The following is a 40,495-nucleotide window of genomic DNA, read 5'->3' as shown; positions in this document are numbered from 1 at the left end:
GGGGGGTGGAGACTGGGGGCGCAGCCGGGAGAAGGGACCACGGTGTCGGAGGAGATCCACTTCGCGTCCGCGCGCGAGCTCGTCCGCCGGATCCGGGCGCGGGAGCTGTCTGCGCGCGAGGTCGTGCAGGCGCATCTCGACCAGATCGAGCGGACGAACCCGCAGGTCAACGCCATTGTGACGCTGGTCGCGGAGCGGGCGCTGGAGCAGGCGCGGGACGCCGACGAGCGCCTCGCCGCCGGCGCGGACGCCGGGCCGCTGCACGGGCTGCCGGTCGCGCACAAGGACACGCACGCCACCAAGGGCATCCGCACGACCTCCGGTTCGCCGATCTTCGCCGACCTCGTCCCGGACGCCGACGAGCTCGTCATCGAGCGGATGCGGGCCGCCGGGGCCATCACGATCGGCAAGACGAACGTGCCCGAGTTCGCCGCCGGGTCGCACACGTTCAACCCGGTCTTCGGCCTCACCCGCAACCCCTACGACCTGTCGCGGTCGGCGGGCGGCAGCAGCGGCGGCGCGGCGGCCGCGCTGGCGTGCGGGATGCATCCGGTCGCGGACGGCAGCGACATGGGCGGCTCGCTGCGCAACCCCGCGTCGTTCTGCAACGTCGTCGGGTTCCGGCCGTCGCCGGGGCGGGTGCCGTCGTGGCCGGTGCCGGCGGGCTGGGCGACGATGGGCGTCCAGGGGCCGATGGCCCGCGAGGTCGCGGACGCGGCGCTGCTGCTCTCGGTGCTCGCCGGGCCCGACCCGCGCAGCCCGATCGCCCTGGAGACGCCCGGGTCGGCGTTCGCGGTTCCGCTCGACCGCGACCTCGCCGGGCTGCGGCTCGCCTGGTCCCCCGACCTCGGCGGGCGAGTGCCCGTCGACCCGGCGGTCACCGGCGTCCTCGGACCGGCGGTGAAGGCGTTCGAGGACCTCGGCTGCGCGGTGGAGGAGGCGTGCCCCGACCTGTCGGGCGCGGACGAGGTCTTCCGGACGCTGCGCGCCTGGCACTGGGACCTCGCCCTCGGCCCGCTCCTCGACGAGCGCCGCGCCGACTTCAAGCCGTCGCTCGCCGAGAACATCGAGGCGGGCCGCGCCCTGACCGGCACCGACGTCGGACAGGCCGAGACGCTGCACACCGCGCTGTTCCACCGGGTCAGGGAGTTCTTCGGACGGTACGACGCGCTGCTGCTCCCGGTCAGCCAGGTGCCGCCGTTCGACGCCGAGATCGAGTACCCGGACGAGGTCGCCGGACGGCCGATGCCCGACTACCTGGAGTGGATGCGGTCCTGCTTCCTCGTCTCGGCGACCGGCTGCCCGGCGCTGTCGGTCCCCGCCGGGTTCACCGAGGACGGGCTGCCGGTCGGCCTGCAGATCGTCGGGCCGCACCGGGCGGACCTCGCCGTCCTGCGGCTCGGGCACGCCTTCGAGCAGGCCACCCGGCACGGGACGCGCCGTCCCGCGATCGCCTGAAACCGGACGGGCGGTCAGGACGCCGGGAACGTCGACGGCCTGTCGAGCGGGATGCGCAGGACGAGCCGCGCGCCCTTGTCGCTGTCGGCGGCGACGAGCGTCCCGCCGTGCGCGCGGGCGATGTCGCGGGAGATCGTCAGGCCGAGCCCGGTGCCGCCGCGGTCGCGCTCGCGCCCCTCGGCGAGCCGCTGGAAACGCCAGAAGATCCGTTCGCGGTCCTCGGGCGCGATGCCGGCGCCGTCGTCCAGGACCTGCAGGACGGCGTCGTCCCCGTCCGCGGACACCGAGACCCACACCCGCGAGGCGGCGTGCCGCTCGGCGTTGTCGAGCAGGTTCGTCAGCAGCCGGACGATGTGGTGCGCCGTGGCCCGCACCATGATCCCCTCGGCCGCGTCCACCTCGACCGGGACCCGCCGGGGACGCCGCCCCGTCTCCGCCCGGACCAGCTCCCCGAGGTCGACCCGCTCCCGCGCGACGTGCACGCCCGCGCCCAGCTTGGCGAGGATCAGCAGGTCGCTGACGATGCTCTGCAGCCGGTCGGCGTCGGCGAGCGCGGCGCGGGCGACGGCGGGCCAGTCCTCGTCCTCGGGACGCTCCAGCGCGACCTCCAGCTGGGCGCGGAGGCCGGTGAGGGGGCTGCGCAGCTCGTGCGAGACGTCCGCGACGAAGCCCCGCTGCCGGGCCATCACGGCCTCCAGCCGGCTCAGCGTCACGTTCACCGACTCGCCGAGCTCGGACACCTCGTCGTTCGGCCCGGGGACGGTGACCCGGCGTCCCATCCCCCGGCCGGTGATCTCGGCGAGCTCGGCGCTCATCAACCGGACCGGACGCAGCGCCCGCCGCACCGACAGCGACACGATCCAGCCGACCGCCGTGGTGGCGAGCAGCACCGAGGCCGCGAGCAAGCCGATGAACAAGCCTTTGTACTGGGTGAAGTCGCTGATGGGGGCGCCGGCGTGCACGATCCGCCAGCCGTGCGGCGTCCACACGCTGTCGGTGACCATGTAGACCGCGCCCTTGCCCGGGACCTCGATGGTGCGGTGGTCGGGACGCCCCGGCACGCGCGGCGCGGGCGCGTCCAGCGGGCCCCGCCCGTGCAGCGACTCGCTCGACGCGACCAGGCCACCCTCCCTGTTCACGACCTGGAGGAGCGTGAAGTCGGGGTCCTGGACGGGCAGCGTGCCGTGCGGGTCGGTGTTGCCCACGAGCGTGGTCAGATCGGTGACGACGAAGTTCCCGCGCTCGCGCAGGTCGCCGTACACGGTGCCGCGGACGGCCTGGTAGAAGAGCACGACACCGGCCACCAGAAGGAGCAGGACGATGAAGGTGGCGGCGGCCGTCACGCGGGTCCGCACCGACCAGCACGACGGCGACAGCCTGCCCGCGGATATCCGCACCCCGGCGCCCCTCCCCCTTTCCGGCTCGCACGCGGCACCGGGGGCCGCGCCGCGCTCCAACGCCTGGGGGGAGAACGCAGAACTGGATGTTACCTGGTCATTGCCCTGCGAAACATCGTCCGAGCAGGACCGATGACCGCGCCTGAGCAGGACCGACGACCGCGCCTGAGCAGGACGGATGCCCGCGCGGACGGCGCCTCCCACCCCTGGGGAGCCGCCCGTGCGGGCACCCGATCCGGCGCCGCCCGCCACCCGCGCGCCGAGGAGGAACCCCGCGGACCGGGCCGTGCCGCCGAACCACCGCCCACTCTGCCCGGCCCAGGTGCACGGGGCGCGACATCGACGTGACGTTCACGTTTCCGGCACTTCCTGCGAAGACGCCCAATAATCCGCCGCCGAACGGGGATGCACGGTGACGAGGAGAGCGAGGGGGCCGGGAAGACTCATGGACGGAGACATCAGGCCGCTCGAACCGGCCGATCCGCGCGAGGTCGGCGGGCACACGCTGCTCGGCCGCCTCGGCTCGGGCGGCATGGGCACGGTCTATCTGGGCGCGGACCCGGTGTCCGGCGGGCGCGTCGCGGTGAAGACCATCCACCCGCATCTCGCGGGCGACCCGTCCTACCGGCGGCGCTTCCTGGACGAGGCGTACCTCGCCGGCCGCGTCGCCTCGTTCTGCACGGCGCGGGTCCTCGCGCACGGCGAGGAGGAGGGCCGCCCCTACCTCGTGACCGAGTACGTGGGCGGCGTCTCGCTGCACGACCGGCTCGTCGACGACGGCCCGCTCCCGGCCGCGGACCTGCACGGCGTCGCGGTCGGCGTCGCGTCGGCGCTCGCGGCGATCCACGCGGCGGGCCTGGTGCACCGCGACCTGAAGCCCGCCAACGTGATGCTCACCCTGTCGGGCTGCCGCGTCATCGACTTCGGCATCGCCCGCAGCCAGGACTCCATCAGCGTGACGGCCGCGACCGGCAAGGTCCTCGGCACCCCCGGCTGGATGGCGCCGGAGGTCCTCATCGGCGGGCCCGCGACCCAGGCGGCGGACGTGTTCGCCTGGGGCTGCCTCATCGCCCACGCCGGGACGGGGCGGATGCCGATCGGCGGCGACCCGGCGACCCTGCGGACGGCGTCCGACGAGCCCGACCTGTCCGGGCTGCCGGCGACGCTGGTCCCGGCGGTGCGGGCCGCGCTGGCGCGGAACCCGGTGGACCGTCCGACCGCGTCCGACCTGCTGCTCGCGCTCGTGGAGCAGCCGCCCGCCGACGCCTGGCCCGCGTTCACCCGGACGCCCGCGACCACCCGGACGCCCGCGCTCGCCCGGACGTCGGTCTGCGCCGCGCCCAGGCAGGCCAGCACGTCCGATCCGTCCAGCGCGTCCGACCCGTCCTCGCCGGATCGGCGCGTGGAGACCGACACCAAGGCGTTCACGCCGGTCGCGGTGGCGGGCGCGATGTCGTCCACGCGGGCGCGCCTGCTGGCGGGCCTCGGCGCGGCCGCGGGCACCGTGGTCATCGGGGCCATCCTCGCCGGACGGACGCAGGACAAGAGCGGCCGGCGCCCCTCACCGCCCGCCAGGCACTGGCGCCACTAGCACCAGGACGGCTCCGACCGCGCCGAACCACGCGAACCGCCGAAGCGTCAGATGCGCCAGATCACGACGAGGGCGCAGTCGTCGTCGCGGGCGGCGGCCATCGTCTCCACCAGCTCCCGCGCGCCGCTGCCGAACCCCTGCGGGACGAGCCGCTCCGCCTCGCCGAGCAGCCGGTCGATCCCGGCGTCCAGGTCGCTGCCCGGCGACTCGACCAGCCCGTCGGTGTAGAGGAGCAGCGCGTCGCCGGGACGCAGCGTCCCGTGCTCGGGGACGCATTTCAGGTCCGGCACGACGCCGAGCACCACGCCCTTGGCGGAGCTGACCTGCCAGGCGCCGCTGCCCGCGTCGAACTGGACGGCCGGCGGATGCCCCGCCGACTCGACCGTGTACTCCCCCGTCTTCAGGTCGACGACGACGTGCACGGCCGTGACGAACCCTTCGTCCCAGCGCTGGCGCTGCAGGTAGGCGTTGCAGGCGGGCAGGAAACGATCAGGCTGGACCGATCCAAGAAGTCCCCCGAAGGCACCGGACAGCATCAGCGCGCGCGTTCCGGCGTCGGTGCCCTTCCCGGACACGTCGACCAGCGCCACCTCCAGGGAGTCGCCCTCGTAGGACGACACCACGAAGTCGCCGCCGAACGACGACCCGCCGGCCTGCAGCAGCACGACCTGCGTGCCCCAGCCGTCCGGCAGGACGGGCATCTCGCCCTGGCGCTGCAGCCGGTCGCGGAGCTCCAGCAGCATCGAGTCGCCGCGCAGGCCCTGCACGCCGAGCTTCTGCCGCGTCCGGGCGAGCGACAGCGCCAGCACCGCCGTGATCGACAGCGTGGCGACCATCCCGGGGCCGATCGCGGCGACGTCGTGCCAGGCGTTGTAGGCCGTCATCGCCACCACGACGCCGAGCAGCGCGACCAGGCTCCGCACCCGGAGCAGCAGCCCGCCGCCGAGGACGATCAGCACCAGCGCGCCGGACGGGGCCAGCCCGCGCGAGTCGGTGGACGTGGCGAGCCCGATCGCGATCGCGAGGATCGCCAGCGCCGCGAAGACGTACCGCTCCCGGGTCAGCTTCCCCCGCCTGAGCCACCGGTAGAACGCCACGAGCAGCGGAATCCTCCGCAGCACGTCGCGCACTCGCGGCGGTAGAAGCTGCACCAGTCGTTGAAGCATGACTCGGGCACTGTATCGAGCAATCGCGGCCGCCGGTCGGCATCCGGACCACGGGTGACCTGTTGCACCGGTCCAGCTCCGTATTATCCGGGTACGCGGCTTGTGGACGAGGAGGCGGTTCGATGGTGCAGCCGGGGATGCGGATCACGGTGGACGCGGCGATGCGGGCCCGGGACGTCTCCCGTCCAAGACCCGAAGGCGACCCGGCCCCGGAGGCGGCACGGGGATCGGGAAACGGGCAGGTGAGCGACACGGAGCCGGGCTCGGGTTCGGGTTCCGGCGGATTCGCCGAGCCCGCCAAGCGGACGAAGGCCGCCAAGAACGAGCGGCGCCGCCTCGGCAAGCGCGGCGGCACCCGCAAGCCGCCTCCCCCGAACGCGACCTAGGCCCGCCGGACGATCAGCCCACGGCCCTGGAGTTCTACGGGAGCGGCGGGAGTTCGCCGGTGGTCTCGTAGTCGCCGAGCATCGTGATCCGGCGCGTGTGGCGCTGCTCCCCGGAATAGGGGGTCTGGATGAACAGCTCCAGGAACCGCGTCGCGGTCGCCAGATCGTGCTGCCGGGCGCCGATGCTGATGACGTTCGCGTCGTTGTGCTCGCGGGCGAGCCTGGCGGTGTCCTCGTTCCAGACCAGCGCGGCCCGCACGCCCTTGACCTTGTTGGCCGCGATCGCCTCGCCGTTGCCGGAACCGCCGATCACCACGCCCAGGGTGCCCGGCTCCGCGGCCGTCCGCTCGGCGGCCCGCAGGACGAACGGCGGGTAGTCGTCCACGGCGTCGTACTCGAACGCGCCGCAGTCGACGGCCTCGTGCCCGTTCTCCTTCAGCCAGGAGACCAGGTGCTGTTTCAGCTCGAAGCCGGCATGGTCGGTCCCAAGAAACACGCGCATGGGCCTGATTCTCGCAGGCCCCGCGCGCCGTCCGCGCAGGGGTGCGCCTAGTCGTCCCTGCGGCCGCGGTCGACGATCGTCCGGTCCGCGAGGTCGAGGTCGTCGTCCTCGGGCGTGTCCACGGGCGGCTCGGGCTCGGCGCCGGACTCGGCACCGGGCTCGGCCTCGGGCTCGGCCGGTTCGGGGTCGTCCGCGGCGGTCTCGGGCTCGGACGTCTCGGCGGCGGGCGCGGCCGGGGCCGCGGGCTGCTGGGGCGGGACGGGAGGCGCGCCGAACTGCTGCGGCACGGGCGACCCCGGCTGCGGCACGGAGGCGCCGGGCTGCTGCGGTGCGGCCGCGCCGGGCTGCTGCGGGACGGGCGCCGCGCCCCACGGCGGCTGCTGCTGCGGCTGGCCCTGCGGCGGGACGTACGGGACCGCCGACGGATGCGGCTGCATCGGCTGCTGAGGCATCCCCGGCTGCATCTGCTGCTGCATCTGCTGCTGCATCGGCGGTTGCTGCATCTGCTGCTGCGGCATTCCCTGCTGGGGCATCGGCTGCTGCTGCATCGGCATGCCGGGCTGCTGCGGAGCGAAAGGCGGCCGCTGCTGGAACTGCTGCTGGCCCCCGTAGGGCTGCTGGGCCGCGGGCTGCCGGGCCCCCGTCCGCGCCGAGAGGACGAAGCCGCCCAGGGCGCCGAGCCCGGCGAGCCAGCCGAACACGGCGCCGGCGGTCGCGCCCTGGCTGATGGAGCTGAAGATGATCCGCGACGGGGACGTGAAGTCGAGCGTCAAATGGGCCAGCGGCCCGTACACCAGCCCGGCGATCGCCCCGGCGACGATGGCGGCCCACCAGCCGACGATCACGGCGCCGAGCGGCCCGCGGTCCGGGTCGATGATCCGCGCGCCGCCCACCACGAGCAGCGCCAGCAGGACGAAGAACAGCAGCACGGCGAAGTCGTTGACCAGGACGTAGCTCCAGTCCATCCCGTCGGCCGGGGTGAACCGCCACGCGAGATTCTGGGACCACGACACCAGCGGGCCGATGCCCTCGTCGTACTCGAAGTCGCTCTCCCTGATGGCGTCGACGACCCACTGGTTGTCGAAGAGCAGGGCGATCACGGCGACCGGGATCACCGCGCCGGCCGCCATCATGAACATCCGCCGCATCGTCATGCCCGAAGGGTAGTGCTGATCTCCGGTCGCCGGTAGCCGTTCGTCACCCCGCGTAGGCGGCCGGGAATCGGAACCCCGGATCGACCTGCTCCTCCAGGTTTTCACCCGTCGCCTTGTTCGCCCAGCTCCGGGCGTTCTTGACGTGGAACTCCACGGCCTGGCGCTGGAACTTGTCCCAGTCCTTGCTGCGGGAGTCCACCTCGGCGCGCATGCGGTCGAGCGCGGCGACGTTGCCCTCCTCCAGCGGGACGCCCTGGCGGCCCTGCTCCAGCGCCCGGACGGCGGCGGACTGGCCGACCCAGGTCAGCAGATCGTCGCCGACGTGGTCGCGCAGGTAGGCGACGTCCTCGTCGATCTGCACCTTGTTGCCGACGACGCGGATGGCGACGTCGTAGTTGCGGGCGTACTCGGTGTACTGGCGGTAGACGCCGACGCCCTTGCGGGTGGGCTCGGCGACCAGGAACATCAGGTCGAACCGGGTGAACAGCCCGGACGCGAACGTGTCGGCCCCGGCGGTCATGTCGACGACGACGTACTCGCCCGGCTCGTCCAGCAGGTGGTTGAGGTAGAGCTCGACCGCGCCCGTCTTGGAGTGGTAGCAGGCCACGCCGAGGTCTTCGTCGTTGAACGGGCCGGTGGCGAGCAGCGTGATGCCGGCGCCGCCCGTCCCGAGGCCGACGCCCACCTCCTGCCCGGCCTCGTGGATGGGGTCGTCGCCGCGGAACCGCAGCAGCCGCGAGCCCTCCCCTGGCGGGGTGGTCTTCACCATCGCGGACGCCGAGGCGATCCGGGGGTTGTCGCCGCGCAGGTAGTCCTTGATCTCGGGGAGCCGGTCTCCCAGCGCGGGGATCTTGGCGGCGCGGCCCTCGTCCAGTCCGAGCGCCACGCCGAGGTGCTGGTTGATGTCGGCGTCGACGGCCACCACCGGGAGCCCGCGCCCGGCCAGGTGCCGGACGAAGAGCGCCGACAGGGTGGTCTTGCCGCTGCCGCCCTTGCCAACGAACGCAACCTTCACGAATGCCCCATTTCGGAGATGATAACCATTACCATTACTGAGGGTCGCCACGAGTGTGGCAAGGCGGCGGGACGGGCGCAAGCCGAAACCCCGAACCGAAATTTCAGCTCGCCGAGCGTTCGCCGCGAACGCCCACGAGCTGGGCCTGCGCATGTGAAAGAGCCGTCAACCTAGAGTCGCGGCGGCTGTCAGCGGAGGGCGGCGGCGGGGTCGAAGCCGAAGGGGAGTTCGAGGCGGTGGGTCTTGAGGAGGGCGCCGTCGGTCAGCACGTCGCGGGTCGGCGCGTCCGCGGCGATGACCCCGCCGGAAAGGATCACCGACCTCGGGCACAGCTCCGCCGCGTACGGCAGGTCGTGCGTGACCATCAGGACGGTCACGTCCAGGCTCAGCAGGATCTCGGCCAGCTCGCGGCGGCTCGCCGGGTCCAGGTTGGACGACGGCTCGTCCAGCACGAGGATCTCCGGCTCCATCGCCAGGACGGTCGCGACGGCGACGCGGCGCCGCTGCCCGAACGACAGGTGCTGCGGCGGGCGGTCGGCCACGTCCTGCATGCCGACGCGGGACAGCGCGTCCCGCACCCGGCGGTCCAGGTCGGGGCCGCGCAGGCCGAGGTTGGCGGGACCGAACGCCACGTCCTCGCGGACGGTCGGCATGAACAGCTGGTCGTCGGGGTCCTGGAACACGATGCCGACGCGGCGGCGGATCTCCCGCAGCGCCTTCTTGTCCTTCGGGTCGACCGCGAGGCCGCCGACCCTGACCTCGCCGAGGCCGCCGTGCAGGATCCCGTTCAGGTGCAGGACGAGGGTGGTCTTCCCGGCGCCGTTCGGCCCGAGGAGCGCGACCCGCTCGCCGCGCCCGATCGTCAGGTCGACGCCGTAGAGGGCCTGCGTGCCGTCCGGATAGGCGTAGGCGAGGCCCTTGACGTCCAGGGACGGCATCTCACCGGGCTCCGCGGTCATGAGGTCATCCAAGCAGCCAGCGTCACCAGAGCGGCCGCCAGGGGAAGCGCGGCGGCGGCCGTCCACTGCGCGGCCGTCGCGCCCACGTCGTGGACGACGGGCATTCGCCCGTCGTAGCCGCGGCTCAGCATCGCCAGGTGGACGCGCTCGCCCCGCTCGTAGGAGCGCAGGAACAGCGCCCCGACCGACCTGGCGAGGACGCGCGTGGCGCGCAGGTCGCGGGCCTCGAACCCGCGGGACGCCCGCGCCACCTTCATCCGGCCCAGCTCGGCCGCGACGACGTCCCCGTACCGGAGCATGAACGTGGCGATCTGCGTGATGAGCTGCGGCATCCGCAGCCGCTCGATGCCGAGCAGCAGCAGCCGCGGCTCGGTGGTGGCGGCCAGCAGGATCGAGGCGACCACGCCGAGCGTCCCCTTGGCGAGGATGTTCCAGGCGCCCCACAGCCCGTTCTCGCTCAGCCCTACCCCCAGCACGGTGGTCTCCTCGCCCGTCGCGACGAACGGCAGGAGGAACGCGAACGCGACGAACGGGACCTCGATGACGACGCGCTTCGCGACCGTCCCGAACGGGATCCGGGCGGTCGCCGTGACGCCCGCGAGCAGCAGCGCGTACACGCCGAACGCCCAGATCCGCTCCCGCGGTGTGGCGACGACCAGGAGCACGAACGCCAGGACGGCGACGAGCTTGCACTGGGGCGGCAGCCGATGCACCGGCGAGGCGCCCGGCACGTAGAGCCGGAGCGCCGCGCCGGTCGCGTGGCCCGCGCCCATCAGCCCTGACCGGCAGCCGCGGTCTCCTCGCGCTCCGGAGCCGGGGCGGACGAGCCGCGCCGCCGCACGCCCCAGAACAGGCCGCCCCCGACGAGCAGGACGGCGCCGACGCCGATCACGCCCGACAGACCGCTGGACAGCCGGGAGTTGTCGATGCCCTTGACGCCGTAGTCGCCGAGCGGCGAGTCCTTGAGCGAGTGGTCCTTCTCCTTCGCGCTGATGCCCTTGTCCTCGGCGACCTTCTCCAGGCCGTCGGGGTCGGCGCTGGCGTAGAAGCTCACGATCCCGGCCAGGACGAGCGAGACGAGGAGGAACCCGATGAGGAACCGCTTGGTGGTCATGTCGCCCTCCTCAGGCCCGGGACGGTTCGGCCGGGCCGCCGGCGCCGCCGGGGCTTCCGGGCTGCGGCTTCGTGGTGCGCAGCTCCAGCGGCTTGATCAGGCCGCGCGCCCCGTGCACGAGGTCGGGCCGGACGGCGAGCACGCTGGACACTGTGACCGCGGTGATCAGCGCCTCGCCGATGCCGATCAGCACATGGACGCCGATCATCGCGGCGGCGACGGTCCCGATCGACACGTCGGCCGTCCCGCCGATCGCGTAGAGCACCGTGAACGCGGCGGCCGAGGCGGGCACCGAGACCACGGCGGCGGCGAAGGCCGAACCCGCCACCGACGCCTTCGTCTTCGGCAGCACCCGCAGCGCCGACCAGAACAGCCCGTAGCCGACCAGCACGGTCACCAGCGCCATGAGGGTGATGTTGACGCCGAGGGCGGTGAGGCCGCCGTCCGCGAACAGGAGCGCCTGCATGAGCAGGACGACCGAGACGCACAGGACGCCCGTGTACGGCCCGACGAGGATCGCCGCCAGCGCCCCGCCGAGCAGGTGCCCGCTCGTCCCGGACGCCACCGGGAAGTTGAGCATCTGCGCGGCGAACACGAACGCGGCGGTCAGCCCCGCCAGCGGCGCGGTGCGGTCGTCCAGCTCCCGCCGGGCCCCGCGCAGCGCGATCCCGACCCCGGCGACCGCCACCACGCCCGCCGCGACGGACACCGGCGCGTCGATGAACCCGTCCGGTACGTGCATGCTTCACCCGCCCCTAAGCCGATTGTGCGATAGGGCCAGTTTGAAGCCTTGACATCGCAGTTGCAAGATTCTTGCAATAACCGGAAGCGTGCCTGCTCAGTCGAAGATCGGCTCCCGGGTGCGGGTGCGCTTGAGCTCGAAGAAGCCGTCGGTGCTCGCGACCGCGACGACGCCGTCCCAGAGCTTGACGGCAGCCTCGCCGCGCGGGATGGGCGTGACGACGGGGCCGAAGAACGCGCTGCCCTCGACCTCGATCACCGGGGTGCCGACCTCCTGGCCGACCCGGTCGATGCCGTCCTTGTGGGACGCGCGGACGGCCTCGTCGAAATCGGTGGACTCGGCGGCGTCCGCGAGCGCCGGGTCGAGGCCCGCCGCCGTCAGCGACTCCTCGAAGAAGGCCCGGTCGAACTTCTGCCGCTCGTGGTGGCGGCGCGTGCCCATCTCCGTGTAGAGGCGGCCGAGGACCTCGTTCCCGTACTTCTGCTCAGCGGCGACGCAGACGCGCACAGGGCCCCAGGCGTCCTTGAGGATGCGGCGGTAGTCGTCCGGGATGTCCTTGTCCTCGTTGAGGACGCGGAGGCTCATCACGTGCCAGCGCACCTGGATCGGACGCTGCCTCTCCACTTCCAGGATCCAGCGCGAGGTGATCCACGCCCAGGGGCACAGGGGGTCGAACCAGAAGTCCACCGGTGTGAGAGCGTCCTTACTCAACGTCGCCTCCTAAGGGCGCGATTCAGGGGTATCTCTTTGCGACAACCCGACCTCGGGAGCCCTCATTCCCGGCCGCGCGAAGGTTCGCAGGCCGTGGCGGACGGGCCGTTTCGGCGCCGGGTTGGTAGACATGGGGGCACCAAGCGATTAAGCAGACCAAGGAGTTCATGTGGCAGGCAACCTCACGCGCGACGAGGCGCGGGAACGGGCCCGGCTCCTCACCGTCGAGTCGTATGCGGTCGAGCTGGACCTGACGACGGGTGAGGAGCGGTTCGGTTCCACCACGGTGGTGCGGTTCGGGAGCTCCGAGCCCGGCGCGTCCACGTTCATCGACCTGCACGGCGCCATCGTGCGGGACGTGACGCTGAACGGGAAGGCGCTCGACCCGGCGTCCTACGACCCCGAGAAGGGGCGGGTCCCGCTGCCCGGTCTCGCCGCGGAGAACGAACTCCGTGTCGTGGCCGACTGCGCCTACTCGCGTTCGGGTGAGGGCCTGCACCGGTTCGTGGACCCGGTCGACGACAGCGTGTACCTGTACTCGCAGTTCGAGACGGCCGACGCGCACCGGATGTACACGTGCTTCGACCAGCCCGACCTGAAGGCGACCTTCGAGCTGACCGTGCGGGCGCCGGAGGGCTGGGAGGTCATCACCAACGAGGCCCCAGAGTCGGCCGGGGGCGGGATTTGGCGTTTCCTGCCGACGCCGCAGATCTCCACCTACATCACCGCGCTGATCGCCGGGCCGTACCACGTCGTCCGGGACGAGTACCGCCGCGACGACGGCACCGTCATCCCGCTCGGCGTGTTCTGCCGCGCGTCGCTGGCCGAGCACCTCGACGCGTCCGCGATCGTGGACGTGACACGCCAGGGCTTCGCCTACTTCGAGAGGGTCTTCGGGCGCCCGTACCCGTTCGGCAAGTACGACCAGCTGTTCGTCCCCGAGTTCAACGCGGGCGCGATGGAGAACGCGGGCGCCGTAACGTTCCTGGAGGACTACGTCTTCCGGTCCCGGGTCACGGACGCGGCCTACGAGCGGCGCGCCGAGACGATCCTGCACGAGATGGCGCACATGTGGTTCGGCGACCTCGTCACCATGCGCTGGTGGGACGACCTGTGGCTGAACGAGTCGTTCGCCACATACATGAGCGTCCTGTGCCAGGCCGAGGCCACCAAGTGGACGGGTTCCTGGACGACGTTCGCGAACCTGGAGAAGGCGTGGGCGTACCGGCAGGACCAGCTGCCGTCCACGCATCCGATCTCGGCTGACATTCCCGACATCCGCGCGGTGGAGGTGAACTTCGACGGGATCACCTATGCGAAGGGCGCGTCCGTCCTGAAGCAGCTCGTCGCGTATGTCGGGCTCGACAACTTCCTGGAGGGCGTCCGGCGGTACTTCGACCGGCACGCGTGGGGCAACACCGTCCTGGCCGATCTGCTGGGCGCGCTGGAGGAGACGTCCGGGCGTGATCTGGCGTCGTGGTCGAAGGAGTGGCTGGAGACCGCGGGCGTCAACACGATGCGGCCCGAGTACCAGGTGGACGGCGACGGGAACTTCACGTCGTTCGCCGTCCTGCAGGAGGCGAAGCCCGACTACCCGACGCTGCGCTCGCACCGCCTCGCCATCGGCCTCTACGACAAGACGGCAGAGGGGATCGTCCGGCGGGAGCGCGTCGAGCTGGACGTGGTCGGCGCCCGGACGGAGGTGCCGCAGCTCATCGGGCAGAAGCGGCCCGACCTCGTCCTGATCAACGACGACGACCTCACCTACGCCAAGGTCCGCCTGGACGAGCATTCGCAGAAGACGCTGATCGAGCACATCGGCGACGTCAAGGCGAGCCTGGCACGGGCGCTGTGCTGGTCGGCGGCGTGGGACATGACCCGCGACGCCGAGATGGCCACCCGCGACTACGTCCGGCTCGTCGCGAAGGGCATCCGCGGCGTGACGGACATCTCGGTCACGCAGACGCTGCTGCGGCAGGCGCGCATGGCCATCCAGCAGTACGCCGACCCCGCCTGGCGCAACGAGGGGCTGGCGCTGCTGGCGGACACGCTGTCGGAGCTGGCCCGCGGTGCCGACCCCGGTTCGGACCTCCAGCTCGCCTACACGCAGGCGTTCACCGCGTCCGCCGTGTCGGACGATCATCTGGCGTTCGTCCGGGGCCTGCTGGACGGCTCCCAGGTCCTGGACGGCCTCACCGTCGACACCGACCTGCGGTGGTCGCTGCTGCGCCGGCTCGTCGTCACCGGAAAGGCGGGCAAGGCGGAGATCGACGCCGAGCACGAGCGCGACCGGACGGCCGCGGGCGAGCGGCACGCCGCCGCCTGCACGGCCGCGATCCCGTCCGCCGAGGCGAAGGCGGCGGCGTGGGAGCGGATCGTGTCCGGCGACCTGCCCAACGCCGTCTACCGGGCGACGCTGGGCGGCTTCGTGGAGCCCGACCAGGCCGAGCTGCTGCGGGCCTACGTCGACACGTACTTCGCCGAGGTCGGACGCGTCTGGAAGGAGTGGAGCAGCGACATGTCCCAGACGTTCGCCGAGGGCGCCTACCCCTTCCTGGTGATCGAGCAGGCGACGATCGACCGCACCGAGTCGTACCTGGCGGACGAGCGGCCGCCGCCCGCGCTGGCGCGGCTCCTGTCGGAGGGGCGGGACGGCGTGGCCCGCGCCCTGCGCGCCCGCGCCAAGGACGCCGCGTCCGCCTGACCCGATCTCCCGTGCCCGCCGGTCTGACCAGTCGGGTCTGACCCTGTGCACGACCCCCGTGACCGTGCGACGATCGCATGGTCACGGGGAGGGGGTTCGGTGTGGAGACGGCGAAGGACGTCCTCACGGCACTGGCCCGGCGGCACGCGTTCGGGGACCTGGAGGCGCTGATCACGCAGGGCACGCTCGTCCCGGACGGCCGCGCCGGCGAGGTCGCCGCCCTGTGCGCGTTCGGGCAGCGCGTCCTCGACCTGGACGCCGAGGACTTCGGCATGCCCGAGGCGGCCGGCGAGGTCCCGCAGGACCTCCTCGACCGGGCCCGCGCGAGCCGCATGCCGCAGGAGCCGCGGGAACGGCCCCGCGGGGCGCTCGCCAGCCTCCGTCCCGCCTACCGCCTGCTGCTGGAGGTCATCGCGATCCGCTGGCACCGGCGGGACATGGCCGCGCTGGTCGCGGCCGTCCACATCGCGGGCGAGTACCTGCCGATGCTGGCCTGGGAGCCCGTCCTCGGCCACGCCGGCGACCCGGCGCTCATCGGGGCGTCGGTGGACGGCGAGGGCAGCCGGTTCGGGGTCCCGGTCGAGCCGGGTTCGGCCCGGATGTGCGACCACACCCGTCCGGAGCGTTCGGCGTGCGACCGGACGCTCCGCGTGTCGAAGGAACCGCCGTCGGGCTGGCGCAACTACCTGGACCGGCAGCACAGCCAGGTCGCGTCCGCGCTCGGCGACTGCGCGGCCCGCTGCCGCACCCCCTGCACGGTCATGACCCGCCTGGACGACCTCGTCCGCGCCGATCTCACCGAACGCTGCAAGCTCGCCGCCGACTTCACCGAGGGCGCGCTCGTCAAGCTCCGGCACGCCGCGCCGGTCGGGCACGGCTTCGGCGTCCCGTCGCCGGAGGAGGTGCAGAAGGCCTGGGCCCGCGCCCGCAGGTCGCTGTCGCACCAGCCGCTGGGCAAATCGGCCCTGGCGGGCGCGGACGACGACCCCTATCCGCTGCCCGGCCTGCCCGCGCTCTTCTCCGCGATCGCGGCGGACGACCTGCGCCCCGACACGCTCCTGCACGACGTGACGAAGCGCATCACGTCGACCCTCGCCTGAAGAGCCGCAGAGCGCCCTCCCGAAGATCCTCCAGGGGGACGGGTTCTCCCTGGGAATCGGCCAGCGGGACGCGCCAGTTGGGGTATTCGTCGGTGGTGCCCGGCTGGTTCTGCGTCCGGCGTTCGCCTGCGGCGTCGGCCAGGGAGATGCCGATGAGGCGGGCCGGGGTCAAGGTCAGGAAGTCGTGCAGGGCCGTCACGATCTCCTCGTCGTGCCCGGAGGAGCCCTCGGCCAGCGCCCGCATGATCTGGTCGGGCGGGGTGGTGAGCAGGTTCTCGGCGTGAAGCAGCGCCAGCCAGCCGGACAGGATGCGGTGGTGATCGTCCTCCTCGTCGGCGCGGGAGTGGGCGAGGAGCCCGAGCCGGTCGCGGAGCTCGATGTGGTCGCCGTGGACGAAACCGGTGATCGGCGGCATGTCGTGCGTGCCGACCGTCGCCAGGGACAGCTCGCGCCACTGCTTCGCGGGCTTGGGACGTCCGTCCGCGCCGCGCTCGAACCAGAGGAGGGACGTGCCGAGGACGCCGCGATCCGCCAGCGCGTCCCGGACCTCGGGCTCGACGGTGCCGAGGTCCTCGCCGACGACCACGCCTCCGAAGCGCTCCGCCTCCCAGGTCAGGCAGGCGAGCAGGGCGTCCCGGTCGTAGCGGACGTACGTGCCCTCGGCCGGGGACGCACCCTCGGGGATCCACCAGAGGCGCGACACCTGCATCGCATGGTCGAGGCGGATGCCGCCGCCGTGCCGCAGCGCGGACGCGGCCATCTCGCGGAACGGCCGGTAGTCCTCGACGGCGAAGTCGCGCCATCGCCACGGCTGGAGCCCCCAGTCCTGGCCGCGCTGGTTGAACTCGTCGGGAGGCGCGCCGACGCTGACCCCGTGCGCGAGCGCGCCGCCGAACACCCAGGCGTCCGCGCTGCCATGTGGGGCCCCGACCGCTAGGTCGTGGACGATCCCGACCGGCATCCCGGCGTCCCTGGCTGCCCGCTGCGCCGCCGCGAGCTGCCCGTCCAGGCGCCACAGCAGCCATTCGTAGAACCGCGCACGAACGTGGCCCCCCGCATTGCCACGATCCCGCAGGTGCGTGGGCCAGCGCCGCCAATCGGCCGTCCCCTGCTCCTCCGCGATGGCGCACCACACGGCGAACGCCTCAGCCGTGTCGCCCTCGCGCCGCAGGAAGTCGTCGAACTCCGGTTCCAGGCGATCGCCGCGCAGCCGGTACATCGCCTCGAACGCGGCCGTCTTCGCCGTCCAGACCGCGTCCCGGTCGAGCGGCCCTGCGCGTCCGCGCAGGTCGGCGGCCATGGCGGCGAACCGCTCCCGGTCCTCGGGAGGCAGCGCCGCGTACTCCGGCATGTCCTCGACCCGGAGGTAGATCGGCGAGGGGAAGCGGCGGCTCATCGGCGCGTAGGGCGACGGCCCGATCGGCAGGACGGGCTCGTTCGCATGCAGCGGATTCACCAGGACGAACCCCGCGCCCAGCGCCCGGCCGCTCCACGCCGCGAGATCGGCCAGGTCGTGGAGGTCGCCGAGCCCCCAGGACGCACGGGACCGCACCGAGTAGAGCTGGGCGGTGAATCCCCACGTCCGGGGCGGAGGCGCCAGCGCGGCCGGGGCCACGAGCAGCGTCGTGTACATCGTCCGGCCGCCCTGCCGAACGCGGATGCGGCCCCGGCCCCCGTGCCCTCCGGTCGGCTGGAACGTGCCCTCGGAGAACGGCCGGACGCGGAGCCGGTGCCAGCCGGGCGGCACGTTCGCGAGCCCGGCCAGCGGCCGGAACGCCTCCCCGGCGGCACTGGCCGGCGGCGGCGAGAGCACCTCCGCCGCGCCGATCTCGACGTCGGCCTCGAACTTTGCACCCGGCGGCATGTGCTTCCGCAGCGCCGCGAAGATCCGCTCGGTCACGGGGCCGTCCGCCCGACGGACGATGAGGTTCGGCAGCCCGGAGCCACTCCGCTCCCGCTGGCGCCCCAGCGCGTCGCGCACGGCGGACGGGGACGACGCGTCCACCCCGAGGGCCCCGAGCACCGCGATCAAGGTGTCGCGGGAGACCTCCACCTCGCGTCCCCGCCAGTCGGCGTACCGGGTCGCCACGCCGTGCAGGCCCGCCAGCCTGGCCAGTTCGTCGTCTGCCACCCCTGCACCATGCCCCGCGGCGGCAGGCTCACGCCGTCCAGATGGCGGGCGTGCGGCCGATCCAGGGGCGGGCCTCCTCAAGCTGCGCGGACAGCGAGATCAGCGTGCCCTCGCCGCCGAGCCGCCCCGCGAGCATGATCCCGATCGGCAGGCCGTCGTCGTTCCAGTGCAGCGGGACGTTCACAGCGGGCTGGCCGGAGATGTTGTACATCGCGCAGAAGGGCGTGAAGCGCTTCTGCCGCTCGAAGTTCTCGGCGGGCTCCTGGTCGTGGAAGTATCCGACGGGGGCGGGCGGCTCGGCCAGCGTCGGATGCAGGATCGCGTCGAACTCGTCCATCACCGGGAACGCCGCCCGCAGCGCGCCCTGCAGCGCGGCGTGGGCCTGGAAGAGCTGCGGCGCGCTCGTCGCCTCGCCGCGGGCCCGGAGCCAGCGGGTCAGCGGCTGGAGCAGATGCTCGCTGTCGCCGGCGACGGGAGTGATCGTCGCCATCACGGCCCAGAGCGTCTCGAAATGCGGGACGAGGTCCGGCCCGAACACCGGCGGCATGTCCACGACCTCGTGACCCAGCTCCGCCAGCAGCTCGGACGCCGCGTCATAGGCGGCGACGCAGTCGGGATGCACCACCGCGCCGGCCACGGCGGGCTCCCTGCTCCGCCCGATCCGCAGCCGTCCCGGCGGGCGCCCGGCGTGGGACGCGAACGTCCCCTCGACCGGCGGCGCGGCGTACAGGTCGCCGGGCATGCGGCCCGCCATCACGTCCAGCAGGAGCGCCGCGTCGCCGACGGTCCGGGCGATGGGCCCGTTCGTGGACAGCCCGAAAAGGTCCGGGATGATCGGCCCCTGCGAGATCCGGCCGCGGGTCGGCTTGATCCCGAAGAGCCCGCACGCGCTGCTCGGGATCCGGATCGAGCCGCCGCCGTCGCTGCCCTGCGCGACCGGGGCCAGCCCGGCCGCGACCGCCGCGGCCGCGCCGCCGCTGGAGCCGCCAGCCGACCTGGAGAGATCCCAGGGCGTCCGGGCCGGGGGCCCGACGTCGCCCTCGGTGTAGCAGGGCAGCCCGAACTCGGGCGCCGCGGTCTTGCCGAGGAGCACCGACCCCGCCCGCCGCAGCAGGGTGACGACGTTGTCGTCCGCGAACCCGGTCAGGCCCGCGTACACGCCCGACCCGATGGTGAACCGGACCCCGTCCACCATGTTCAGGTCCTTGACCGGGACGGGCACGCCGTGCAGCGGCGGCAGCTCCGCTGGGTCGGCGGCCTCCCGCACGGCCTTCTCCGCCTGCCGCGCCTCGTCGCGGGCACGCTCCGCGGTGACCGTCACATAGGCGCCGACCTGCTCGTTGAGCCGTTCTATGCGGGCCAGGTAGTGATCTGCGAGCTCGACCGGAGATACTTCCCCGGTGCGGACGGCCGCTGCCATCCGGGTAGCGCTGAGGTCATGGGTTTGTGTCACAAATCGGAACGCTAGACGCCGTGTGCGCGGGCATCAAAGAGGGCAGCACGTCTGCAGCGGCGGAAGGGGGAAGAATACCTACGTACCCATCCCACACGTCAGTGAATCACCCACGGACGGCGACAAAACTATTAACCCGGCATGACTAGTCGCCAACCCCGCGGATGATTACTGTGCGCACGGAGGATCATGCCCCCGATGGGAAAGGAATACGGAGCGTCACTCATGGCGATCATGGAGCGGGGCAACACACAGGGGGCCAGGGGCCAGCCCCGGGCCCGGTCAGACGCAGCGGGATCGAAACCAGCGGGGTCGGAAGGAACCGTGTCGGAGGAAGCGCGTGAGCACCATCACCAGTCTCCGGTGACGGAGCGTCCCGAGGAAGAAAGCAGCGCCGCGGCGATGCTCGACGATCCCAGGACGCGCCGCTGGATCCAGCGCGCCGGCATGGCCGTCGCGGCCGGCGTCGTCGTCTCGGTCCTGCTCGGCTGGCGTCTCGGCCTCACCGTCGCGGTCCTGGCGGTGATCGCGGACGTCGTCCGCCGGTCCCGCAAGGACTCCAGCGTCGCCGCCTGGCAGAAGTCCTCGGCCGCGGAACGGCGCACCGAGAAGCAGCTGAAGGCCCTGCAGCGCAACGGGTACCTGGTGCTCCACGCCCGGGCCGTGCCGCGCGACGACGACGGCGTCAGCGACGGGCGGATCGACCACCTGGTGATCGGTCCGAGCGGCGTCTACGCCATCGACTCCGAGAAGTGGGACAAGCGCCTCCCCGTGCGCACCATGTCCCACCTCAAGCTCTTCCACGGCCCCTTCAACAAGAAGGACCGCCTGGACGAGGCCCGCTGGGAAGCCCAGATGGCGAGCAACATCCTCGCCGAGAAGGTCGGCTTCGAGGTGCCCGTGCAGCCCTCGGTGGCGATCTACGGGCCGTCCATCCCGTGGAAGGTCATGCGGGTCAGGGACGTCGACGTCTACGCGGGCAACCGGGCGCGGGCGTACCTGCGCCGCCGCCCGACGATCCTGACGGACGGCGACGTCCAAAGGATCTTCCAGGCGGCCGAGGACGCCCTCCCGCCGAAGTACCCGAACTGATAGTCGCGGGCGGCCCTTCTTCCCCGGGCCGCCTCGCAAACGCCTCACGACGCGCCTTGACCCGGTGTACGCCCCGCACACCGGCGCGAAGGCCGGACACCGGCGCACGGAAGCCGGGACGCCGCGTCCCGGCTTTCTTCATGCCTCCGCGCGGTTGGTAGCATCGAGGGACACGGCCGGCCGCGCACGACCTCCGCCGGACCGGCGGCAGCGCCGCGATCCGCCGCTGCGAGCACAAGCGATGCGACTCGCCCTCCGCCGCGCCCGACCACGCGCGGGGCCGGCGACCGCCGTCACGGCACGCCCCACGTTGGAGAGGTCACCGATATGCCACCGCTCAGGTCACGCACTGTCACCCACGGCAGGAACATGGCGGGCGCCCGCGCGCTCATGCGGGCCAGCGGCGTCGAACGCGACGACTTCGGCAAGCCGATCGTCGCGGTGGCCAACAGCTTCACCCAGTTCGTGCCCGGCCACGTCCACCTGGACGAGGTCGGCAAGGTCGTCGCGGGCGCCGTCCGCGAGGCCGGCGGCGTGCCCCGCGAGTTCAACACGATCGCGGTGGACGACGGCATCGCGATGGGCCACGACGGCATGCTGTACTCGCTGCCGTCCCGCGAGGTGATCGCGGACGCCATCGAGTACATGGTCAACGCGCACTGCGCCGACGCCCTCGTCTGCATCTCCAACTGCGACAAGATCACCCCGGGGATGCTGCTGGCGGCGCTGCGGCTCAACATCCCGACCGTGTTCGTGTCCGGCGGGCCGATGGAGGCGGGCAAGCCGGTCGAGGGCGTCATGGGCGGCAACAAGCTCGACCTGATCGACCCGATCATCGCGTCCGCCGACGAGTCGCTCTCCGAGGAGAAGCTCCTCGAAATGGAGGAGAGCGCCTGCCCGACCTGCGGGTCCTGTTCCGGCATGTTCACCGCGAACTCGATGAACTGCCTCACCGAGGCGATCGGCCTGGCGCTGCCCGGGAACGGCACCGTCCTCGCCACCCACACCGCCCGCCGCCGCCTCTACGAGGACGCGGGCCGCACCGTCGTGGACGTCGCGCGCCGCTACTACGACGGCGACGACGAGTCCGTCCTGCCGCTGAACATCGCCACCTACGAGGCGTTCGCGAACGCCATGGTCCTGGACGTGGCGATGGGCGGCTCCACCAACACGATCCTGCACCTGCTCGCCGCCGCGACCGAGGCCGGCGTCGACTTCGGCCTGTCCGACATCGACGAGCTGTCCCGCCGCGTCCCGTGCGTCTGCAAGCTCGCCCCCGCCACCGGCAAGTACCACGTCGAGGACTGCCACCGCGCGGGCGGCATCCCCGCCCTCCTCGGCGAGCTGCACCGCGGCGGGCTGCTGCACGGCTCCGCGCACTCGATCCACTCCGCCTCGCTGGACGAGCTCGTCGCCAAGTGGGACGTCCGCTCCCCCGACGTCCTGCCGGAGGCCGTGGAGCTGTTCCACGCGGCGCCCGGGGGCGTCCGGACCACGTCCGCGTTCAGCCAGAGCGCCCGGTGGGAGTCGCTCGACCTCGACCGCGAGAACGGCTGCATCCGCTCCGTCGAGCACGCCTACACCGCCGACGGCGGCCTCGCCATCCTGCGCGGCAACATCGCCCCCGACGGCGCCATCGTCAAGACCGCCGGGGTGGACGAGGAGCTGTGGACGTTCACCGGCCCCGCCGTCGTCTTCGAGTCGCAGGACCAGGCCGTCGAGGGCATCCTCGGCGGCAAGGTCAAGGCCGGCGACGTCGTCGTGATCCGCTACGAGGGCCCGAAGGGCGGCCCCGGCATGCAGGAGATGCTGTACCCGACGAGCTTCCTCAAGGGCCGCGGGCTCGGCAAGGCATGCGCGCTGATCACCGACGGCCGGTTCTCCGGCGGCACGTCCGGCCTGTCCATCGGGCACGCGTCCCCCGAGGCGGCGGGCGGCGGGATCATCGCCCTCGTGGAGGACGGCGACCGCGTCGTCATCGACATCCCGAACCGGGTCCTGGAGCTCGACGTCCCGTCCGACGAACTCGACATCCGCCGCGAGAAGCTCCTCGCCGACCTCGGCGGATACCGGCCCCGCGACCGCAACCGCCCTATCAGCGCTGCCCTCCGCGCCTACGCCGCGATGGCGACCTCCGCGTCCACCGGCGCGGCCCGCGACGTCTCCCAGCTCGACGGCCTCACCGGCTGAGCACTACCTCCGAGGTAATCGCCTTCGTTCCCTCGCGGGACCAGAGTGGGTCATGCCCGACCGGCACTCGACCAAGGAGATCGCGATGACCGCCTACGCCCTCGCCCACCTGCACCCGCAGCCGACGCTCCACGACGACGTCTTCACCTACATGGAGCGCATCCAGGCCACGATGGACCCGTTCGGGGGCCGCTTCCTCGTCCACGGAAGCCTTCCCGAGGTCATCGAGGGCCCGGTGGACGGCGGCTACGTCCTCATCGAGTTCCCCGACATCGACAAGGCCCGCGCCTGGTACAAGTCGGACGCCTACCAGGCGATCCTGGCGATGCGGACCGACCACATGGAGGGCACGGCCGTCCTGCTCCACGGCGTCCCGGACGGCTACGACGCCGCCACGACCGCCGAGCACCTGCGCAACGCGCAGGCCGGGGCCTAGGAGCAGCAGCCCCCACCGCAGCAGCCGCCCCCGCCGGCGGGCTTCGGCGGCAGTGCGGTGCCACGGGACGTGCCCGTGACGGCGACCGTCGACAGAAGCTTGACCGTGTCGTCGTGCCCGTCCGGGCACGACGCCGGGTCGGAAGCGTTGATCATCGGCCGGGACACCTCAAAGGTCGACCCGCAAGCGCGACAGCGATAGTCATAACGAGGCACCTCACAAGGATACGACCCCGGCCTCGCCCCGGCGGATCGAACCTCAGCCGGGGTCACGGGTTCCAGGGGGTCGCCCCCTGGGAGATCACGCAGCGGGTTCGGAGACGTAGGCGGCCCATTGGGGGTCGCCGTCGTGGATCAGGCCGATGAGGCGCCAGTGCGCGCCGCGGGGGACGCCGGGGGTGACGCTGAGCGTCCAGCCGAGTTCTTCGAGGAGGCGGTCGGCCTTGCGGTGGTTGCAGGTCATGCAGGACGCGACGCAGTTCTCCCAGACGTGCTTGCCGCCACGGCTGCGCGGATGGACGTGGTCGATGGTCTCAGCGCGGCGGCCGCAGTAGACGCAGCGGAAGTTGTCGCGGCGCATCAGCGCGGCGCGGGTCAGGGGGACGCGGGTCCGGAACGGGATGCGCACGTAGCGGCGCAGGCGGATGACGGAGGGGACCTCGACCGTCATCGTGGCCGAATGGAGGACCGCGCCTGAGGTGTCATGGTGGACGATCTCCGCCTTCTCCCGAAGCACGAGGCAGACCGCCCGCCGGAGCGGGAGCGTGGTGAGTGGTTCGTACGTCGCGTTCAGGAGGAGGACTTGTCTCATCTCAGACGCCCTCCACCGGGCTGTGCTGTTCGGTCGCCTCGGCGGGCGCGACTGGGCGCGCCTCGCACCGAGGCCCGATTATTGTCTCCGGTACCTGCGCACTCGCCATGAGGACCTCCCCGGGGCGAACCGACCAAAATCAGTGTGGCGTCTGAGGGAGGCCGTCCGCTACCCCAATAATCCCCCTTCAGGGGGCCGGTCGAACGCAAACGGACGTTCGCGGCGGGTCGAAGTGTACGGGACGGGCAGTCCGGAACGCCCAATACAGTGCACCCATGAGGCCGTATCCGCCCGCGCGGCGCCAGGACATCGTCGAGGACATCCACGGGCACCGGGTCGCGGACCCGTACCGCTGGCTCGAAGACCCCGACGCCGCCGACACCAAGGCGTGGCTCGCCGCGCAGGAGAAGCTGTTCCGCAAGGTCATGGACCCGCTGCCGGCGCGGGAGGGCCTGCGGCGGCGGCTCGGCGAGCTGCTCGGCGCGGGCAGCGTCGGCTCGCCGGTATGGCGGGGCGAGCGCCGGTTCTTCACGCGCCGCGCGCCCGGCCAGGAGCATCCCGTCCTTTACACGGCGGGCCCGGACGGCTCCGAGCGCGTCCTCATCGACCCGATCGCCCTGGACCCGGACGGCACCACCACGCTGGACGGATGGCAGCCCGACAAGGAGGGGCGCCGCCTGGCGTACCAGCTCTCGACCGGCGGTGACGAGGAGTCGCTGCTGTACGTCATGGACATCGCGTCCGGCGAGCGCGTGGAGGGCCCGATCGACCGGGCCCGGTACTCGTCGATCGCGTGGCTGCCGGGCGGCGAGGCGTTCTACTACACGCGCCGGCTGCCCGCGCGGGACGTTCCGGAGGGCGAGGAGCAGTACCACCGGCGCGTCTACCTGCACCGCGTCGGCACCGAACCCGACACCGACGACGTGCTGATCTTCGGCGACGGGATGGACAAGACCAACTACTACGGGGTCTCCGTCAGCCGGGACGGCCGCTGGCTCACGGTCTCCGCCTCGCAGGGCACCGCGCCGCGCAACGACCTGTGGATCGCCGACCTGTCCGCGTCGCCGCCCGGGTCGCCGGAGCTGCGCGCCGTCCAGGAGGGCGTGGACGCCGCCACCGGCCTGCGCGTCGGACGCGACGGCCGCGCCTACGTCTTCACCGACCGCGACGCGCCCCGCTCCCGGCTGTGCGTCACCGACCCCGCCGACCCGTCCTACGAGACCTGGCGGGACCTCGTCCCGCAGGACCCCGAGGCCGTCCTCACCGACTTCGCGATCCTCGATGATCTGGACCGCCCGGTCCTGCTGGCCGGGTGGACGCGGCACGCGATCAGCGAGATCACCGTCCACGACCTGGAGACCGGGGCGCGGCTCGGGACCGTCCCCACCCCCGGTCTGGGCTCGATCGGCGGGATCATCGAGCGCCCCGAGGGCGGCCACGAGGCGTGGTTCGGCTACACCGACAACGTCACGCCGTCCTCGGTCATGCACTACGACGCCCGCACAGGCGAGACGACGCTGTGGGCCTCCACCCCGGGCACGGTCGAGGTCCCCGACATCGAGACCCGCCAGATCACCTACACCTCCCGGGACGGGACCGAGGTCAGGATGCTGGTCTCCTCCCGCCCCGGCCTCTCCGGCCCGCGCCCCGCCGTTCTGTACGGGTACGGCGGTTTCAACATCTCGCTCACACCGGCCTACTCGGCGAGCATCCTCGCCTGGGTGGAAGCGGGCGGCGTGTACGCGGTCGCGAACCTGCGCGGCGGCTCCGAGGAGGGCGAGGAGTGGCACCGCGCCGGGATGCGCGACCGCAAGCAGAACGTGTTCGACGACTTCCACGCCGCCGCCGAGAAGCTGATCGCGGACGGCCTGACGACCCCGTCCCAGCTGGCGATCTCCGGCGGGTCCAACGGCGGGCTGCTGGTCGGCGCGGCACTCACCCAGCGTCCCGAGCTGTACCGGGCGGTGGTGTGCTCGGCGCCGCTGCTGGACATGGCCCGGTACGAGCGGTTCGGCCTGGGCGAGACCTGGAACGACGAGTACGGGCGGGCCGACGACCCCGAGGAGTTCGGCTGGCTGATCGGCTACTCCCCGTACCACCACGTCCACGCGGGCACCGCCTACCCGGCCGTCCTGTTCACGACGTTCGCCGGAGACACCCGCGTGGACCCGCTGCACGCCCGCAAGATGTGCGCCGCGCTGCAGCACACCACCGCGTCGGAGTCGCCCGTCCTGCTCCGCGACGAGCCCGAGGTCGGCCACGCCGGCCGTTCGGTGAGCCGCTCGATCGCCCTGATGGCGGACACGCTCGCCTTCATGGCCGCCCAGACGGGACTCGCCCTCCCGGACGAGTTGACGCGTGATCTAATAGCCGAGTGATCTCCCCGATGGACGTCTCGTCCGGCATGGACCGTGTCCTCGACCTGCTCCGCGACCCGCCCGCGGAGCCGGACGTCTCGGCGGGCTACCTCGACCTGCTCGGCCCCTCGGCGAAACCGCCCCCGTCCCTCGCGCAGTCGGCAATGCAGTCGACGTTCCTGCCGCAGATCTACGAGCGCGTATGGCGCCCGATCGGCTTCAACCTCGCCAAGGGCTGGCCGATCGGCCCCGACACCGCGACCGAGCACGCCATGGCCCGCGACTGGCTCGGCCTCACCGGCGACCCGGCGACCGTCCTGGACATCGCCTGCGGCCCCGGCAACGTCACCAGGGCCCTGGCCGAGGGCGTAGGACGCGACGGCCTGGTCATCGGCCTGGACGCGTCCCAGACCATGCTCACCAGAGCCGTAGCCGACACGACACAGGACGAGATCCGCTACATCCGCGCCGACGCCGTCAACCTCCCCTTCAGTGACGAGTCCTTCGACGCCGTCTGCTGCTTCGGCGCCCTCTACCTCTTCGACGACCCCTGGACGGCCTTGGACGGCATGACCCGCGTCCTCAAACCGGGCGGCCGCCTGATCATCCTCACCTCCCGCCGCCCGTCCCCCCTCCCCGCGACCCGCATAGGCAGCACCCTGCTCCGCCGCACCACCGGCTTGACCGTCTTCGGCGACCAGGAAATAACCAAGGCCCTGACCACCCGAGACTTCACCTCAATCCGCCAGCACCGCTACCCCCTCATGCAGCTGGTAGGCGCAACCCGCACCTGACCCAGGTACCGGCACCGACTACTGCGCCGACACCAACCACCACCGCAACCCCGCAACAACCAAAACCACCGCGATCGCGTCCGAAGGCAGTTTCGAGCGAAGCAAGAAACTGATCGCGCAGCGAGCCGCCAGGCGAGACGGAGCGATGCAGCGATCGCACCGTGTTTCTCGACGATGGAGGGCCCCGGGCCCGAAGGAGGAGAGAAATACAAATAAACACCGCCCCGAGCCGCGGGTGTCCGCCGGGCCGCGCCACCGGCGGGACGGGCCCGCGGCTCGGGTGTCTTCAGCGGAGGTGTTTCTCGATGTAGATGTTGACGATGCCGCCGATGGTCTCGCGGCGGGTCTCCGTCCAGCCGAATTTGGCGTAGAGGGCGAGGGCGGGGCCTTGGAGTTCGGTGGTGTCGGCGCGCAGGACGCGGTAGCCGTACTCCGCGGCGCGCTGTTCGAGGGCCTGGACGACGGCGGTGCCGTAGCCGCGGCGCTGCACGGCGGGCCTGACGCGGAGCCGGACCATTTCGACGGCGTCGAGGGCGGGTGCGCCGGGGGCGTAGCCGCCGTAGGCGCGGGCCCGGCCGCCGGGGACGAGGTCCGCCCGTCGCAGGCCGCCCATGGCCACGATGCGGCCGTCGAGTTCGCCGACGAGGAACTCGCCGTCGTTGCGCAGGTAGATGTCCTCCATGCGGAAGAAGTCGTGGTCGTAGTAGACGCCGTCGCCGGGGCGCAGGCCGACCTGGGCGAGGCCTTCGCGGTGCAGGGCGAGGACGGCGGCGTGGTCGGCGGCGCCGTAGCGGCGCAGCCGGAGCTCCCGGTACCCCCACACGGGGGGCTCGTCCTGGAGCCTGACGAGGGCGCGGGCGGGGTGGTCCTGCCAGGGCGTGCTGTCAGGGGTGCCCATGCCGGGTCAAACCTGCTCGGACGGAGGTACGGACGGGCGTCCCTGCGCGGGGCTCGTCACCCAGGGTCCGGCGAGGGCCTCCCGGAAGTCCTTCAGCTCAGGAGTCTCGCCGTGCTTGGCGGCGACGGCCGCGCCGATCTGGCGGGCGCGGTGCACGAGGATGTCGGACCGGTGGTCGGCCGGCAGGTCGAGGATGGCCTCCTGCCCGGCGGCGAGCGCGGCGTCCGGGAGGCCGGCGTGGAACTTGCACATGGCCCGGTCGAGGCGCACGAGGGTCAGGTCGACGCGGTCGGTCGGCGAGTACAGGGTGAGGGCGTGGCTGAGCACCTCGTCGCCGTGCTTGTGGTCGCCGAGGCTGGTGAACGTGTCGCCCTCGTAGAACGCCATCTGCCGGTCGGTGAACCCGTACACCAGGTCGCTGGTGTCGGTCTTGGAGAGCTGGTCGAACACCGAGCGGCCGCGGACGAGGGCGCGCCGGGCGCTGGGGGCGGCGTCGCCGCGTCCGCGCATCGCGAGCATGCCGAGCGCGCGGGCCTCCACGGCGGGCGCCATGGCGGCGGCGACGCCGGGCGTCCGGCCGGCGAGGTCCTGGGCCTTGCGGGCCAGGTGCAGCGCTTCGCGGGGGTCGCCGTAGTACATCGGCACGAGCGATTCCCGGACGGTCACCCAGGCGCGCAGCTGCCGGTCGCCGGTCTCGTCGGCGGCGGTGCGCGCGGTGCGGAAGAACGAGCGGGCGAGCCGGTGGTCGCCGAGATTGATCATGATCAGGCCGGACAGCCCGGACAGCTGCGCCGCGATCCGGCAGAGCCGTTCCTGCAGCTCGACGGGCTGGCGCTTGTCGCACATGCGCCGCACCTCGCTGAAGTCCAGCAGCACGTCGCAGAGCATCCGCAAGGACGGTGTCGCCTGGTACTGCTGGCCGTAGCCGTAGGTGGTCTCCTCCCACTGGTCGAGCATGGTCGGCGAGACGGTCGCGCCGACGAGCGTGTCGTCCATCTTGCGGCGCAGGTTGTCGACCGCCCCAAGGAACTGACCGTCGAGCGCCACGCCCGCTCCGGCCAGAAGTTGCAGAAGGGTCCTACGAAGCACGATGTCCTCCTCTCCCACATCAATGGTCAGGGGGCCGTCAGCGCGGTTGTGGCCCCGTAGGTCGTTGACATTCGCCCAGGGCCGCTCTTCGGCCCTGGTGACGATCGCCCCGACGAGCGCGTCGGGGCTTGCCGCCGCGTGCCGCTCCGCCGGCCGCGGTTTCGGGACGCTCGCGGCGCCCGGGCGGACGGCGTGACCGCGTCCGCAGATACAAGGACTCTGGTAGTCGAGTGCGTCGGGCTCCACCCGGTAGACGGCGCACAGGTAGTGCAGGTATTCGGGGCCCGGCCTCTTGTAGCCGCTCTCGTAGGCCGACAGCAGCGTCTCCCCGAGCCGGGGCGGCGGCTTGCCGTCCACCTCGTAGAGGGCTCTGACCTGCGCGACGATGTCGGACAGCGCGACGCCGTGCGCCAGCCGGTGCGCCTTGACGCGGCTGGTGCCGAACAGCGGCCCGCACTGCTCGTGGATCTCCTGCGCGATCTCGACCGGACCGCGGCCTCGGGCCAGGGCGTGCGCGCGGATCCGGCGAGCCACGTCCGTTTCTTTCCGAGGGGGATCCGACATCGACTCCGGCCTCCTCACCGTCGCGCCGGGACGCCGTCCCCTCGGGGGAGGGCGATCGTCCCGGCCACGGCGACCGGTCTGGTCATGGCCACGACAGATAATCTCTTGCGCACGCAGCGTAACCCTCGTCACATGGCCCGCCAAGCGATTCCGGCGAAGAAGGGGCGGCCAGGGTGCCTCCCGCCCCCCGCGGGTAGAGATTCTTCCTCCGCAGGGGGGTGGAGTTCCCCTGAGGTGGGGTAATCCGGTACTTCGCCGGACGCACGGTCACTTGACCCGCCACCGTGAGAGTTGCAATTCTCGCCGCGAGTGACTGAACGGATTCACAGAGTTGATCAGTTGACCAGTACTCGCCGACAGAGGGGGTGCGAAGGTGGTCAGCGACAGACGCGTCGGCTACCTCCAGGCACTGGAGCAGGAACTCGACACGCAGGGCCTGGTCGCCCGCGTCGTCAGGACCCGCTCGGGGCCGGCGTTCCTGCGCGTCGTGAACCCGGAGGCCGCGAGCCTCGCGGAGGACGTCACGTGCGCACCGGCCCCCGAGACCAAGGACCACTACTTCTGGTGGTCGTGGGGCGAGCGCATGCACCGCGTCGACGACGTGGGCGGCGCCGCCATGAAGCTGGCCCACGTCCTGCAACCGCTCCGCCGCTGACCCCATCCCAGGCTCCTGAGGGAGCCGCCCCCAGACTCCCGGGGAAGCGCGGGCGCCGCCTGATTCGCGGCGTCCCCTGAGACCGGGCGTGTCCCGCGGGGCCGCGGCCGGAACGGCGCGGCAGCCGCGGACCTCGCGGGACACGCTCGCCGGACCAGCCCTCCCCGGCCGGGCCGCGGCACCTCGCTGACCTCGCGGACTTCGGGACGAACCGGTCGGACACGTCCCCTACGATCGGCTCCGAGCCCGCCGCGGGTCCACGGCGAGGTGTCCAGGCAGCACAATGGCCGGGGAGGGTCTGCCGTATGTCACTTCTCGCCGCCGCGCCGTCGTTCCTGCCCTGGGCGCAGGAAGGCTCGCCCGAAGCCGCCTGCGGGGACCGGACGCCCAGCACCGCGTGCCGGCTCGTCTGGAACGTCTCGCACAACAGCGAGTTCACCAAGTTCTTCTCGACGTGGCTCGACGGGCCGCTCACCACCCTGTTCTGGATCGTCGTCACGTTCGTGATCGCGATGATCCTGAAGAGCATCGCGCACCGCATGATCACCAGGGTCACGGTGCGGATGGCCGAGGGCACGATGACCGAGCGGGCCAGGGAAAGGTCCCGGACGGTCTTCGAGGGCAGCCCCGCCCTGCTCAACAAACGGCGGGCCCAGCGCGCCCAGACGCTCGGCTCGGTGCTGCGGTCCATCGCGTCCGTCCTGATCATGGGGACGGCGGCGTTCAGCATCCTCGGCTCACTCGGCCTGAACCTCGCGCCGATCCTGGCCAGCGCGAGCGTCATCGGCGTCGCGGTCGGCTTCGGCGCGCAGAACATCGTCAAGGACCTCCTCGCCGGGCTGTTCATGCTGCTGGAGGACCAGTACGGCGTCGGCGACTTCATCGACGTGGGCACCGCCAAGGGGACGGTCGAGGCCGTCACGCTGCGGGTCACCCGGATGCGGGACGTGGACGGCGTCGTCTGGTACGTCCCGAACGGCGAGATCAAGAAGGTCGGGAACGAGTCGCAGAACTGGGGCCGGGCCGTCCTGGACATCCCCGTCGACATCAACGAGAACACCGAGAAGGTCAAGGAGATCCTGCAGACCACCGCCGACGAGCTGGCCGCCGACGAGCGGTGGAAGGACATCGTCCTGGAGGCCCCGGCCGTGTGGGGCGTGCAGGCGCTCGCCGGCGACGCCCTCGTCATCCGCGTCGTGCTGAAGACGGCGCCGGGCAGGCAGGGCGACATCGCCCGCGAGCTGCGCGAACGCGTCAAGCGGTCGTTCGACCAGGCGGGCGTCACGGTCGCCACCCCCGCGCCCTAGTGGATCAAGGTGAGCAACGCGCCCGCTCTCACATAGGGTGGGAGGCGCTATGGCTGAACAGGTGACCTTCTATGAAGCGGTCGGCGGCGAGGAGACCTTCCACCGGCTGGTGCACCGCTTCTACCAGGGTGTCGCGGACGACCCCGACCTTCGCGCCCTCTACCCCGAGGAGGACCTCGGGCCCGCCGAGGAGCGGCTGCGGCTGTTCCTGATCCAGTACTGGGGCGGCCCGACCACCTACAGCCAGCGGCGCGGGCATCCCAGGCTGCGGATGCGGCACGTCCCGTTCGTCATCGGCCTCGCCGAGCGGGACGCCTGGCTGCGGCACATGCGGGACGCGGTGGACGAGCTGGAGCTGCCCGAGCATCTGGAGAAGCAGCTCTGGGACTACTTCACGATGGCCGCGCAGAGCATGGTGAACGCCCCGACGTAAGCGGGTAGATCGCCCTGTATGACGCGAATCCCGTGGTGGCGCGACGCCGTCGTGTACGAGGTCTACGTCCGCAGCTTCGCCGACTCCGACGGGAACGGTGAGGGCGACCTCCAGGGGATCCGGTCCCGGCTCGGCCACCTGCGCGACCTCGGCGTGGACGCGCTGTGGCTCAGCCCGTTCTACACCTCGCCGCTCGCGGACGGCGGCTACGACGTCGCCGACCACCGCGACGTCGATCCGCGGTTCGGCGCGCTCGGCGACTTCGACGCCCTGGTGGAGGACGTCCATGCGCACGGCCTCCGGCTGATCGTCGACATCGTCCCGAACCATTCGTCCGACCGGCATCCCTGGTTCCAGAAGGCGCTCGCCGCTCCGCCCGGGTCGCCCGAGCGGTCCCGCTACATTTTCCGGTCAGGGAGGCCAGGTGAACGTCGCGGCGAGGAGGCGCCGCCGACTGACTGGCCGTCCGCGTTCGGCGGCCCGGCCTGGACGCGGCTGGACGACGGCGAGTGGTACCTGCACCTGTACGCACGCGAGCAGCCCGACTTCAACTGGCGCCACCCTGACGTGCGGCGGGAGTTCGAGGAGATCCTGCGTTTCTGGCTTGACCGCGGCGTGGACGGCTTCCGCATCGACGTGGCCGCCGGCCTGTTCAAGGACGAGTCCTATCCCGACCTGGACGGACGAGGCATCCGCGTACTGAACGGCCCCATGTACGGCCGTCCAGAAGTCCACGACGTGTACCGGAAGTGGCGGCAGATCCTGGAAGGATACGACGGCGACCGCATGGCCATAGGCGAGGTATGGACGGACGGCGCCGAAGACCTCGCGCTCTACCTGCGTCCAGACGAACTTCACCAGGTGTTCCAGTTCGACCTGCAACTCGCCCCGTGGTCAGCGCCGGCGTTCCGTGACGTGGTGACAGCCGCGATAAAGGCCGTCGCCCCTACGGGAGCCGCGCCGACCTGGGTGCTGTCCAGCCATGACGCCGTTCGCCACGTCACCCGGTACGAGCAGCCGGAGAGCGTCCCTGGCATCGGACATGCGAGGGCTAAGGCGGCACTGCTGATGCTCTTGGCGCTCCCAGGGTCGGCATACCTCTACCAGGGTGAGGAACTGGGCCTGCCAGAGGTGACCGACCTTCCCGACGAGGCGCGACAGGACCCGATCTGGAAACGGACGAACGGGCAACGGGTGGGGCGGGACGGCTGCCGCGTCCCGCTCCCCTGGACGGGTACCGCGGAGCCCTATGGTTTCTCGCCCGACGGCGTCCGTCCCTGGCTGCCGATGCCGGACGGGTGGGCGTCCATGACCGCCGAGGCGCAGTCGTCCGACCCGTCCTCCATGCTGGCGTTCTACCGCGAGGCGCTGGCCCTGCGCCGCCGCCTCCGGGACGCTCTGCCCGAGGACATGGAGTGGCTCGACTCCCCCGACACGGCCGTGCTCTTCAGGCGCGGCACGCTCACCTGCGCGCTCAACTGCGGCGAGAACCCGCTGCGCCTTCCGCCGGGCCGTCCGCTGCTGACCAGCACTCCCCTGGACGGCGACCTCTTGCCCGGCAACGCCGCCGTGTGGCTCACCACTGGCTGAAAAGCAGGACGCGGTGTGCCGGCCGTGCCAGGGGTCAGCGCACGGCACGGCACACCGCAGGTTCCGCTACAAGTGGTTCGCTACAGCGGGGTTGCTACAGCGGCGGGCGCTGGAGCTGGAGCGGGTCGTCGGCGAACGGTCCGGTCTTGAGCGTCTGCGCGCCGGACTCGACGCCCGCCCAGCGCTTGACGAAGGCGATCGACTTGGCCTTCTCCTCGGCGGACAGCTTGTCGATGAGGCGTGCGCTGTGGTTCAGGCCCTGCGCGGTGTACACGGCCGAGTCGCGGCTGCCCCGCCCGAGGCGGAACGGCTCAGAGCCCCACGGGTCGTTCGAGCCGTACAGGAACAGCATGTGGTTCGCGTTCCGCTGCACCCAGCGGTCGATGTCGCGCATGGCGCGGCCGTGGTCGAAACGCATCCGGATGTCGCTCGGGACGTACGTGCGCGGCTGGTAGCTGCTCTCGTACCGCAGCAGCGGGCGCAGGTGCTTGAACTTCGGCGAGGGCCAGCCGAGCTCGGTGCCCGCCTGGTAGTAGTACGGGATGTACGGGGCGAGGCCCTGGTCGCTGTAGAACGAGAGACCGGCGATGGTGTCCAGCGACTTGTAGAGGTCGTCGTCGGAGGCGTCAAGCGAAGGCAGCGCGGCGCAGTCGGACTGCAGGCTGTACTGCCAGAACGCCCACTCGTAGTCCATCACCGAGTTCTCGAACGCGCGGTCCTGCGTGCGCAGGATCTCGAACGTCCAGCCGCCCTCGTCCGCGGCCGCCTTGAAGCGCTTGAGCATGGCGGGACGGCGTTCGAGGAACTCCCGCGCGAGGGCCTTGAGGTGAGCGCGGCACTTGGGGTCGTCGCCGACGTTCTTGAAGAACGCGTCGTAAGCGCGGTCGTCGTCGTTGTTCACATCGTTGGGGGCCACGTAGACGACGCTGCCGTCGACGTCATGCGGGTAGAAGCGCTTGTGGTAGACGGCGGTCATACCGCCCTTGCTCGCGCCCGTCGAAATCCACTTGGTGCTGTAAATCTTCTTCAGTTCACGGATGAGCCGGTGCTCGTCGGTCGCGGCCTGCCAGATGTTGTCCTTCGTCCAGTCCGTGGGTTCGGGACGGGACGGGGTGAAGTAGCGGTACTCAAGCGAGATCTGGTTGCCGTCGACCAGCGCGGTCGGCTCGGACGTGAACATCACCTCCGGCGTGTTGTAACCGCTGGTGTAGAGCACCATGGGCCGGTCCGTCGACTTGTGCTGCAGCATGATGCGCTGCTCGAACCACTGCCCCTTGGGGTTGCGGTGGTCGACAGGCTGCTTGTATTCGAGCCAGAACCAGCGGTAGCCGGGCAACGTCGAGGTCTTCTCCGTCACCTGCATTCCGGGGATCGCCTTGAGCCGGTCGAGGATGTCGCCGGCCTGGGCCGTACCCGTCTGGGCAGTGTCCGCCCGGTCCGTGACCGCCTGCGCCGTCGTGGCGCCGACCCCGGTCACTCCCGCGGCGAGCAGCAGTGCCATCGCTCCTCGTGAGACGCGCCGCATTTGTGCCCCTTCCACGTGGGATCTCCACATTCGCGTCGCGACACTAGAGCGAGAAGTGGGCTGAAAACGGATTGCTGCTGTGCTTGTTATCTATCCGTGACAGCTCGGTTGTCACCCGGTCAGTCCGGGAGGACACGGTCAGATGGCACCACCGGTGAGGAAGTGGGCGACCAGCCAGCCGAGCCCGAGGACGAGGGCCAGCCGGCGCAGCTGCCAGCCGAGAGGCTTGCCGCGAATGGCGAAGACGTTCCAGACCAGTTCGGAGAGCGTGTCGCCCGGCTGCCGGTTGAACACGGCGGGCAGCTCGATGGCGAAGAACATCAGGATCCAGAAGATCCATGCAGCGAGATAAGGGGACATGTGACGCTTTCTCTGGCGAGGACGAACTACTTCTTTCCGGTAATACCCGGTAAGAATGATCGCTAGACAGCGTCACGCGGGGAGCATGCGGGAATCAGATGGGCGTCAGGTGAGCGTCAGCTGGGCGGGGTCAGGGCGATGCCGTCGTCCCAGGGGGCCAGGCGCTCGAAGAAGCGCTCGTCGTGCCAGCGCCCGTCCACGTGGATGTGGCGGCGGGCCGTCCCGACCGCCGTGAAGCCGTTCCGCTCCAGGACGCGCTGGGACGCGTGGTTGTCGACCCTCGTGAACGCCTCGACGCGGTGCAGGCCGAGGCCGTCGAACGCCACGTCCAGCGCCTGCCTGACCGCCTCGGTCGCGACACCGCGTCCGGCATACGGGCGCGCCACCCAGTAGCCGACGAAGCAGGTCTGCAGCGGACCGCGCAGGACGTTGTTGAGCGTGATCCGTCCGGCGATCTCACCGTCCAGCAGGATGACGCCCGGCCACATGTCGCCCGTCGCGTACGCCTCGACCAGGCGGTGCAGGTTGTCGCGCTGCCCGTCGACGGTGAAATACGAGTCGTCGCGTTCGGGCTCCCAGGGACGCAGGTAGTCGCGGTTCGCCTCGTAGAGCGCGGCGAGCGCCTCCGCGTCCGCCATCTGGACGACGCGGAGCCGCACCCCCGGCTGGAGGCGGTCGTCAAGCGGGGGCGGGGGGCCGGCGAGGGCGGTCATGCCGTGGGCGCCGTGTAGCGTCCGATGAACTCCCGTTCCTCCGGCGTGAAGCGGCGCAGCCGGTGCGTCTCCGGGTCGTAAGCGACGAGCGTCGAGGTGGCCTCGGCGTAGACGTTCTCGTCGTCCCGCACCTCGTAGGCCAGCGTGAACGAGGCGGCGCGGGCCTCGGTCACCCACGTCTCGACCCGGATCGGGTAGACGGTCGGCAGCAGCGGCTGCCGGTAGTCGATCTCGTGCCGCGAGATCACCATGCCGCGGACCGGCTTCTCCCCCTTGCGGACCGGGTCGCCGTGGAACATCTCCAGCCGCGCGTCCTCCAGGTAGCCGAGGAACTTGACGTTGTTCACGTGGCCCTGGGAGTCGATGTCGCCGAACCGGACGTGGAACTCGTAGACGTGCCGGAACTCGGCCGCGGGCAGGTCGGTCTGCTGCATGTCCTCGCCTGGGGGTACGGGGAACCTGTCCGGCTCGATGTTACCGGCAGTAGGTTTCCCGGCCCCGGGCCCTCCCCACGAGCCGTCCCGTCACCGGACCGGCGCGAACGGGTCGGCCACCGCCCCCGACGGGGTCGCGGAGGCCGCCGCCCGGACCAGGCCGACGAAGTCCTCCAGGCACGACATGCATTGCGCGGCATGCCGGCTGAGCTCCTGGATCTCCTCGTCGGTGAGCACGCCGTTCGCCGGGACGAAGTCGCGGACGTGCGCGCAGCGGGCCGCGTCGGGCCCGGAATCGGGCTGCCGGCGGTCCGGGAACCGCTGCCTGCGCGTGAACGCGGCCAGCATCTCGTCGATCCGGTCGGCGGCCTCCGTGTAGCCCGCCGCGTAGGCCTCCGCGTACGCCTGCGCGGCCTCGGTGATCAGGTGCAGTTCCTCCCGCTGGACGCTGTAGGGACCGGTCGCCGCGCACCGGTCGGCGAGCAGGTCGAGCGTCCGGCCGAGGCGGAGCGCGGCGTCCGCGTGGTCGCTCCGGGCCGCGACCCGGTACCAGCGCGCCGCCTCGCCCAGGTTCCCGTCGGCGTCGTGGCGCCGTCCCAGCTCGTAGGCGGCCCGGTCCAGGTCCAGGGAGTCGACGAACGCCGCGTGCCGCGCGCAGGCGATGTCGTCGAACCGCAGCCGCCGGAACTCCTCCTCCAGCCGCGCGAGGCCGACCGCGAACTCGGCCTCGGGCATCCGGGCGATGGCGGACGCGGCGGCGGCCAGGACGGCGTCCAGGTTCATCTCCGGCCTTCCAGTTCGACCGCCGCCGGCTCGCGCAGCAGCTCCTCCAGCCGCCTGCGCGCCCGATAGACGTGGGTCTTCGCCGAGCCCTCGCTCATGTCGAGGATCCGGGCGACCTCCGGCATCGGGAACTCCAGCAGGCAGTGCAGCGCGACGGCCTCCCGCTGGCGGCGCGGCAGGCTCCGGACGGCGTCCATCAGGTCGAGCCGTCCGTCCGTCCCGCGCTCACCGGCGCTCGGCAGCCCTGCGTCCCCGCGCGTGATCATGTCGTCCAGGGACGTGCACTGCTCGCGCGCCTTCGCCTGCCAGCGCCGCAGCATGGTCGTCGCGACCCGGAACAGCCAGGCGCCCGGCTTGTCGTAGGTGACGAGCTCGTCCCATCGGCGCTGCGCGGCGAGCATGCTCTCCTGCGCGATGTCCTCGACCCAGCGCCCGTCGGACGTCTGGGACCGCAGGTAGCCGGTGATGCGCGGCATCCAGTGGCGGTAGAACGCGGGGAACGACGACAGCGTCTCGCGGGCCTCCCGGTCAGCGGGGTCCGCGTTCACCGCGCCGCTCCCCAGCCGGTGGACGTGACGACCACGGCGACCTCCCACGACAGCGACTCGGACACGGGCACTCCTCGGGTATCCGCGTGATGCTGAGAGCGACTTCCGCCCCAGCAGTGTTACGCACATAACTGCCGCCAGAGGTCACAAACGTTGACATCCATCTCAAATAACCTCACCACCTGCGCCGATATCGGAGCGTGATCGGCACATCAATGACCGCCAGGTCATACCAACAGCGGGCCTCCGGGCGTCCAACCTGCGTTGATGCCCGATGTCAGGAACACGACCGAATTGGAAAATGCCGACGTTCTCGTACGGCCTCAAACCAAATTCGCGCCACCTCCGCGTCCCGGAAGTGATCTGGCACACCAAAAGCCGTCCCGAGGCGGCACCACCCGGAGACCAATCTAAATGCGCGCCCCAAATGCCCGATTATGCCGACACCGTAGTCCACTGCGTCTTGGCCCAGCCGGCGCTCAACACCACAGAGTCAAAGCCGCACCGACAGGATGCGTCCTATAGCGCAGATCACCCCAAGGCCAGTCTTCACTGGCCTTGGGGTGTTAAGCGGCGGCCTCGGCTGGGGGACGGCCGGGGATCAGTCGCGGGTGAGCTTCCGGTGGGTGACGCGGTGCGGGCGGGCGGCGTCGGCGCCCAGGCGCTCGATCTTGTTCTTCTCGTAGTCGGCGAAGTTGCCCTCGAACCAGAACCAGTTCGAGCCCTCTTCCCACGCGAGGATGTGCGTGGCGATGCGGTCCAGGAACCACCGGTCGTGAGACGTGATCACGGCGCAGCCGGGGAACTCCAGCAGCGCGTTCTCCAGGCTGGACAGGGTCTCGGTGTCAAGGTCGTTGGTCGGCTCGTCCAGGAGCAGGACGTTGCCGCCCAGCTTGAGCGTCAGCGCCAGGTTCAGGCGGTTGCGCTCGCCACCGGAAAGGACGCCCGACGGCTTCTGCTGGTCGGGCCCCTTGAAGCCGAACGCCGCGACATAGGCGCGGGACGGCATCTCGACCTGGCCGACGTTGATGTGGTCGAGACCGTCCGAGACGACCTGCCACACCGTCTTCTTCGGGTCGATGCCGCCGCGTCCCTGGTCGACGTAGGACACCTTGACCGTCTCACCGAGCCGCAGCTCGCCGCCGTCCGGCTGCTCCTCGCCGATGATCATGCGGAAGAGCGTGGTCTTGCCGACGCCGTTCGGGCCGATGACGCCGACGATGCCGTTCGGGGGCAGGTTGAACGTCAGATCGTCCATGAGGACCCGGTCGTCGAAGCCCTTGGTCAGCTTGTCCGCGACGATGACCGTGTTGCCCAGGCGCGGGCCCGGCGGGATCTGGATCTCCTCGAAGTCCAGCTTGCGGGTCTTGGCGGCCTCCGCGGCCATCTCCTCGTACCGCTCCAGGCGGGCCTTGGACTTCGTCTGCCGCGCCTTCGGATTCGACCGGACCCACTCCAGCTCGTCCTGGAGGCGCTTCTTGCGCTTGGCGTCCTTGTTGCCCTCGACCTTCAGCCGCTCGGCCTTCTTCTCCAGGTAGACGGAGTAGTTGCCCTCGTAGGGGTAGCAGCGGCCCCGGTCGAGCTCCAGGATCCACGTGGCGACGTTGTCGAGGAAGTACCGGTCGTGGGTGACGGCCAGGACGGTGCCCTCATACTTGGCGAGGAACTGCTCAAGCCACTGGACGCTCTCGGCGTCGAGGTGGTTGGTGGGCTCGTCCAGCAGCAGCAGGTCAGGGGCTTCGAGCAGCAGCTTGCACAGCGCGACGCGGCGCCGCTCACCACCCGACAGCTTCGTCACCTCGGCGTCGCCGGGCGGGCAGCGCAGCGCGTCCATCGCCTGCTCCAGCTGGCTGTCGAGATCCCACGCGTTGCGGTGGTCGAGCTGCTCCTGGAGCTTGCCCATCTCCGCCATCAGCTCGTCGGAGTAGTCCGTCGCCATCTTCTCGGCGATCTCGTTGAACCGGTCGACCATCGCCTTGGTCTCGGCGACGCCCTCCTGCACGTTCCCGAGGACGGTCTTCTCCTCGTTCAGCGGCGGTTCCTGCTGCAGCATGCCGACGGTGAACCCGGGCATGAGGCGCGCGTCCCCGTTGGACGGCTGTTCCAGACCGGCCATCATGCGCAGCAGCGTCGACTTACCGGTGCCGTTCGGTCCCAGGACACCGATCTTCGCGCCTGGAAGGAAGTGCAGGGTGACGTCGTCCAGGACGACCTTGTCGCCATGTGCTTTGCGCACACGCTGCATCGTGTAGATGTACTCGGCCATATCCTCAAGCCTAGAGGGTCCCAGAAGGTGTTCCTTGCAGTGTCCACCTCCACCGAGCCCCCCTCAGC

At 71.4% G+C, this 40,495-nt stretch carries 36 protein-coding genes and 1 pseudogene; 14 read left to right on the top strand and 23 right to left on the bottom strand.

The window, feature by feature from the left end:
• Positions 1 to 42 precede the first annotated feature (42 nt).
• Positions 43 to 1,458 (top strand): amidase, encoded by a 1,416-nt coding sequence (locus tag E1287_RS24665; protein WP_207934436.1) that lies wholly within the window; start codon positions 43 to 45, stop codon positions 1,456 to 1,458.
• Positions 1,459 to 1,472: 14 nt separating this feature from the next.
• Here the strand turns inward: E1287_RS24665 and E1287_RS24660 are convergent, their stop codons facing one another.
• The gene (locus E1287_RS24660; protein ID WP_131967426.1) at positions 1,473 to 2,855 is read right to left on the bottom strand and encodes a HAMP domain-containing sensor histidine kinase; all 1,383 of its coding nucleotides are present in this window, start codon (positions 2,853 to 2,855) and stop codon (positions 1,473 to 1,475) included.
• A gap of 445 nt (positions 2,856 to 3,300) precedes the next feature.
• Here E1287_RS24660 and E1287_RS24655 point away from each other — a divergent pair, with 445 nt between their 5' ends.
• On the top strand, positions 3,301 to 4,446 hold the full coding sequence (locus tag E1287_RS24655) for a serine/threonine-protein kinase (RefSeq protein ID WP_131967425.1): 1,146 nt from the start codon (positions 3,301 to 3,303) through the stop codon (positions 4,444 to 4,446).
• A 47-nt stretch (positions 4,447 to 4,493) separates the two neighbouring features.
• Here E1287_RS24655 and E1287_RS24650 read toward each other — a convergent pair whose 3' ends face one another.
• The gene (locus E1287_RS24650; protein WP_131967424.1) at positions 4,494 to 5,612 is read right to left on the bottom strand and encodes a PP2C family protein-serine/threonine phosphatase; all 1,119 of its coding nucleotides are present in this window, start codon (positions 5,610 to 5,612) and stop codon (positions 4,494 to 4,496) included.
• Between the two features lie 122 nt (positions 5,613 to 5,734).
• Here E1287_RS24650 and E1287_RS24645 point away from each other — a divergent pair, with 122 nt between their 5' ends.
• Positions 5,735 to 5,998, top strand: a complete 264-nt coding sequence (locus tag E1287_RS24645) for a hypothetical protein (RefSeq protein ID WP_131967423.1) — start codon at positions 5,735 to 5,737, stop codon at positions 5,996 to 5,998.
• Positions 5,999 to 6,032: 34 nt separating this feature from the next.
• On the opposite strand, the gene E1287_RS24640 is transcribed toward E1287_RS24645, so the two are convergent.
• The 8 genes from E1287_RS24640 to E1287_RS24610 all read right to left on the bottom strand — a co-directional run bounded on the left by E1287_RS24640 (position 6,033) and on the right by E1287_RS24610 (position 12,195).
• The gene (locus E1287_RS24640; RefSeq protein WP_131967422.1) at positions 6,033 to 6,500 is read right to left on the bottom strand and encodes a ribose-5-phosphate isomerase; all 468 of its coding nucleotides are present in this window, start codon (positions 6,498 to 6,500) and stop codon (positions 6,033 to 6,035) included.
• A 47-nt stretch (positions 6,501 to 6,547) separates the two neighbouring features.
• Positions 6,548 to 7,654 (bottom strand): hypothetical protein, encoded by a 1,107-nt coding sequence (locus E1287_RS43935; RefSeq protein WP_165969166.1) that lies wholly within the window; start codon positions 7,652 to 7,654, stop codon positions 6,548 to 6,550.
• Between the two features lie 43 nt (positions 7,655 to 7,697).
• On the bottom strand, positions 7,698 to 8,669 hold the full coding sequence (locus E1287_RS24630; RefSeq protein ID WP_207934434.1) for an ATP-binding protein: 972 nt from the start codon (positions 8,667 to 8,669) through the stop codon (positions 7,698 to 7,700).
• A 188-nt stretch (positions 8,670 to 8,857) separates the two neighbouring features.
• Positions 8,858 to 9,628 (bottom strand): ABC transporter ATP-binding protein, encoded by a 771-nt coding sequence (locus tag E1287_RS24625; protein WP_131967420.1) that lies wholly within the window; start codon positions 9,626 to 9,628, stop codon positions 8,858 to 8,860.
• Positions 9,625 to 10,401 carry a cobalt ECF transporter T component CbiQ gene (gene cbiQ / locus E1287_RS24620; RefSeq protein ID WP_131967419.1) on the bottom strand — a complete coding sequence of 259 codons (777 nt, stop codon included), beginning with the start codon at positions 10,399 to 10,401 and terminating at the stop codon, positions 9,625 to 9,627. Before cbiQ ends, E1287_RS24625 begins: the two co-directional genes overlap by 4 nt.
• A complete protein-coding gene (locus E1287_RS44885; RefSeq protein WP_207934433.1) occupies positions 10,401 to 10,742 on the bottom strand; it encodes a PDGLE domain-containing protein in 342 nt (113 codons plus the stop codon). The genes cbiQ and E1287_RS44885 overlap by 1 nt, the downstream gene beginning before the upstream one ends.
• A gap of 10 nt (positions 10,743 to 10,752) precedes the next feature.
• The gene (locus E1287_RS24615; RefSeq protein WP_207934432.1) at positions 10,753 to 11,484 is read right to left on the bottom strand and encodes an energy-coupling factor ABC transporter permease; all 732 of its coding nucleotides are present in this window, start codon (positions 11,482 to 11,484) and stop codon (positions 10,753 to 10,755) included.
• 96 nt (positions 11,485 to 11,580) lie between these two features.
• On the bottom strand, positions 11,581 to 12,195 hold the full coding sequence (locus tag E1287_RS24610) for a DsbA family protein (RefSeq protein ID WP_131967418.1): 615 nt from the start codon (positions 12,193 to 12,195) through the stop codon (positions 11,581 to 11,583).
• 169 nt (positions 12,196 to 12,364) lie between these two features.
• Between E1287_RS24610 and pepN the strand changes: the two genes are divergently transcribed.
• Complete coding sequence (gene pepN / locus E1287_RS24605) at positions 12,365 to 14,899, top strand: aminopeptidase N (RefSeq protein ID WP_131967417.1); 2,535 nt, start codon at positions 12,365 to 12,367, stop codon at positions 14,897 to 14,899.
• A gap of 101 nt (positions 14,900 to 15,000) precedes the next feature.
• Entirely contained in the window at positions 15,001 to 15,999 is a 999-nt protein-coding gene (locus tag E1287_RS24600; RefSeq protein ID WP_131967416.1) for a hypothetical protein, read from the top strand.
• Here E1287_RS24600 and malQ read toward each other — a convergent pair.
• A complete protein-coding gene (gene malQ / locus E1287_RS24595) occupies positions 15,980 to 18,130 on the bottom strand; it encodes a 4-alpha-glucanotransferase (RefSeq protein WP_131967415.1) in 2,151 nt (716 codons plus the stop codon). The two genes, E1287_RS24600 and malQ, sit on opposite strands and share 20 nt — an antisense overlap.
• 28 nt (positions 18,131 to 18,158) lie before the next feature.
• On the bottom strand, positions 18,159 to 19,583 hold the full coding sequence (locus E1287_RS24590) for an amidase (RefSeq protein WP_207934431.1): 1,425 nt from the start codon (positions 19,581 to 19,583) through the stop codon (positions 18,159 to 18,161).
• Positions 19,584 to 19,907: 324 nt separating this feature from the next.
• Between E1287_RS24590 and E1287_RS24585 the strand changes: the two genes are divergently transcribed.
• The 3 genes from E1287_RS24585 (at position 19,908) to E1287_RS24575 (ending at position 23,301) form a co-directional block, all read left to right on the top strand.
• Positions 19,908 to 20,675: a nuclease-related domain-containing protein gene (locus tag E1287_RS24585; protein ID WP_243719415.1), complete on the top strand. Its 768-nt coding sequence runs from the start codon at positions 19,908 to 19,910 to the stop codon at positions 20,673 to 20,675.
• A 327-nt stretch (positions 20,676 to 21,002) separates the two neighbouring features.
• Positions 21,003 to 22,865, top strand: a complete 1,863-nt coding sequence (gene ilvD, locus E1287_RS24580; protein ID WP_131967413.1) for a dihydroxy-acid dehydratase — start codon at positions 21,003 to 21,005, stop codon at positions 22,863 to 22,865.
• Positions 22,866 to 22,950: 85 nt separating this feature from the next.
• Positions 22,951 to 23,301: a DUF1330 domain-containing protein gene (locus E1287_RS24575; protein ID WP_131967412.1), complete on the top strand. Its 351-nt coding sequence runs from the start codon at positions 22,951 to 22,953 to the stop codon at positions 23,299 to 23,301.
• On the opposite strand, the gene E1287_RS24570 is transcribed toward E1287_RS24575, so the two are convergent.
• Together E1287_RS24570 and E1287_RS24565 are read right to left on the bottom strand one after the other, a co-directional pair.
• On the bottom strand, positions 23,298 to 23,516 hold the full coding sequence (locus tag E1287_RS24570; RefSeq protein WP_131967411.1) for a zinc ribbon domain-containing protein: 219 nt from the start codon (positions 23,514 to 23,516) through the stop codon (positions 23,298 to 23,300). The genes E1287_RS24575 and E1287_RS24570 overlap by 4 nt on opposite strands.
• 85 nt (positions 23,517 to 23,601) lie before the next feature.
• Entirely contained in the window at positions 23,602 to 24,111 is a 510-nt protein-coding gene (locus E1287_RS24565; RefSeq protein WP_131967410.1) for an HNH endonuclease, read from the bottom strand.
• Between the two features lie 275 nt (positions 24,112 to 24,386).
• Between E1287_RS24565 and E1287_RS24560 the strand changes: the two genes are divergently transcribed.
• Both E1287_RS24560 and E1287_RS24555 read left to right on the top strand, forming a co-directional pair.
• A complete protein-coding gene (locus tag E1287_RS24560; RefSeq protein ID WP_131967409.1) occupies positions 24,387 to 26,489 on the top strand; it encodes a prolyl oligopeptidase family serine peptidase in 2,103 nt (700 codons plus the stop codon).
• On the top strand, positions 26,486 to 27,262 hold the full coding sequence (locus tag E1287_RS24555; RefSeq protein WP_243719414.1) for a methyltransferase domain-containing protein: 777 nt from the start codon (positions 26,486 to 26,488) through the stop codon (positions 27,260 to 27,262). The genes E1287_RS24560 and E1287_RS24555 overlap by 4 nt, the downstream gene beginning before the upstream one ends.
• Before the next feature lie 286 nt (positions 27,263 to 27,548).
• Here the strand turns inward: E1287_RS24555 and E1287_RS24550 are convergent, their stop codons facing one another.
• Both E1287_RS24550 and E1287_RS24545 read right to left on the bottom strand, forming a co-directional pair.
• A complete protein-coding gene (locus tag E1287_RS24550) occupies positions 27,549 to 28,160 on the bottom strand; it encodes a GNAT family N-acetyltransferase (protein WP_131967408.1) in 612 nt (203 codons plus the stop codon).
• 6 nt (positions 28,161 to 28,166) lie between these two features.
• Positions 28,167 to 29,783: an XRE family transcriptional regulator gene (locus tag E1287_RS24545; RefSeq protein ID WP_243719413.1), complete on the bottom strand. Its 1,617-nt coding sequence runs from the start codon at positions 29,781 to 29,783 to the stop codon at positions 28,167 to 28,169.
• A 403-nt stretch (positions 29,784 to 30,186) separates the two neighbouring features.
• Between E1287_RS24545 and E1287_RS24540 the strand changes: the two genes are divergently transcribed.
• The 4 genes and pseudogenes from E1287_RS24540 to E1287_RS24525 all read left to right on the top strand — a co-directional run bounded on the left by E1287_RS24540 (position 30,187) and on the right by E1287_RS24525 (position 33,798).
• The gene (locus E1287_RS24540) at positions 30,187 to 30,468 is read left to right on the top strand and encodes a hypothetical protein (RefSeq protein WP_131967407.1); all 282 of its coding nucleotides are present in this window, start codon (positions 30,187 to 30,189) and stop codon (positions 30,466 to 30,468) included.
• Positions 30,469 to 30,773: 305 nt separating this feature from the next.
• A complete protein-coding gene (locus E1287_RS24535) occupies positions 30,774 to 31,775 on the top strand; it encodes a mechanosensitive ion channel family protein (protein ID WP_131967406.1) in 1,002 nt (333 codons plus the stop codon).
• Positions 31,776 to 31,836: 61 nt separating this feature from the next.
• Positions 31,837 to 32,202 (top strand): annotated as a pseudogene (locus E1287_RS24530) (globin); the annotation flags it as partial.
• Positions 32,203 to 32,226: 24 nt separating this feature from the next.
• Complete coding sequence (locus E1287_RS24525; protein WP_131967405.1) at positions 32,227 to 33,798, top strand: glycoside hydrolase family 13 protein; 1,572 nt, start codon at positions 32,227 to 32,229, stop codon at positions 33,796 to 33,798.
• 94 nt (positions 33,799 to 33,892) lie between these two features.
• On the opposite strand, the gene E1287_RS24520 is transcribed toward E1287_RS24525, so the two are convergent.
• The 7 genes from E1287_RS24520 to ettA all read right to left on the bottom strand — a co-directional run bounded on the left by E1287_RS24520 (position 33,893) and on the right by ettA (position 40,427).
• The gene (locus tag E1287_RS24520) at positions 33,893 to 35,299 is read right to left on the bottom strand and encodes a S28 family serine protease (protein WP_243719412.1); all 1,407 of its coding nucleotides are present in this window, start codon (positions 35,297 to 35,299) and stop codon (positions 33,893 to 33,895) included.
• A 162-nt stretch (positions 35,300 to 35,461) separates the two neighbouring features.
• Positions 35,462 to 35,683, bottom strand: a complete 222-nt coding sequence (locus E1287_RS24515; RefSeq protein ID WP_131967403.1) for a hypothetical protein — start codon at positions 35,681 to 35,683, stop codon at positions 35,462 to 35,464.
• Positions 35,684 to 35,799: 116 nt separating this feature from the next.
• The gene (locus tag E1287_RS24510; RefSeq protein WP_131967402.1) at positions 35,800 to 36,396 is read right to left on the bottom strand and encodes a GNAT family protein; all 597 of its coding nucleotides are present in this window, start codon (positions 36,394 to 36,396) and stop codon (positions 35,800 to 35,802) included.
• Complete coding sequence (locus E1287_RS24505; RefSeq protein WP_131967401.1) at positions 36,393 to 36,830, bottom strand: thioesterase family protein; 438 nt, start codon at positions 36,828 to 36,830, stop codon at positions 36,393 to 36,395. The genes E1287_RS24510 and E1287_RS24505 overlap by 4 nt, the downstream gene beginning before the upstream one ends.
• A gap of 90 nt (positions 36,831 to 36,920) precedes the next feature.
• A complete protein-coding gene (locus E1287_RS24500; protein WP_131967400.1) occupies positions 36,921 to 37,613 on the bottom strand; it encodes a hypothetical protein in 693 nt (230 codons plus the stop codon).
• Positions 37,610 to 38,161, bottom strand: a complete 552-nt coding sequence (locus tag E1287_RS24495; RefSeq protein ID WP_165969165.1) for a sigma-70 family RNA polymerase sigma factor — start codon at positions 38,159 to 38,161, stop codon at positions 37,610 to 37,612. Before E1287_RS24495 ends, E1287_RS24500 begins: the two co-directional genes overlap by 4 nt.
• Positions 38,162 to 38,762: 601 nt before the next feature.
• Complete coding sequence (gene ettA / locus E1287_RS24490) at positions 38,763 to 40,427, bottom strand: energy-dependent translational throttle protein EttA (RefSeq protein WP_131967398.1); 1,665 nt, start codon at positions 40,425 to 40,427, stop codon at positions 38,763 to 38,765.
• Positions 40,428 to 40,495 lie beyond the last annotated feature (68 nt).

It is taken from the genome of Actinomadura sp. KC06, assembly GCF_004348735.1.
Lineage (GTDB): Bacteria > Actinomycetota > Actinomycetes > Streptosporangiales > Streptosporangiaceae > Spirillospora.
This window is presented reverse-complemented; position numbering and strand designations above follow the sequence as displayed.

What these genes read in the sequence shown, in the direction of transcription:
- E1287_RS24655 (WP_131967425.1), top strand. Translation starts at nt 3,301, where the DNA reads ATGGACGGAGACATCAGGCCGCTCGAACCGGCCGATCCGCGCGAGGTC.
- E1287_RS24650 (WP_131967424.1), bottom strand. Translation starts at nt 5,612, where the DNA reads ATGCTTCAACGACTGGTGCAGCTTCTACCGCCGCGAGTGCGCGACGTG.
- E1287_RS24645 (WP_131967423.1), top strand. Translation starts at nt 5,735, where the DNA reads ATGGTGCAGCCGGGGATGCGGATCACGGTGGACGCGGCGATGCGGGCC.
- E1287_RS24640 (WP_131967422.1), bottom strand. Translation starts at nt 6,500, where the DNA reads ATGCGCGTGTTTCTTGGGACCGACCATGCCGGCTTCGAGCTGAAACAG.
- E1287_RS43935 (WP_165969166.1), bottom strand. Translation starts at nt 7,654, where the DNA reads ATGACGATGCGGCGGATGTTCATGATGGCGGCCGGCGCGGTGATCCCG.
- E1287_RS24625 (WP_131967420.1), bottom strand. Translation starts at nt 9,628, where the DNA reads ATGACCGCGGAGCCCGGTGAGATGCCGTCCCTGGACGTCAAGGGCCTC.
- cbiQ (WP_131967419.1), bottom strand. Translation starts at nt 10,401, where the DNA reads ATGGGCGCGGGCCACGCGACCGGCGCGGCGCTCCGGCTCTACGTGCCG.
- E1287_RS44885 (WP_207934433.1), bottom strand. Translation starts at nt 10,742, where the DNA reads ATGACCACCAAGCGGTTCCTCATCGGGTTCCTCCTCGTCTCGCTCGTC.
- E1287_RS24615 (WP_207934432.1), bottom strand. Translation starts at nt 11,484, where the DNA reads ATGCACGTACCGGACGGGTTCATCGACGCGCCGGTGTCCGTCGCGGCG.
- ilvD (WP_131967413.1), top strand. Translation starts at nt 21,003, where the DNA reads ATGCCACCGCTCAGGTCACGCACTGTCACCCACGGCAGGAACATGGCG.
- E1287_RS24575 (WP_131967412.1), top strand. Translation starts at nt 22,951, where the DNA reads ATGACCGCCTACGCCCTCGCCCACCTGCACCCGCAGCCGACGCTCCAC.
- E1287_RS24565 (WP_131967410.1), bottom strand. Translation starts at nt 24,111, where the DNA reads ATGAGACAAGTCCTCCTCCTGAACGCGACGTACGAACCACTCACCACG.
- E1287_RS24560 (WP_131967409.1), top strand. Translation starts at nt 24,387, where the DNA reads ATGAGGCCGTATCCGCCCGCGCGGCGCCAGGACATCGTCGAGGACATC.
- E1287_RS24550 (WP_131967408.1), bottom strand. Translation starts at nt 28,160, where the DNA reads ATGGGCACCCCTGACAGCACGCCCTGGCAGGACCACCCCGCCCGCGCC.
- E1287_RS24535 (WP_131967406.1), top strand. Translation starts at nt 30,774, where the DNA reads ATGTCACTTCTCGCCGCCGCGCCGTCGTTCCTGCCCTGGGCGCAGGAA.
- E1287_RS24525 (WP_131967405.1), top strand. Translation starts at nt 32,227, where the DNA reads ATGACGCGAATCCCGTGGTGGCGCGACGCCGTCGTGTACGAGGTCTAC.
- E1287_RS24520 (WP_243719412.1), bottom strand. Translation starts at nt 35,299, where the DNA reads ATGGCACTGCTGCTCGCCGCGGGAGTGACCGGGGTCGGCGCCACGACG.
- E1287_RS24515 (WP_131967403.1), bottom strand. Translation starts at nt 35,683, where the DNA reads ATGTCCCCTTATCTCGCTGCATGGATCTTCTGGATCCTGATGTTCTTC.
- E1287_RS24510 (WP_131967402.1), bottom strand. Translation starts at nt 36,396, where the DNA reads ATGACCGCCCTCGCCGGCCCCCCGCCCCCGCTTGACGACCGCCTCCAG.
- E1287_RS24505 (WP_131967401.1), bottom strand. Translation starts at nt 36,830, where the DNA reads ATGCAGCAGACCGACCTGCCCGCGGCCGAGTTCCGGCACGTCTACGAG.
- E1287_RS24500 (WP_131967400.1), bottom strand. Translation starts at nt 37,613, where the DNA reads ATGAACCTGGACGCCGTCCTGGCCGCCGCCGCGTCCGCCATCGCCCGG.
- ettA (WP_131967398.1), bottom strand. Translation starts at nt 40,427, where the DNA reads ATGGCCGAGTACATCTACACGATGCAGCGTGTGCGCAAAGCACATGGC.